Here is a 57,671-nt window from a genome sequence, read left to right on the forward strand (position 1 = left end):
GATTTTCTCTGGTGATTTATTCCGTATGTACAGTAAATATGCTGAATCACAGGGTTGGCGTGTCGAAATTCTTTCTGAAAATGAAGGTGAACATGGCGGTTACAAAGAAATTATTTGTTTAATTAATGGTGAAGGTGTTTACGGACGCTTAAAATTTGAAAGCGGTGCTCATCGAGTTCAGCGCGTTCCTGCAACTGAATCACAGGGGCGAGTTCATACTTCAGCTTGTACCGTTGCAATTCTTCCTGAAATTGATGTTGATACGACTGTAGATATTAACCCTTCAGACTTGCGTATTGATACTTATCGTGCATCTGGGGCGGGTGGTCAGCACGTCAATAAAACGGATTCTGCTGTACGAATCACGCATATTCCGACAGGTACTGTTGTTGAATGTCAGGAAGAGCGTTCACAACATAAGAACAAAGCAAAGGCAATGGCATTATTGGCATCTCGTCTTGAGAATGCTAAACGTGCAGCAGCTGATGCTGCTACATCTGAAATGCGCCGTGATTTGGTGGGTTCAGGTGATCGTTCAGAACGTATTCGTACCTATAATTATCCTCAGGGTCGTATGACTGATCATCGTATTAACTTAACTTTATATAAGTTGGATGCAGTGATGGAGGGAGATTTGACTGAGCTTTTAGATAGCTTACATCGTGAATATCAAGCGGATCAATTGGCAATGCTTGCACAGCAGAATGGTGGTTAATGAACATTCAACAAGCGCTTGCACTGCGTGGTGAGCCTGAAAGTTATGAGCGTCAAGAAAATGCTTGGTTGCTCGAACATATCACTAAAATCGATTCATTCGATTTGGTGATGAAGAAGGATAAAGAGCTCACTGCAGAACAAGAGCAGGCGTATCGAGAGGCGATTGCTCGGATTGAAGCAGGTGAGCCTTTAGCTTATGTCACAGGTTCGCAACCTTTTTGGACATTGGACTTAAAAGTGACGTCCGATACTTTGGTGCCTAGACCGGACACCGAAGTTTTGGTGGAGACAGTTTTAAAGTTAGAGTTGCCTGAGGATGCGCGCGTTGTAGATTTAGGAACTGGGACAGGCGCCATTGCATTGTCACTCGCTTCCGAACGTCCTAATTGGTCTTTAACAGCAACCGATATTTATGAGCCTACATTGGAAGTCGCTAAATTTAATGCTGAGCAACATGACTTAGATCAGGTTCAATTTGTACTAGGCAGTTGGTTAAAACCGTTTGGGCGTCAATTTTTTGATGTCATTGTATCTAATCCGCCTTATATTGATCCAGCAGATGAACATATGCACAATTTGGCGACCGAGCCTCAACGTGCATTAATCTCTGATAAAAAAGGTTTAGCTGATCTTGAGCAAATTATTTTACAAGCCAAGAAGCATCTGACTGTTGAAGGTTGGGTGGTACTTGAACATGGATATGATCAAGCAGACGCTGTTCAGCATCTATTTCGTCAAGCAGGTTATAAGAAAGTGAGAACCGTTAAAGATTATGGTGGTAACGATCGCGTGACTTTAGCACAATGGCCTCATTAGAAATAAAAAAGCGACTTTAGGTCGCTTTTTTATTGATTCATCTTTTGATGACATCACGCCATAACAATAATTTTGATTCAAATACTTTCATTATGGTATCCGTGATTTTTCCCAATATTGCCAATAAAATAATAGCAATGATCACAATATCTGGACGCGATGTTTCACGTCCATCACTTAATAAATATCCAATACCTTGCGTTGCTGCAATGAGTTCAGCGGCAATCATGAACATCCAAGCTAAACTCAAACTATTGCGCAAGCCTGTAAGGATAGATGGAGAAGCTGCGGGTAAAACGATTTGGTAGATTTGTTGCCAGCGATTCAGTCTATACACTTGAGCCAACTCAATCAATTTTCGGTCGACACCATGAATACCAGCCACAGTATTGGTATAGGTTGGAAAAAAAGCACCAATCGCAATAAGGGTGATTTTTGAGGATTCATCAATACCAAGCCATAACAAAAGGAGAGGAATCCACGCAAGACTAGGAATTGACTTAATTGCAGAAAAGGTCGGTTCAATAAACTCTTCTGCATGGTGATTGAGTCCTACCAAAACTGCAAAAAATAGTGCTAAGCCACTACCAATAGCAAACCCTAAAAACACTCGCCATGTACTTGCCCAAATATGTTGACCTAAATCATTCTTAGCAAGTTCTTGCAGGGAAACTAATAAGCTACTTGGTGCAGGTAGCAGATAAGGTTCAACTACACCACCTCGAACCAAAATTTCACACAGCAATACCAGTAATACAGGGAGGAAAATACCTTTCAACCATTTATTCCCTTTTGTCGACAGTTGTGAATGGACATCGATATTCCGATGTTCAATCACTTTTTCACTGATCGCCATTATTTTGTCACCACTTTTTGAGCGAATGAGGCATTAAATAACTGTTGAACAACTTGATTTACATTTGTTCCTTTACGAACTAAGTCTTCTTCAGTCAAGATTTTGCCGGATTTTTGTAGTGCATTAATGTGTTGGGCTGTAGGAATGTTTTGATTAAAGTCAGTACGCTGAAGCTGAAGTTTTGCAACCTCTAAAGGTAGTTTAGCTTCAGTGGCGAGTAACTGCGCCAGTTTATCTGGATTGGCTTTTGCCCATTTACGTGCTTGCTCATACGCTTTAATTACGGCTTCAATTGCTTCTGGGCTAGATTGAGTAAATGGCTCTTTGACGCTTAACACGCTATAACTATTAAAGCCTACATTATGATAAAGCAGTTTTGCACCCGACTGAACTTGAGCTGATGCCATCAAAGGGTCTAAGCCAGCCCAAGCATCCACTTGCTTACGCTCTAACGCTGTTTTGCCATCTGGATGTTGCAAATGAACAAGCTGTACATCTTTTTTATTCAATCCAACGGTATCTAAAGCTTGTAGCGTCAATAAAAATGGGTCAGTTCCTTTTGTTGCGGCAATTTTTTTACCTTTTAGATCTTTTAAGGATTTAATCGGGGAGTCTTTTGGCACGACTAAAGCTGTCCATTCAGGTTGGCTTTGGATATAAACTGTTTTAACAGAGCTACCATTGGCACGACTTAATACAGCGGCAAGACCAGCTGTTGAAGCAAAATCAACACTGCCGCTATTGAGATATTCTAAGGAGCGATTACTGCCTTGACTAAATACCCATTTGATTTTGGTATTGGGTAAAGCCTTTTCTAATAACTTTTGATTTTTAACCACTAAGCTCGTAGGAGCATAATAGGCATAATCCAGTTTGATTTCCTTAGGGAGGGCAGCATTAGCTCCACTATGAACAACACTAATTACTAAACCCAACAGTCCTAATTTCAATGGAGATATCGATTTTTTCATTGAAGTACCTGATTTAATTCGCTAAATTTTCGATATAAATAGCCTTTCAGGTGATTTGTGACAAAAAAGAAAATGAGATATTAAAAGAACAAATTTTGATAAAGTTAAAATTATGAGTTAACACATTGAAATCAAATCAATATTTTATAAATATTGTGGTTTTGTGAAAATATAGTGATTTATCAGAACTTTATATAAATTAATGCAATGAGATGAAGGTCACATAATTTAATATAGCAAGGCTAAGAGTGAAAATGAGACCAAACCATATCAGTTTGATCTCAATACTTACATTATACGAAATACTCAGTTGAAATATCGCTCACTTCAAGAAGGTCTAATGAGTCTGACTCCAAAGCCAAGCATAGCGCTACTACCTTTAAAGTGTCCGAAATTTTTGAAGCATCTTTTAACGCAATACCAGATTTCAGTTCATTAAGACGATCAGTTGAAATATCTAATGCAAGTGCAGTTTCACTTGCATCTTGAGTGTCTAGGAATTGATTGATTGCATTTTTTAAATCTATTTCGGATGCATTCAGAATGCTCATTTGAAGCTGCTCTGAAATTTGATCTGAATCTTGATTAAGTGCATGGGTGAAAGTTTGAGCAAAATTTTGCTCTAAGACATCGATCATTTTAAACATGATTGAACCTTTAGGAGATATGGCAAAATGCCGAAATGAATAAGATTAAAATAGTCTAAATATTAGCCGAATTCAAAAGAATATCGATGACTGCATGGTTTTTAAATCATGTCATTAAGGCAAAAAAAATTGTCATGGGTGATTTATTTTTATATTAAATAAATATTAAATTATATCTATTTTGAATTATTTAGACCAATTGGTCACTGAATAAATTGAATCCGTATTGGAGGAAGATTACCCTAAAGCCAACCTAAAACTAAAAATGGATAATGGGATTTATGAATATTCAAGGAAAAGTGATTGTTGTTACAGGTGGCGCTTCTGGGTTAGGTGCGGCGACAGCAGCTTATCTTCAACAGCAGGGTGCTCGAGTCGTAATTGTTGATATGAATGCATCTTTGGGCGAGCAAACTGGTCAAGAAATTGGTGCAGAATTTATTCAACTAGATGTAACTGATGAAAAAGCAGTTGAATCATTCTTTGCACACATACAAGAAAAATATGGACAATTAAATGGTTTAATCAACTGTGCTGGTATTGCACCATCAGCTAAAGTGCTTGGTCGTGATGGCCTGCATGCCTTAGATATGTTCCAAACAGTACTGAATATCAACGTCAGTGGAACCTTTAATATGTTGCGATATGCTGCGCAATTAATGTCACAGTATGCGCTTTCGGGGGAAGAGGAAGAACGCGGTGTCATTGTGAACACGGCTTCAGTTGCTGCTTTTGATGGTCAAATTGGTCAGGCTGCATATTCTGCATCTAAGGGCGCTGTTGTTGGTATGACTTTGCCATTGGCGCGTGAGTTAGCACGCGAAAAGATCCGTGTTATGACTATTGCACCTGGGATCATGGAAACTCCGATGCTTAAAGGTCTTCCGCAAAATGTGCAGGATGCATTGGGACAGATGGTTCCATTCCCACCACGTTTAGCTAAACCTGAAGAATTTGCGAAACTGGTTGGACATATCTTTGAAAATTCGTATTTAAATGGTGAAGTGATTCGATTGGATGGCGCAATTCGTATGGCGCCAAAATAATATATGAAAATCAGTTTAGTCTTCACTTAAATAGACGACTAAACTGATCTCAGATGTTTTATGGTGAAATCGCCGGACGAGCTACATTTCGATACTTCTCAAGTAATGCATCAAGGCGGGCTACAGTTTCAATATCCGCCATACCATCATATTTCTCAGGATAAAAATGCATTTGAAATGCAGATACAACATTTTGAGTGACTTGATCATATTGACCAGTGACAGGAACGTTATAACCGTATAATGCCAATTTGCTTTGTAACGAAGCAATATCATTCTTCCAAGGATGATAGGTACGATAATAATTTACAGTGTCGTTATCGTACCAAGCACCAATGTTATAGTCTTCATATAAACGTTTCCAAGGAAATAGTGGACCTGGATCAAATTTACGACCTGGAGAAATATCACTGTGCCCCAAAATTCGGTCGGGTCTGATCTCGTATTTTTTAGTAATTTTTAAAATAATATCTGCAAGGACTTCGATTTGTTGTTTTGATGAAAATGGATACCATCGACGTTGCATCAAAGGGAGTTGTTCATCGTCTGCAGGGAAACCGAGATTTTCAATTTCAATGCCGATACTTGAGGCATTCAAACTACTGTTGGTCTGCCAAGAACTCGTGCCAGCATGCCAAGCTCTTTTATCATCAGGCACAAGACGGTACACAGTAAATTTACCATTGGTTGGTAATTCGGGTACAAAATAGTGACTACTGGCAGGGAAATTAGGATCTTTAAACAAAGCCAATGTTTCGTCTTTAGATACTGCTGTGTAGTGCAGAATCAAGAACATTTGCCGATTGTCTTGATTGGGTGAAGCATTCTCTTCGTCCAGATCATAAAGCGTGCTTTCTATATATTCTGGTTGGGTATCCGAACCTTGATTGACGTATGTAATGTTGGTGATCTTTTCATCTTTACATGCCGTCAGGAATAAACTCGAAACTAATAATGTAGCGAGTGCAAAAATTTTTTTATTCATAAGTATGACTGTCATTTATTGGAGTTAGATGTTTTTAAAATTAATTGCTAGTGAAGCAATTATTGAGATTATGTTTATTAATAGTACAAAATAAAATAAGAAAAATTAAACAAACCTATTCGAATTGTAACAATAAGGTACAGATCTTCTAGGGTAAAAATTATCTTCAGAATTGTATAAATAGACTGCTTATTTATTCGGTATCATAGGCTTATACAAGCATGTAATCAGGGTGTTTAGGTGAGTGATAGCATTGAACTGAGTGATGTTGAGCTACAGTTGTACGCAAGACAAATATTACTAGAGGATTGGGATATTGATGCACAAGAAAGATTAAAGCTGTCCAATGTGCTTATTATTGGTTGTGGTGGAATAGGGTGTTTGACTGCAGAGTTATTGGCGAGAGCAGGCGTGGGTAAATTGACACTCATCGATGCTGATACTGTAGAAATTAGTAATTTACAGCGACAAATTGCCTTTGATCATCATGATGTGGGTTTTTACAAAGCTGAAGTGTTAGCCAAGAAAATTTCTCAAATTAATCCTTATATTAAGATTGAATACATCAATACTAAATTTGATTTTAATAATGCTGCCGCACTGATTACACAGCAAGATCTTGTGTTAGATGGTTGTGACAATTTTGAAACCCGTTATTTGGTCAATCAAATGTGTAAGGATGCGAATGTTCCACTCATTAGTGCATCTGCGATTGGTTTGCAGGGGCAGTTATTTATGGTGGATGGTGAATCAGCATGTTATGAATGTCTTTTTCCTAAAGAAGATCATGCAGATGAGAGTTTAAGGTGTGCAGATTCAGGAGTTTTAGCAACAACTCCTAACCTGATGGCAAGTATGCAAGCACATCATGCGCTATTATATCTGGGGTTAAATTTAACACCATTAAAACAGAAGATCCTTCTATGGAATGGAAGGAACATGCAACAGCGAATTTTGAATTTTGACAAGGATAAAGAATGTCAAATCTGTCACATCAGTCAATCCGCAAAGACAATTTAATTTGCTACACTCAACATATCGAAATTTAATATCGACATTATGAAAAATAATATTTGGTTAGATGGTTTACGCTCAGTGGCCCGTGTAGGTGAAACTGCGGTCATTGCTGCGCGAGCAGGGATTAAATACGCGACAGAAAAACCGAGTAATGCGAAATTAATGCGCGAAACTTTCGAGTCACTTGGTTCAACGTATATTAAGTTGGGACAGTTTATTGCCAGTACGCCTTCATTATTTCCACGTGAATATGTTGAGGAATTTCAAGGGTGTTTAGATCAGACACCTAAACTCCCATTTAGCTATATTGAAAGTGTTTTGAATGCTGAGTTTGACGGTCGCGATTTAGGTGAAATTTTCGCATCTATTGATGAAACGCCATTAGCTTCTGCTTCGATCGCACAAGTGCATGCTGCTAAATTGGTGAGCGGCGAAGATGTCGTGATCAAAGTCCAAAAACCTGGTGTTGAAACTATCCTTTATACGGATTTAAATGTCCTACATTGGGCGACCAAGATTCTAGAGAAGGCAGTTCCTAAAGTAAAATTTGCTTCACTTGCGGATATTGTTGAAGAAATCAAAACACGTATGGTTCGTGAAGTTGATTTTATTGAAGAAGCAAAAAATATTGATGATTTTGTTAATTATCTGCACATTACTCAAAATACTAAAGCGACTGCACCAAAGGTATATCATCAATATTCAACACGTCGTGTCCTGACAATGCAGCGTCTTTATGGCGTGCCGTTGACGGATTTCGATGTGGTTCGTCAAGTTTCTAAAGACCCATCACAGGTTTTGATTACTGCCATGAACACATGGTTTGGTAGTTTGATGATGTGTGAAAGTTTCCACGCAGATTTACATGCTGGCAACCTCATGCTTTTGGATGATGGTCGCATTGGATTCATTGATTTTGGTATTGTGGGACAATTAAAGCCTGAAGTATGGACGGCATGTATTGCTTTCATGGATGCATTGCAAAATACCAATTATCCATTGATGGCAGAAAATATGCTGAAAATGGGCATGACCAATACGCAAATTGATACAACAGTTTTGGCAAACGATTTAGAACGATTATTCAGTGGCGTGCTCACAGCTGACCCTCAGCAAATTCTGTCATCTAATCCAGCCGACCTAAATGACATCATGATGGATATGGTGGCTGTAGGTGAGCGTCATGGCATCCGTTTTCCACGGGATTTCGCATTGCTGTTTAAACAAATGCTTTATTTTGATCGTTTTATGAGAATTCTTGCGCCGTACACTGATATTTATGCAGATCAGCGCTTACAAATGGTACAAACAATCGATCCTAATCTTTTGTTGAAACATTAAATCTTAAACAAGTGTTAAAATATCACAGCAAATCCTCAATAGAAGAGGATTTGCTTTTATCGCCTCCCGTCAAGCGTGCTATCACTGTTTGATAGTTTACGAAAAGGTCATGATTGAAGATGGATTCCATATTAATTGAAGGATTGAAAGTTGAAACAGTCATCGGATGTTTTGACTGGGAACGGCAAATCATTCAACCATTATTGCTTGATCTTCATATTGCGACTGATTTAGAGCAGGCATCAAATTCAGATCTTCTCGCTGATACTTTAAATTATGCTGAAATTTGTGAAATCGCTACTCAGACGATTCAAAAAGCTCAACCTGAATTAATTGAATTTGCTGCAAAAATTGTCCTCAAAGCTTTGTTTGAACAATATCCAGCAATTGAGTCTATCCAAATTACTGTGCGTAAGCCTGCTATTATTCCACAAGCTAATTCAGTAGGAATTCGTCTTGAAAGACACCGTAATGATTTATGCGCTAGCATTGGCGAGTAATAGCCAACCGCACAATCATCTGGTGAATGCATTAAAACAAATTGCGTCATTGGGATGTATTACGCGTTCTCCTATCTATGTCATACCTTGTCGAGATGGTGTTGGACAAGATTATTGGAATGCTGCATGTTTATTAGAATCAAAGCGGCAAGTCAATGAAATTACCAATCTTTTAAAAGCGCTGGAAAAAGCTTCTGGTCGAGTCCGTCCGTCACATGATATTTCTTTGGATGTAGATCTCATTGCATGGGGAAATACGCTCCAAAATATGCAATTTAATCCAAAAAAAATGCCATTAGCCTTAGATGTTAAAATTCCAATGTTTGATATTTGGGAAAATCCATTATTTGAGCATGAAGCGCATCATTTTCCTCAAGTGTCACTAGATGGTTCATTTTCTAAAATAGGATGAGTTTCGCCGAATAGTCCATCGGTAGCATTGATCAAATATGTCTTTGATACGGAAATAGGCTGTGATGTAACAATAATCAGCTTCTTTTAAATGGACTAATTTTTATAATACGCCACTTCAAAATAAATAAGCTCCATATCAAGAAGATGTATAAAATTATTGTGTTAAGCGCAATTTTGGCGTTCCTCTCAGGTTGTGCAACGCTTTCCCCTCAAGAGTGTCGAACTGCTCAATGGTCGGAAATAGGTGAAAAAGATGGAAGCAGTGGTTATTCGAATCGCATTGTTAAACATCAAAAAGCCTGTTCAAAAGTGAATATTGAACCTGATCACAAGTTATATGAACAAGGTTACCAAATTGGGCTTCGTTCATATTGTCAACCCGAAGTTATTTTCGATGGAGCTTTGGATGGAAGAGGTGGGTATAGGGTTTGTCCATCAGAGTTACATGCCCAATTAGCACCCTTTTATAATGTGGCCGATCAGTACTATCGTTCTAAGAAAGACAAAGATGCTAAAGATAAAGAAATTGAAACTTATCGAGACTACTTACTGGATGACAAAATCACCAAAGAAAAGAGGGAAGAGTATCTTAAGAAAATAAAGTCCTTAAAGCAGGATAAATTGCGGTTAAATTTGAATTTTAATCATGCTGAGCGTGAATTAAATAAGTTTAGACGATTCCATCATCTATAAAAAATGCGGCCCATGAGCCGCGTTTTTTTTAAATATAATAACTTGTTTTGGTCATGAGTTTGGATATACCCGTCATTGCGATTTTGACCGCAGCTGGTAATTCTACACCACCTGCATTTAGTGCAGTATCTCGATGCTGAAGTTCATCCTGATTCATCTGTGTCAAAATTTGACGAGAGCGTTCATCATGCGGTGGGAGTTGGTCAAGATGGTGTTGCAAATGCAGACTCACTTGGCGTTCAGTTTCTGCAACGAAGCCTAAACTGTATTTGTCACCAGCAATACCTGCAATCGCACCCATACCAAAAGAAAGACCATACCATACAGGATTGAGTAGACTTGTATGACTATCTAACTCTTTTAAACGATCTTCACACCATGCTAAATGATCTTGTTCTTCAATCGCGGCATGCTCCATTTCACGACGAACATTAGGTAATTTAGCTGTCAATGCTTGACCGTGATAAAGCGCTTGAGCGCAGACTTCACCACTGTGATTAACACGCATGAGTCCAGCAACATGCCTTGCTTCACTCACTGCGAGATGAGTCTCTGCTTGACTTGCTGGATTTTCACGTTGTGAGGTGGTGGTGCCTGGAACCAAACTACGCAGTGCTTGATCAAATGAATGGATAAATTTATCTAGACCTGTGTAGTGACGCATAACCTTAATCCTCTAAATCAATTTGAGCATTTTTTAACATTGGTTTTAAGCGTGTTAATAACCAAATCGTGTACATAGCACTCAATATCGCTGTAATACTGAATAGAATCTTAATATCAATACTTAAGATACTTAAAATAATAATGGAGAATATAGCAGAAGACACCATGAATACTGCATTCATAATGTTATTAGCAGCCACTATACGAGCACGATGTGAACACGGTGAATAGGCTTGCATCATGGCATATAGCGGAACAATATAAAAACCGCCACTGATCCCTAATAATGTAACTGCAATCATCACATGATAATAGATCACACCAGAATTAAACATGTCTGATATGCCAATAAAATCGCCAGTCCTTTCAGGAACAAAGGCTAAACTTCCTGCTAAATAGAAGGCGAAAACGGTTAAGCCTACTGCACCAATAGGCACCATTTTAATATTGACCTCTGAGCCACCAATTTTTCGGCATAGCAATGAACCTACACCAATACCCACAGAAAAAAAGGTAAGGAGGAGGCTGACCACATTTTCATTGGCGTGTAGATTTTGCTGAGTCATTTGAGGAATTTGAGTTAAATAAGTCGCGCCGTAAAACCAATACCAAGAATTACCCAATAAAATGGTAAAGATGAGGGGTAAACTTTTTGCATAACGTATGGTTTGAAAACTGGTTCGAAAGAAATTCCAATCGACATTGATATGATTTTCACGGACTTTTTGTTTGATAATGAAGCGACTACAACTATAACCAAGTATCGCGATGGTCAAGACCGTCAGGCTGATCCAAACTAAGTTGCCTTCAGAGTTTGAAATCACTACACCACCCAAGATCATCCCCATCAATATTGCAATGGAAGTACCTGACTGAAATAAAGCATTACCCGACATCAATTCATTCGGTTTTAATATTTCAGGGAGAATGGCGTATTTAATCGGTCCGAAGAAGGTACTGTGAGTACCCATGAGGAACAATGCTAATAACAATAGCCATAAATTGCCGAGTAAAAATCCAGCAGTACCAATCAGCATAATCAAGATTTCAAGCAATTTGATATTACGAATCAAGAAAGAGCGTTCGTATTTGTCTGCAATTTGTCCTGCAGTCGCTGAAAAAATGAAGTAAGGTAGAATAAAGAGAAGTGCAGCTAGATTATTCAGTGTGCTTACGCTTGCGGTCTGTTGTTGAATCCAACCATAGGTAATGACAAGCAATAAGGATTGTTTAAAGACATTATCGTTTAAGGCTCCAAAAAATTGAGTCAAAAACATAGGTAAAAAACGGCGCGAACTCAGTAGATGCTCTTGTTTTTGCATGACAATTCAGCTTTTTTAAAAATTATTAAGAAATGTGATGATTTAGTAACAATATCGGAAAATCATGTATCATATTTTCATCCTAAAAATTTCGAAAATACTAGAAATTTGATTCAGTTAGCTTGAGTGAAAAATCCGTATTTTCTATTTAAAATATAAAGTATTCAGAGCGCAGTATGCCATCGAAAACACAATTTAAAAAATCATTACTTTCCCAATGTGTACAGCACACATGGATATCAAATGATATCAATAAATGGTTCTATGCAAGTGTTTTTTTAGGTGCTCTTTCTTCACCTGTGTTATTTGCAGCCGATACAGTGGTTTCAAGTCAGGAGCTTGAGCCTGCGACATCCGTACAAGCCATCGAAAATAATAAACAAAAAATAGAAAACGTTGCGCAGCAACAGGGATTGTCAAAAGAAAAAATTGAAAGTATTGATCAAAAAATAGATCAGTTGAGTGGGCAAGATGATTTTAATAGTTATGAAATGCTTCAGCAGCAAGAGCAATTGAGTCCACAAGAGCAATTCAAGCCGATAGAATTTGATGATTTGGAGTTGCTGCCTGAGGAGAGTGTGGACCCCCGACTTGCAAATGAAATTTTATCAGTCGCTGAAGAAGCCAAGCAGCAAGCGCAAAATTTCAGATCAGGTTTGACGACGACTCCAGCCATTCAAGTACAAGATCTACCTGCGAATTACATTTCAGAAGCTGAGTTAACAAAAGCACCAGTCAACATTGATCAGTTGATGCAAAATATTCAGTCTGATCGTCAGATTGAGGTGTCTGAAAATGTGGAAGGACGTTCATTATCCGTTCAAACCCAAGAACCTGAAAATAAAGAACCAGAAAAAGTAAATGTGTTTAAACGCATTTTCTACAAAATACGTCCTCCACGTCTTAATCAGCCCGCTGCTGTGCCACGTATTACCGCAGATGTTACAGGCGCACCTAAACCACTCGCGGACAATATCAAAGCAAAGTTATCATCATTCACAGTTGAGTCATTTTCAGATTTCAATGCTGCCGTCCCGCAACTCCGTAATATGACTGTCCAAGCTGCACAAGCCGTAGGTTATTACGATGCTGAATTTAAGTTTGAAAAAGTCAGTGATAACCGAGTGCGTGTCAATGTCACACCTCATAATCCAGTAGTGGTGCGAGAACAAAATATTGAATTTACTGGGCCTGGGCAGAATCTTGCTCAATTGCAAGTGATTCGAGTGCTTCCTGATTTGGAGGTGGGTGATATTTTCGATCATGGTAAATACGAAGCGACAAAAGCTCGAATCATTGAAGCGGCGAATAACAACGGTTTCTTTGATTATTATTGGCGAATGCACGATGTCATGTTGGCCCGCCCTCAAAATCAAGCAGATATAAATTTGAAGATGGAAACAGGTGAACGTTATAAGCTGGATGATGTGCAGTTTAGAATGAGTGATCCATCAAAAAAATTACCGATTCGTGAAGATATTTTAAGAACATTAGCTCCTTGGCAAGAAGGCGCAGACTTTACCGCTTGGCGTGTAAATGTATTAGCCAACAACTTAACCAATTCACGTTATTTTAACTATAGCCTCGTTGACGCTGTTAAACCTGATCCAATTATTAAGCCGCTTGAACTCGCACCTGATTTGCAGGCTTTGGTGGATGAGCAAAAAATCGATCGAAGTTTATTAACAGGTCAAGAAAAGGCTGAACAACAAACAAGTTCATCAGAAGAAGTCACGCAGAATGTAGCAGATGAAACTCAATTTGCGGGTGGAAATGAACGTCGTACTTTGCAAGAGCGTAATGATGCTGATAATCAAGCGCAAGCCAAGCAGGAAGAAACTGAGCGTTTACAAGCCTTAGCACGTGAAGAGAAAAAAATCCCTGTCATCGTGACATTGAATGCGGATAAATTAAATAGTGTTGAAGCGGGTATTGGTTATGGTACTGATACCGGTGTGCGCTTACGAAGTCAGTACCGCCGTTCTATTGTGAATGAACGTGGTCATTCATTTGATGCAAACTTGGAGTTGTCACAAGTCAGACAATCGATTGATGGTCGCTATAATATTCCATATAAACACCCATTAAATGATTATGTCAGTCTAGTTGGTGGTTACGAGCGTGAAGATCGTGATGAAATTGGGAATGGATTAAATCTCATTGTGGAATCCGCCGTTGCCGGAGCTGACAGAATTATTAAAGGTGCGCGTCGTGATTGGCAGCATATTTTTGGTGTGCGTTATCGTCTAGATCGTATGACGATTGAAGGTGATATTCCTGAGACACTTGACCCAGATACCAATTGGGATGAAATTCCAGAGTTCGTCGTTGCAACGGGTAATGATGAGCAGCAATCTTTATTACTTGGTTATGAAGCCACTAAAGTCACCAGTGATAATCGATTAAATCCGACAAAAGGATTTAAACAAAACTACAAAATCCAATTGGGGAGTGAAAGCCTGCTATCCGATGCTGATATGGCGATTGTAAATGCGAACTGGAAATTTTTATATTCATTAGGCAGTAACAATGATCATCAATTCATTGGTGGGGCAAACCTCGGTTATATCATCACAGAAGATTTTCAAAAAGTGCCCTATAACTTGAGATTCTTTGAAGGGGGTGACCAAAGTCTACGAGGCTTTGACTATAAGAGTTTGTCCCCTATGGAATTTGGATATAAAGTCGGAGGTCAAGCGCGTGCGATTGGGACTTTAGAGTACAATTACCAATTTAAAGAAGGCTGGCGCGCCGCGTTATTTAGTGATTTTGGTAATGCTTATGATGAAAAATTTACCAATGATACTGAATATAGCATAGGAGCAGGAATCCGCTGGAACTCTCCAATTGGTCCAATTCGTCTAGATGTGGCATCGGGGATATCTGATCCTGGTAAACCGATTCGTCTACATTTCTTTATCGGGCCGCAACTTTAATATTTAAGATAATAAAAGTACTCAATCATTTTTTGGAATAAGTATGGCTGAAGACATCCAGCAGCAACCTGAGCAACAACCTGATCAAAACGTGACGCCACAGCGAAGTTTATTGCGCCGTGTATTGCTGATCATTTTATTTATTCTGATCTTTTTTGTGGCTTCGCTTGCCGTAATGTTTTCAACAGACAAAGGCAGTAAATTCTTACTTGACCGTGCTTTGTCCACTCAACAGATTATTCAGTATGAATATGAAGGTGGAAATTTACTTCAAGGCATTATTCTAAAAAATGTATTGGTGACGCTGAAATCAGTTGATGTGAAAATTGATAGAGCTGATGTCACTTTGGGTTGGCGTGCCATATTAGATAAAGAAATTCATTTGAATCGTGCCGATGTCCGAAATTTGCGTGTCATTAACAAGTCACCGCCAAGTGATGAGCCATTTAAGTTTAGTGAAATTAAACTCCCTTTTGTTTTACGTGTTGATCAAGCCGATATCGATCAATTGGTCATTCAGACTTCAAGTTCTAAAGTACAATTTAATGACATTATCCTAAACGAAGCACTATGGTCAGGTACTGAGCTTAAGTTTGAAGATTCGCAGTTTGATATGGGTTATTTGTCTGTAAAAAAAGCAACAGGTCAGATGGATTTTAAAGGTAAATATCCGTTAGATGCGCAAGCGGTTGTAAGACTCCCATCTTTAAAGTCGATCAACGTTGAGGATATTTATGTCCATGCAAAAGGCTCTTTAGATACCATTCAAGCGGGCATTGCCACACGTACCCCTGATTTATTAACAGGTTGGGCAGTGGTACATCCAGTTCGAAAAAATGTACCAATGCAAGGTGCTTTAAACTTTAAAGATTATCACTGGCCTTTAATGCTAGAGCAGGAGCTCTTATCTAAACAAGGAGTTGCTAAGTTTTCTGGAGATATCCAACGTTTGAATTTGGATATTAATACCGATATTTCTGGTAAAAATATTCCTCAAGGACAATATACTGCGCTGGCGCATACAGATCTCGTCAATCAATTGAATATTTCAAACCTCAATGGCCAATTGATGAATGGGGCGCTGAATCTTGCGGGTGTCTTAGGATGGAAGGATAAAGTCACTTGGGATGTGCAAGGTCGCTTAGATAAAATCAATCCAAAAGATAAAGTGATTCCACAAGTGGTGCAAGATTTTCTGCCAGAACGTTTGGATGCCAAAATCGCCTCAGCTGGGTCGTTAGAGAAGGGATTAGCTCTCACAGCACTTATTGATTTTGACCAATATGAAACATGGAATTTAAATCTTAATCAAGCTGAACAAAAAAATAATAAACCGAATCCGATGTTGCTAGATGTCGCTTGGAAAAATATTGATCGTGCTGTTCCGTACATTGGTTGGTTAAGTAGTGAATCTGGGGATGTAAAACTTGCTTTAGTTGAAGGTCAACAAAATATTCATGTGGCAACCGTAGTTGGTGCAAATGAAAAAGGAACTTTACCTGCTGGCAAATACAATGCCCAATTAGACCTTAAAGGGAATGATCTTCATGTTCCTTCATTTATCTATCAAGCAGATGGAAAAGGATCTTTACAAGCAAATGCCAAGGTTGAATTACCATCTGATCAAAGACAGTTGAAGTGGAATGCGGTGCTTAATGCAAAAGACTTTAATCCGCAAACCATCAGTTCTGCTGCTCCTGTAAATTTATTAAATGGACAAATTCAAGCGAGTGGCTTTGCTCGACCTAACCAGCAAATTATTCAGTTAAATCAGATCAATCTTTCAGGTCAACTTGCCAATCAAAATCCACCGGAAACAATTAAGCTGACTGGCTCAAGTACAGCAGCCATTCTTCTACATGATGAAAAGTCGGGTGGTGGCTTTAAAGGCTTCGCAGTAAATTATGATGGTGCATTACATGCAAGCCAACTGCCACAAGGGGATGGTCAGCTTAAAATACGTGTAGCAGGCACACCTCAGCGCATCAATATTTCCGAATTTAAACATCAGGGTGCTGCGGGTCAGATCAATGCCAATGGTTTAGTCAATTTAGCCAATGGAATCGGATGGGACATTAATGCTTCTTTAATACGCTTTAAGCCTCATTATTTTGTTTCAAGTGTTAAAGGGGAAATTTCAGGTAATGTCAAAACGGATGGTGTTTGGTCAGATCGTTTGAAAAAAATTAATATTGATCGACTCAATCTCGCTGGCATGATCAATAAAAAACCGCTGAGAGCAAAAGGTAATCTTGCTGTTATTCTTAATTCGAATCAGACAGGTTTCCTACCACAACAGTTTGAAGCCAATAATTTGTATTTTGTGTATGCGCAGAATCAGATTCAAGCCGAAGGGAATGCTCAGAATCTTCGCGTTAAGATTGACGCGCCTGCATTATTTGAGCTTTATCCTGGTTTACGTGGTCGTGCGCAAGGTTTTGTTAACGTGCAGTCTCAACCGAGATTGTCTGCAACTGCGAATGTGAGGGTGAATAACTTTGGTTTCAATGATCTTGTCAGTATCAAATCACTCAACATCCAAGGGGAATTACCAACTTCAGACACAGTGCCTACTGCATTAACTGCAAGAATGGACAGTTTAAGAAGTGGCAATCGTGAGATTCAAAACGCTGAAGTCTCAATTGCTGGTACACGAAAAGCACATTTATTGAAAGTGCAAGCCTCGAACAAGCTGTCTAAATTTTATGTGCAACTGGCAGGTGGATTTAATCCTGCGAATGATTGGTTAGGTCAAATTCAAAAAGGTGACTTTGACTCTGCACGGGTGCATTTAAAACAGGCCCAATCTGCCCCTGTGATTTATAATACTGCGAAAACAGAATTATTTGTGGGTGCTCATTGCTGGACCAGTAATCAAAGCCAACTTTGCTTTGATCAGCCCTTACGTGTGAGTAAGACCAAAGGTAGCGCTTCATTTATGAGTCGGAATTTAGATCTTGGTGACTTTGCCGCATTTATGCCTGAAGGTTTCGCAATTACAGGTAAATTGGATGGTTATGCTAAAGCGTCTTGGGGGCAAGGCATTCAACCAAAAATCGATGCCAAACTTGTTACGCGTAATGGTGTTGTCGGTCTAGCAGCTGCCGATCCTGATGATATCAGCACTACAATGAACTACGATGAAGTAAGTCTTATTGCGCGAAGTATTCGTGAAGGATTATTACTTCGTGCTGATTTGAAAGCTCCGAATATTGGGACTGGATATGCAAATGTTGTGGTGAATCCATTTGTTGATTCGAAACCAATGCGTGGTGAAGTTGCTCTGAGTCAAGTACAACTGAAAATTTTAAAACCATTCATTTCGGATGTGCGTAAAATCGATGGTAATTTATCCCTTGCGGGTAAAATCAGTGGGACATTGACTCAACCGTTATTTAACGGCGAAATGCGACTTAAAAATGGTTCAATCAGCATGATTTCGTTACCTGTTAATCTCACGAATATTCAGCTGTATTCATCTATTCGTCAAAACCAAGCGACGATCGATGGCGCTTTCAATAGTGGTCGAGGTGTGGGTAAGTTAACGGGTGATATCGATTGGAAAAATGATCCTAGAATTCGTTTAAAACTCAAAGGTGATAATTTATTTATTCGCCAAGCACCATTAATCACAGCTGTTGTGAACACTGAAATGGATTTAGATGCACGTCCTGTCAGTAAGCAGTTAACTTTGAATGGTAAAGTTGAAGTGCCGCGTGCGCTGATTTCAATGCCAGAATCGAGCGCGTCCGTAGTGCCTTTATCAGCCGATGTTCGAGTGGTACGTGAAGGTGATAATCAACTCGCGGTACTTAAGGCTGCAAAGCCATGGGATATCCGCGCTGACTTAGAATTAAATTTAGGAAACCAAGTGATTTTCCAAGGCTTTAATAGTCGTATTCCATTGCTTGGGCGAATTTATTTAACGCAACGCGGATTAGAAACTGCCATGCGTGCCAATGGTGCGATTGGTGTAAGTAAACGCGTTACCATTGAAGCTTATGGGCAGTCTTTAGAACTAAGTCGTGCAATTGCGCGTTTCAATGGTGCATTGTCTAACCCAACCCTTGAGGTTGAAGCAAGTAAACTCATTTCAGGCAGTACAGTTGGTGTGCGTGTTACTGGAACTGCAAGCAGTCCAAATATCCAAGTCTTTAATGATGCGGGATTATCTGAACAAGAAGCAATGAATGCCTTGATTACAGGTCGAATCAATGAAGGTTCAAGTAGCTTGAGTCAAGCAGAAGGCTTTAAGTCAGATGTGAACAATACCATTGCTGCAGCGGGGATTAGCTTAGGGCTTGGTGGTACACGTGCTTTGACCAATCAAATTGGACAGACATTTGGGTTAAGTGGTCTTGCTCTTGATGCGCAAGGAACAGGTGATGATACTCAAGTGAGTGTGACAGGTTATCTGACCCCTGATTTATATATTCGATATGGTGTAGGTGTCTTTACGCCAGTCAATAAATTGACACTACGATATCAGATGAACCAAAGACTCTATCTGGAAGCAAGTCAGTCTTTAGAAAAAGCCATTGATATTTTCTACAACTGGCGATTCTAAAAGGTAAAAGGGCTTCAATCGAAGCCTTTTTTAATTCACTGTATAAACCGAAATTAAATTTAAGCCCTATTGTTAAAATGCTAGACTTAAAATTTATCGGACAAGAAAGAATTAAAAAATGAAAACAATTGCAATATTCATCGCGATGATAGCGGCAACACTCATGGCGGGCTGTCAAACCACTCAAACTGAGCAACTTACTCCAAAAATTGGAATGGCTAATCCTGCAAGCAAATTTTGTGTTCAACAAGGTGGAAAATTAGAAATACGCGATGAGGCAAATGGTCAAGTGGGTTATTGCCAGTTGCCAGATGGTGTTGTGGTAGAGGAATGGGAACTATTTAGACATCATCAAAATATTTGCAAGCCTGAAGAAGCGAAAAAATTAGTCGGCATTCATAATCTTGATGATCAACAGATTTTGAATAAAACCAAAGCCAAAATTATTCGCCGTGTCGGACCAAATGATCTGGTTACTATGGATTATCGAAATGATCGTATTACAGTAACCGTGGATGATCAGAATAAAATTATTCGCTCAAGCTGTGGCTAATGAACGAGAAATGTCATTACACGATTTCCTATTCGGTTTAACTCGATTATCATAGCCGCAACAGGAGAGATGTATGAACAAATTCGTGATTCTGGGTGCTGTACTTGGTTCAGCCGTTTTGCTCAGTGCTTGTGAAGAAAAAAAGCCACTAACCCCTGAAGAAGTCTGGCATGGTTACTGTACCAGTATTGGTAATGCTGCACGCTCTATTTTGCTAGATCGTCAAAATGGTATCGAGAAGACTGCAGCGGTCGAACATGCTTCTAAACTGACCGATCCGACGACGAAGAAATTTGTAGATGCTCAAATTGAGAAGGTTTATGCTTATCCTGCGAATCAATTAGAAGTGGATCGTGATGCATTAATGGCTAAATTCAAAAAAGAAGCAACGGATGAGTGTTTAGCCACTCCTTACGATAAAGATAATCTGCCTGACTACAAACAGTTTTAAGGTGCTTCGATAAGATTGACCATAAATAAGAGGGAAGCGTAAGTTTCCCTTTTTTGTCGAAATTAATTACAAATTTTGATTAGCATTAAAATAGAAAAGCTTATATAAAAATAAGATAAATAAAACAAAAGGAGCGAAACAATGGAAGTGGTCGCATACCTGAATAATGCCGATCTTCTGCTTGAAGATGCCAATGGTGTTGCTGTAATTAATGGCAGCCATTACGTCCTAAGTTTAGGGGATCGAGTCTATCTTAAAAATATGATCAATGAACATGCCAAAATTTATCAGGTACACATTAGTTTTGCCTGTGCCGAACACCGCATGCTACATGATGATGAAATATTGGTCAGATTCGAAGGAACACGAGAAAGTCTGCAACAATATTTAGATCGCACGACTGTCCACTAAGGTTGAATAGTCAAAAAAGGATTTAAAAGGCAACATCTTGTTGCCTTTTATTTATTTCAGATCCGTAAAAGCTTCATGTTAATGTCAGAATTGTTCGATAAAACAACATATTGAACAATGAGTAATCAGAAGAGAGATCATTTAGTAAGAAAATAATGGTCATCACAAAGAAACACTCTTCTTGCATTAACTTTTAACCGGAATTTTAGTAAAATTTAGCAGTCCATATTATTTGCAGGCTTTATAAGCAGGATATTGCAAGTAATTTTTTAAAGAAGAGGAATAACACCGTGCTAGAAGCTTACCGCCAACACGTTGAAGAACGTGCCGCACTCGGAGTCCCACCGAAGCCACTTGATGACGCTCAAACAGCTGCATTAGTTGAATTATTAAAAAATCCACCAGCTGGCGAAGAAGCATTCTTAGTTGATTTGCTTGAAAACCGTGTTCCAGCAGGTGTTGACCAAGCTGCTTACGTAAAAGCTGCTTTCTTGGCTGCTTTGGCGAAAGGTGAAGCGACTTCTCCATTAGTTTCTAAAGAGCGTGCGGTTTACTTACTAGGTACTATGCTTGGTGGTTACAACGTTGCTCCTTTAGTTGAATTATTAGAAGACGCAGCGCTTGGTGCTTTAGCTGCTGAAGCGCTTAAGAAAACACTTCTTGTTTTCGATGCGTTCCATGATGTTGCTGATAAAGCAAAAGCAGGTAACGAAAACGCGAAAGCTGTTCTTCAATCTTGGGCTGACGCTGAATGGTTCACTAGCCGTAAAGATGTTCCAGAAGAAATCAAACTTACAGTTTTCAAAGTTACTGGCGAAACTAACACTGACGACTTGTCACCTGCACAAGACGCTTGGAGCCGTCCAGACATTCCGTTACACGCGAATGCGATGCTTAAAAACGAACGTGATGGTATTAAGCCCGAAGTTCCAGGTGAAGTTGGTCCATTAAGCCAAATCAAAGACTTAATCGCGAAAGGCAATACTGTTGCTTACGTGGGTGACGTTGTTGGTACAGGTTCTTCTCGTAAATCTGCAACAAACTCCGTGCTTTGGTTCTTTGGTGACGAAATCGCTCACATTCCAAACAAGAAAGAAGGCGGTTACTGCTTAGGTTCTAAGATTGCTCCGATTTTCTTCAACACTATGGAAGACGCTGGTGCGTTACCTGTTGAGATCGACGTTGCAAACATGAACATGGGCGACGAAATCACGTTGAAGATTGACAAAGCGACTGCAAAAGTTACAGCGTTCAAAGATGGCGCTCAAATTGCTGAAGCTGAGTTAAAAACTCCAGTACTTCTAGACGAAGTACGTGCGGGTGGTCGTATTAACTTGATCATTGGTCGTGGCTTGACTACTAAAGCACGTGAAGAATTGGGTCTTCCTGCTTCTGACTTGTTCCGTACTCCAGTTCAACCAGCTGCAACTGGCAAAGGCTTCACGCTTGCTCAGAAGATGGTTGGTCGTGCTTGTGGTCTTCCAGAAGGTCAAGGTGTACTTCCAGGTACTTACTGCGAACCTAAGATGACAACTGTTGGTTCTCAAGATACAACAGGTCCAATGACGCGTGACGAATTGAAAGACTTAGCTTGCTTAGGTTTCTCTGCTGACCTCGTAATGCAATCTTTCTGTCATACTGCTGCGTATCCAAAACCAGTTGACGTTCAAATGCAACACACGCTTCCTGATTTCATCATGAACCGTGGTGGTGTTTCTTTACGTCCAGGTGACGGTATTATCCACTCTTGGTTAAACCGTATGCTTCTTCCAGATACAGTTGGTACTGGTGGTGACTCACATACACGTTTCCCAATCGGTATTTCTTTCCCAGCGGGTTCTGGTCTTGTAGCGTTCGCTGCAGCAACTGGTGTTATGCCACTTGATATGCCTGAATCAGTTCTTGTGAAGTTCAAAGGTAAAATGCAACCTGGTATCACTTTACGTGACCTAGTACATGCGATTCCTTACTACGCAATTAAAGAAGGTGACTTAACTGTAGAGAAGAAAGGTAAGAAAAACATCTTCTCTGGTCGTATCTTAGAGATCGACTTATCAGAAATGGAAACTGACTTAACTGTTGAACAAGCGTTCGAGCTTTCTGATGCTTCTGCTGAACGTTCTGCTGCTGGTTGTGCGATCACACTTTCTGAAGAGAAAGTTGCTGAATACCTTCGTTCAAACATCACGATGTTGAAGTGGATGATCTCTGAAGGTTATGGCGATGCTCGTACTATGGCGCGCCGTGTTGAGAACATGGAAAAATGGTTAGCGAATCCATCACTTCTTAAAGCTGATGCTGACGCTGAATACACGAAAGTGTATGAAATCGACCTTGCTGACATCAAAGAACCTATCCTTTGCTGCCCGAACGATCCAGATGATGCAAAACTTCTTTCTGACGTTCAAGGCGACAAAATTGATGAAGTATTCATCGGTTCTTGTATGACGAACATCGGTCACTTCCGTGCAGCTGGTAAACTTTTAGACAAAGTACCTGGTGGTTCTTTATCTACTCGTCTTTGGTTAGCTCCTCCAACTCGTATGGACGAACGCCAATTGATGGAAGAAGGTTTCTACAATACTTATGGTAAAGCTGGCGCGCGTACAGAAATGCCAGGTTGTTCATTATGTATGGGTAACCAAGCACGTGTAGCTCCAAATACAACTGTTGTATCTACTTCTACTCGTAACTTCCCGAACCGTTTAGGTCAAGGTGCAAACGTTTACTTGGCTTCTGCTGAGCTTGCATCTGTTGCTGCGGTACTTGGTAAGTTGCCAACTCCTGAAGAATACCAACAGTATGCTGCTCAAATCGACAGCATGTCTGCGGATATCTACAAGTACTTGAACTTCGATCAAATGAACGATTATACAGACGCTGCTAAAGACGTTGATACCAAGAAAATTGCTGCTGCTCAATTGTCTTAATTAATTGATAATTAAGCAAAGGTAGTTTATAAAAGCTCCACTTAGGTGGGGCTTTTTTTATGAGAATAGATAATAAAATCTTAGATAATTTGGGTGTGCAAACTGTAACTAATTTTATTGAGAATGGTATATTCTGTGGATGGCAAGACTATTTTGCAAAAAATGATAATGCTTTTGATGGCATGATAATAATGCGAAAGGGTAGAAGTAAAGTTGTTGAAACAGGAGGTGTGATTTTTGTTCAAATAAAATGTGGTCGGACAGGAGGTTATAAAATTCTTAGAAATAAAGATCCAGACCATATAGGAGTTAAAGTTGGTAGAGACTATATTGAATCTCATCGTGAAAGATGGAATAAAGTTGATTCACCATCAATCTTAATTTTTATTGATGCTGATAATTATAATTTTGATAATCCTGATAATAAATCGTTGGACGGTTACTGGGTTAATTTGAAACATAATAATGCTTATTGTCAGATTAATAAGAATTTAATAAGAGTACCTAAGAAAAATAAATTAAATTTACACACTAAAAGTGAATTTCATAAATTATGTGGTGACAAGGTTAATGAATACAAGTTAGATAAGTTATTTATCAAAAATGATGATTGTTTACCAGTAGCACTAGGTAGAAATACTTATTTAAAAAAGGATGCTTGGAGTTATTATAAAAATTGGGCTTTAAATACTAATGAGCATTTTCATTCTAAATTGGGACGTATTTTAGTTAATCGAGTAGGGTGGAAACATATTACACGTAAAGGACGTGCGAATAATAGGATAGTAGCATCTTGGTTGTTATTACCGGTTGCGAGAAAGATGATTAGAAGCGTAAAAGATTATCAGCGATTAGGAGAGAGTTGAGATTTCCTACCATAAAGGTGATGGTTTAATTTTGGTTCGAGATTATTTAAGTTTAAAAGCATTGGTATCTTTCACCTACCGAGATAGTAGTTTAGTACAAGTAATATTAAGAAGAGATAAGATTATAGATATGAAAGGGATAATAATAAGTGAAAAAATTTGGTTTTATTCAGTTTTTGAAAAAAGAAGAGGAGAGATGCAGTAAATCCCAACGGGTAACACTAAAACGAATATAGTTTTTGAAAAGACTACACGCAATTTTGTCTTTATAGGACAATTCTTGAACAAGCATTGAGAAAGACTGCATAGAAAGTATAGCTTTAGAGTGAGTAAGCAATCAAGTTATAAAAGTATTTAGAATATAATTGATAAATTGAAATTCGGTTTAATAGTATGCTCCCACAATCCCGCTTCCTCTGTATCGGTGGTTTTCTCAACGGAACACAAGTCAAAGACCAAGGCGACAGCTTTGTTTGTATCACCAATGGAAAGAATGAAACTTATACGAAGAAGGTCATTTTCCATCAAGAAGCATGGGATCATGACTACTATGTGTTTGAAAACATCACTGATCAACAAGCCAAAGAGTGGGTGTTTCAAAAATATGGAGAAACCGTCATCTACCGAAAAAGAAAGCCCATGAAAAAGCCCCGTAATCATTAAATTAACGGGGCTAGTCGTACCACTCTCGTGATACTCATATAAGGCTCATCTCATACTGCCTGCATTAAAACATATTCACACAGATTCGTCATGCTGAATCGAATATAAATTCAAATTGACTACTGCGAAAATCTTACAAGCACGTAACCATAAATAAAACAGACAGCAACAATCTAAAAATGTGAAATAAATAGAATAAGCAAAAAATGAACACAGCATGAATATAATGAAAACGCTACTTACCTTAAGTTTAATCAGTCTATCGCTCATTGCATGTTCAAGCGTGGAGATTAAAAATTCTGATTCAGAAGAAGACGCACGTTATCAGAAATATAAAGATGAAACAGTAAACATGTCTGAATACGATAAGCAGCGCTATTACAATCAGCACCACCTAGGTGTAGTCGAGCCAGATCGAGTTCGCGAATCAATTCGAGAACAAAGAAGAAAACAATCGCAATAAACCAACAGTGCAGTACAAATAAATGTACTGCCTATAAATCATTGAAAAATTACATTTCAGTAGCTGAATAAAGCAAAAATCTTTGTGAAAATTGATTAAAATTAAAATATTAGGGAAATACAATGAATTTTGAAGTTGATGCCTTTGGCACCATCGTGATTGCCGTATTTTTTCTATTTATTGGGCGATACCTTGTCAACCGAGTCCAATTCTTTAAAAACTACAATTTACCTGAACCTGTGATTGGCGGTTTGGTCGCAGCAATTACAGCATTCATCTTATTTAAATTCTTTAATATCAGTGCCACATTTGATGCGCAAATTCAAAGCATTTTAATGCTGATGTTCTTTACCTCTGTGGGCTTAGGTGCAGATTTTGTTAAATTAAAAGATGGCGGGAAAGCCCTATTTATATTTTTGTTCTGTGTGATCGGATTTGTGATCGTTCAAAATATTGTTGGGGTGAGTTTAGCGACGGTTTTAGGCTTAGATCCTCTCATTGGTTTAATTGTAGGTTCAATCACCTTAACGGGTGGTCATGGCACGGCAGGTGCATGGGGGCAAGTGCTTGAAACCCAGCATGGCATTCAAGGTGCTATTGTATTAGGTATGGCAAGTGCGACCTTTGGTTTGATTATTGGTGGTATCGTGGGTGGTCCAGTTGCTAAATTTTTAATTAAACGTCATCAACTGGCTGACAAAATTGACAATGATCAAAACGAATCACAATTGGATGATCAGTTAAAATCTGCACCATTTGAATATCCAAAAAAGACACGATTAATTACTGCAAGTAATGCGGTTTCGACCCTTGGTATGTTTGCACTTTGTATATTCACAGCAAACTTAATGACAGATTTTAGTCAGGGTAAATGGTTTGAGCTTCCAACCTTTGTTTGGGCGCTAGGTTCAGGTGTGATTTTGAGAAATCTGCTTGAACATGTATTCAAAGTAAATATCTTTGATCGTGCGATTGATGTGTTTGGAAATGCATCGTTATCGCTCTATTTATCTATGGCATTGTTATCATTACAACTGTGGTTATTAGCAGATTTAGCAGGTCCGTTAGTCACGATTCTGATTGTGCAAATGCTGGTATTGATTTTATACACTGCTTTTGTGACATTTAAGGTGATGGGGAGTAACTACGATGCTGCAGTTTTATCAGCAGGTCACTGTGGTTTTGGTATGGGTGCGACGCCAACGGCTATTGCCAATATTCAAGCAGTAACCAATACCTATGGTCCTTCACACAAAGCATTCTTACTCATTCCACTGACAGGTGCATTTTTCATCGATATTGTAAATGCGATAGTGATCCAGCTCTCCATTGGGATATTGGGATAGAGCAAGTTTAAAAAAACCGCCTTAAAGGCGGTTTTTTACTTATGGAGACTTATATATGCAGTTGAGATTCGATCATCGGCCAAATATTTTGATGCGACTGTTTGAACATCATCATGTGTCCAATCGCTTTATGGCCAAGCTCTTTGGGTTTGAGTTCGATCGCTTCAGTAGGTGCATTAGGATACAAACGAAGTAAATCCTGAACATTTGCTTCGGTTGCAATCTCATCATCACTTGCCCAAATGGCCGTGACAGGAATTCGTATCTCTTTGTGATAATCTTGATCTAGGGTAACCGTTTTGCCAATTGCATTAATAACATAGCCTGGTTGACTACAAAATTGAGCCCAGTCACGTGCAACATCTTTCGGTAGATTTTCCCCCATACCAATGGCTTGGGTAGGGCCGTAACCGAGCATCATACGTGCGAGAGGAAAAATACCTTTAAACATCACAGGGGCAAGTAGTTTCGTACGACCTTTGAGCCCTTTTACATGCCCAGTCGAACCTGCAATTGCAACGACTTTTGCAACTTTATCATGGTTGGGGGTAATCCCAATGAGTTGTCCGCCGGCGCTGTGACCGACAAGAATAACTTGCTTGGCATGGGTAAGTTGTAAGAGTTGATCAATCGCAGCGGGAATATCTAACTGTCCCCATTGCACAATACTTGCTTTGGATTGCTTCAATGGGCCATAAAGAGAAGCACCAATACCACTAAAATCAAACACCATTACGGCATAGCCTTGTTGGTTAAGCCATTCGCAAAATCGATGATAAAACTTTTGAGTAATTCCAGTGGCAGGGCACACCAAGACGGGAAGACGCTTTGAATGCTCGGCAGGAAAAAAGGTAGCAGCAAGTTCGTATTGATCCTGACGAATAATTTTAATTTTTTGCATAATTTAAACTGTGCAAGTATCCGTAATCAAAATACTTTACTGCAGTTCTAAAAGATCAAACCAACAAATAATGACTGTTGCGTTTGTGAAATGACTGTTCAGTCGTGAAAACAACCTGTTTCAAGAAGTGCCAATAATAATGGAAAGTATTCCTGCTGCAATTAAAGGTCCAACAGGGACACCACGTAAAATAGCCACACCTGCTACAGTACCAATCAGAAGTCCAGCAACAATATTTGGCTGATTCGCCATAAGCGTTACGCCACGACCACCTAACCATGCAACCAATAATCCGATTCCAATGGCTAAAATTGAGTTTAAGCTCAAGAATGACTTGAGGATATCTTTACCTGGAATGGTGCCACTGGCAATTGGCGTGAGTACGCCAATGGTGAGGATAATAATGCCGATGTTTAAACCATGCTGTTGAAGCAATGGAAAATACTCGTTTAAAGGGGTGATACGAAATACAATAAGTACTGCGACTGCAATTGTGACAGCTGTATTTTGACTGAATATTCCACATGCCAATAAAATGATTAGAACGATTAAATTGAGGTCTAATTGAGACATAAAGAAGATCCAGTGCTTATCAGGACAGTACTTGAAAGTTATAATAGTTTAACTGATTTAAAGTCTGCATTCAGATGGCATCCTTTAAATTTCAACGAATATTGTAAGTAATGGAAGTGATTCATGGTTCTGGAAAAAATGTTACAGTCTCAAGGCTTTGGATCACGAAAATATTGTCAACAATTAATTAAAGCTGGTGCAGTGGTCATTGATGGTACTGTGATCACGGACCCGAAATATAAACTGAAGCTTCAAGGTCTTAGCTTCCACGTGTATAACGATGAATATACTTATCGTGAAAAAGTTTATATAGCACTCAATAAACCTGTAGGCTATGAATGCTCGCATCAAGCGACGCATCACTTCAGCGTGTTTGAATTAATCGATGACATATTGTTGCAAAGGGGAGTGCAAACTGTCGGACGTTTAGATCAAGACACGACTGGTATATTGCTACTTACAGATGATGGACAATTTCTGCAAGCGCTGACTCATCCTAAAAAACATGTTCCTAAAGTTTATCAAATGCATACAGTAGATCTAGTCACTGAGCAGCAAATCATTCAATTGGGTCAAGGTGTAGAGCTTCGCAATGAAACAGGATTGTTTCAAGCAACAGACATTCAACTCATAAGCGAACAACACCTACAATTTACAGTGCATCAAGGCGTTTATCATCAAGTAAAGCGTATGGTTGCTGCTGTGGGAAATCGTGTTGAATCATTGCATCGACTGCAAATTGGACAATTAAAATTAGATCAGCTTGCTGAAGGTGAATATTGCTATCTCACTGAACAGCAAATACTCGCTGCCAAAAATCAAAGTCCTGATGCTCAACTCCTTGAGATTTAAATCATCAATGCTAAAGACTCTATTCTCAAGACGATATGTTATGTAATGCCTTAAGATAGAAAGCAATGATAGGTTTGGAATTCATTGTCTTTGACGAAGCCCATCTTTTCGTAAAGTTGGTGAGATTGAAAGTTACTTCGTTGTGTCTCTAATGAAATTCGACTGGCTTTTTCGGATTGTGCAAACAAAATTGCAGTGTCAATGAGTTGTTTAGCTGAACCTTGTCTTCTATAAATTGGAGTGACATATACATCATCTAAAATGTAGTAGCTTGAACAAGCATGGGACGAAAAACCTAGATAAAGAATCACGAACCCAGTGATTACATCATTTTTGATGTGAATAAAAATAACACTTTGTTGGTTTTCGAATCGCTGTTTTAGAAAATCATAGGATTGTTGAATATTGGATGATGCACCATAAAACTGTCGGTATTCATCAAAAAGTACAGCGAGTTGATTGAGATCTTCTGTTGTGGCTTTCCGTACTATCACTGTTAAGCTCTCCTCAGATCATTATTTTTAATGTTGTTATGATGAAGAGCTAAACATATTTGCGCAGAGTGCTGTAAATTAAATTGTTTAAAAATACGACAAAGTTAACTTATGTCAAAAATTAATCTTTATCGCTTTCACCCAAAAGTGCATTCAATTCTGCAAAAAAATCGTCGTCATCTAAACTCGAAGTTGTAGTGTTGGAATCTTGATGTTCTTGCTTAAGCTTTTTAAGTTTCAACAATTGATCCATGTTGATCGTTTGATTTTCGATTGCAAAAGGAATGGACTTTGTCAGTACAACTTGTTTGAAAAATAAACGCACTGCTTGCGCTGGTGTAATCCCCAATTGCTTAAAAACTGCAAAGGCTTGTTTTTTTTCTTGTGAGTCAAGTCGGACTTGATAAACTTCTGTTTTTCTCATGAATTAAAACCAAACGACTCTAAATTTAAGTGCTTATTTTAATCTAAGTAAATGTAATTTCAATGTCTGAACGTGAAAATTATATAAATTTGTCATTACAATGAACCTACAATGTCAGTGTTTGCGTGCTTTTAAAGTGCATTTCAATATTTAATATCGGATCAATAAATTGAAGCTCATCAGCAAGTAATTGCAACGGAGCACTGAAATCATCCTCAGCTTTATGCGCGATTACCGGATAAAAAGGATCATGTTTGATTGGAATGTTGAGCGCATTGAGGTGAACGCGGAGTTGATGTTGCTTACCGGTCAGTGGTTTCAAAATATATCGTCCCCACTGTGAATTGTGTTCTATCAGGTCAATTTCAGTGACAGAATTGGTGACGCCTTCACATACTTTCATTATATAAAATGGATTTCCCTTTTCCATGCGCAATTCGACTGTTTGTGGAAAGACTAAATCTTTTGAGTAAGGTGCGATGGCTTGATATGTTTTGGATACCTTTCGATCTGCAAAAAGTTGTTGATAGACTCCGCGACTTTCGACTTTTTTTGAAAATAAAACAACACCTGCTGTTTCGCGGTCTAAACGATGAATCGGTGTGAGATGAGGATTATCAGTGAACTGCTTTAATCTCACCAATAAGGTTTCTTGAACATATTGACCTGTCGGACTCATGGTTAAAAAATGAGGTTTATCCACCACGAGCAGATCATCGTTTTCGTATAAAATTTTTTCCTTAAACGGAACATGAATTTCGTTTGCTAAAAAACGATAATAAAAAATATGAGAATTAGGTTGATACGCCGAGTTGATTGAAAGTTTGTTGCCATCTGCATTATAAATAAGACCATCTTGAAAACGTTGTTGCCACTCCAGTGCGTCTATATGAGAAAAGGCTTGAATGAGAAAATCATAAATCGTAATTGGGGAGATTTGTAGATTTGGAAGAAATACTTTGCTGGCTGTTACACCATTGATCATCGGTGGCGTAAAACTTGGGGCACTTTCTGAATTTGATTTTGGCATAACAAGACAACAGAATAAAAAAATGATCAGATGAATGAGTTTTTGAACAAGTCTAGATAGGCACTGTTCAGGAGCATGCTATTATACCTCTTCAACAGATGTCTAATGTGATCCAGATGCAATATTCTTTTCAACTCAACTTAAATGATGAAGCAGATACTCAAAAATTAGCTGCATGTTTAGGGCAGTGTATTGAAAAGGGTGTCATATACCTCATTGGAGATTTGGGTGCGGGTAAAACCACCCTGACGCGTTATTGGCTACAAAATTTAGGTCATCGTGGTGCGGTTAAAAGCCCGACTTATACACTGGTTGAACCCTATAAAATCAATCAGCAGGATGTCTTTCATTTTGATTTGTACCGTTTGAATGATCCTTATGAACTTGAGTTGATGGGTATTCGTGATTATCTGGATATTGCTGATGCGCTATTCTTGTTTGAATGGCCCTCTAAAGGTGGTGACGAAATTCCAAATGCAGATGTTATCTTGAATATTGAGAAATCTGATGATGAATCAGTACGTCATGTCACGATTTCTTCAAATGATGAAGCTTTACTCGCAAAATTAAAGACACAGTTTTAAATAATTCTATGGCGCATGATCTTAGCTTGAATCGAATTCAAACCTTATCTCCTGCATTAGCAAACCAAATTGCTGCGGGAGAGGTAATTGAACGTCCTGCATCAGTGGTGAAGGAACTTCTAGAAAACTCCATTGATGCAGGTGCGACTGAATTAATCATTCGAGTCGAACAAGGCGGTAGTACGCTGATTGAGATTATCGATAATGGCAAAGGAATTCATCCTGAGGATCTTCCGCTTGCGGTCATGCGTCATGCGACCAGTAAAATTCAAACTGCTGAAGATTTACATGCAATTGTGAGCTTAGGTTTTCGCGGAGAAGCCTTGGCTTCCATTGCTGCTGTTTCGCGCTTGACCTTGACCAGTAGTCGTGATGATTCAGGAATTGGTTATCAGGTCGAAGTAAACGGCACGGCCTTTGATCATCAAGAGATTCAAGCTGTTGCTACTCAGCAAGGCACACACATACGTGTACAAGATTTATTTTTTAATGTGCCAGCAAGACGAAAGTTTTTAAAAAAGCCAAATACGGAATTTGGTCACATTGAAGAAATCGTACGGCGCTTAGCCTTAACGCATTTCGATATTCGGATTGTGCTGGAACATAATGGTACTATCCGTTTAAATTTGCCTGTCGCAGACAGTGGTCAACTCAGATTTCAACGTGTACAGCAGCTTTTAGGCCGACAATTTACGGAAAATGCGTATTGGATCGATGCTGATAGTGTCAATATGCGCTTATCAGGATGGTTAGGTCATCCTTCTGATGCTCGAGCACAAAGTGATTTGCAGTATGTGTACGTCAATGGTCGTATCGTAAAAGATAAAACAATCTCTCATGCTTTGCGAATGGCCTATGATGGCATCTTACATGGGCATCAACATGCAGCTTATTTGTTGTTCTTAGAAGTTGATCCTGAATTTATTGATGTGAATGTGCATCCGACTAAGCATGAAATTCGTTTTTTGAATCAACGTGAAGTACACGAATTTGTACGTCATTTTGCCAAAGAAACTTTGTCGCAATTTCAAACTGCGACTGCGGATTTAGCCCAGGCTTTAAAGCTTGATCAAGATGTCATCGCACCATCAGTACAGTTACCACGTTATCAAGAGCAATTTAATCTGCATCAAAATGCTCCAGCATCGCCTCCTATGTCCCAGACGTTGCAGGAATCGAGTCATGAGGGCTATTTAACAGATTTTAGTGTTAAACAGCCTCAGTCAGTTCAATATAGTGCGCCGAGCCAGCCTTATTCAAATTCTAATATCAGTAATGCACTCAAATCTTATTTGGCACCTTTGAAAGAAACGTCATCTAATTTTGAAGTTCCTCATGATGCTGAGATAGAATCAACATCGTCTAGAGTTGATGAGTTCCCCTTGGGGATTGCAATTGCACAACTTCATGGAATTTATATTCTGGCGCAAAATTCTGAAGGTTTGATCATTGTGGATATGCATGCTGCGCATGAGCGAATCTTGTTGCAGCAAATGAAATCTGCTTGGGATAAACCTGAATTTTGGACATCACAGCAGTTGCTTATTCCAAAAGTGATTTCAATTACACGCATGCAAGCCACGCGTATCGAAGACCTTAAGCTTCAGTTGGCGCGGCTTGGTTTAGAAATTGATCAATATGGCGATGAGCAAGTGATAGTGCGAGGTGTGCCTGCTATTTTGCACAAAGCTGATTTTAATGCATTAATCCCAGAACTTTTGAATGATCTTGATCCCAATGATGAGGCCAGTGCTTTACAACAAAAAAGAGACCATATCTTGGCAGGGATGGCATGTCATGGCGCAGTGCGTGCGCATCGAATGTTAAGTATTTCTGAAATGAATGCACTGTTGAGGCAGATGGAACAAACTGAGTTTGCAAGTCAATGTAATCATGGACGACCGACTTGGAGAGTTTTTCCACTTAGTCAATTAGATAAATTATTTGCTCGAGGAGAGTAATTGTACATGTCAAATCAAATGCCAGTCATCAACTTAATGGGGCCGACTGCGAGTGGGAAAACTGCTTTGGCATGCGAGCTATATGAGCGCGGTAATTTTGAAATTGTTTCAGTGGATTCTGCGTTAATCTATAAGGACATGGATATCGGTTCGGCAAAGCCATCAAAAGAAGAGCAGGAACGATATCCACATCACTTGATTGATATTATTACACCGCTCGAGGTTTATTCGGCAGCTCAATTCGTTGAAGATGCATCGCTGCTGATTGATGAAATACATTCACGCGGTAAGACCCCAATTTTGGTGGGTGGGACGATGTTGTACTACAAAGCACTGTTGGAAGGCTTGGCAACGAATCTCCCTAATGCTGATGAAAAGGTACGTCAACAAATTGAAAATGAAGCCATGGCATTCGGTTGGGACAGCGTCTACGAAGAGTTAAAACGTGTCGATCCTATGGCAGGTGAGAAGTTTAAAGTGAGTGATCGTCAGCGCATTATACGCGCGCTAGAGGTCTATCGTCTGACAGGTCGACCTATCACTGAGCTTCAAGCTGAACAGCCTAAAAAACAGCCATATCGTTACAATTTTAATAATTATGCGCTATTACCTGATCGTGTAGAATTACACAAAAGAATTGAACTGCGCCTAAAAATAATGTGGGATATCGGTTTTTTAAATGAGGTGGAGTATCTGATTGAAAAATACGATTTAAACGATAATTTGCCATCGGCGAGATCTGTTGGATATCGCCAAGCTTTAGATTTTCTTAAAAATAGTGATAGAAGTCTCAAATCTAAGCAAGATATGGAAGACAAGTGTTTGTTTGCAACACGACAACTTGCTAAACGTCAATACACTTGGTTACGTTCTTTGCAAGAAGCGCACAGTTTTCAAACTTTTTTGACGATAAAGCAAGCTCAAGAAGACTTGCGAAACTTATATGGATAAAGCAAAATTTACTCACTATCTTTTTTATAAATTTTAATTGAAAAATAAAGATAGTTTTTTTGCGCTGATTTTATTTTTTGGAGTATAACATGTCTAAAGGTCAAACTTTACAAGATCCGTTCTTAAACTCTCTCCGTAAGGAACGTATTCCAGTTTCAATCTTTTTAGTCAACGGTATTAAATTACAAGGCCATATCGAATCATTTGACCAATACGTTGTATTATTAAAAAACACGGTAAGCCAAATGGTTTACAAACACGCTATTTCAACAGTTGTACCTGCACGTAATCCACGTCCTGCTGGTGCTCCTGCAGGCGCTCCTGCTGGTGCTCAAGGCGGCTTCGGTGGTCAACAAGGTGGCTTCGGTGGTCAAGGTGGCTTCGGTGGTCAAGGTGGCTTTGGTGCCACTTCTACACCAAACTTTGATGGCGAAACAAAATTTGATGATGCTCAAGAAGACGATAACAATCGTTAATTTTTGAGTAATCAAAAAGGCACCTGATGAAGGTGCCTTTTTTTATATGAACAGCCTAAAAATTAAAATTAAAGCCCCCATAGTGGAGGCTCTCAATTAAGAAAAAATTAGTTTTGGTTGGGTTGTTTAATTTCAACGTATGTACTTGCGCGAAGCTCTCTTAACCAGCCATCTAACTCTGCATCAAATTGACGGTCACCAAGAATTTGGCGCGCTATGCGTTTTTGCTGTTCCTGAGTCATGTCTTGCTGACGTGCATCAGTAACTTGCAAAATATGCCAACCAAACTGTGTTTCAAAAGGTTCACTGACTTCGCCAATTTTCGCAGTCTGCATTTTTTGATCAAACTCTGGCACCATCATACCTGGTGAAACCCAACCTAAGCTACCACCATCACGTGCAGAACCTGGATCATTAGAATAAGTTGCAGCAAGGACTGCAAAATCATCACCTGCCTTTACACGGCTATAGATACTGTCAATAGTGTGTTTGGCATTTTCAGGACTCACCACTTCAGAAGTCTTAATCAGAATATGGCGAGTTTGGTATTGTGGCACAATTGTCTTTTTCTGATTTGACTTGCGCTCTAAGAGTTTCAACAAGTGGATGCCATCTCGAGCCTGAATTAAATCAGTAGTATTGCCTGGTGAAACTAAAGCGATACTCGATGCAAGTTCTTCTGGAATATCTGCGATTGAGCGCGAGCCCATATCTGCACCTTCGACTTTAATTGTAGATGTAGAAAATTGTTTCTGTATCGCATCTACATCATTCGAAGCTTGAAGTGCATCTTGAACTTGTTGCGCGACTTGAGTGAGTTCTTGTTGAGAGGCTTCACCAGAAATTCTGAAGTGAATCACGTGAGCTTGAGTACCCACAGCAGCTTGACCTTCCGGTGATTTGAGGAAGTTTTCAACATCTTGGTCGCTGATTTTGATGCGTGACATCACTTGTTGTTGACGTAAGCGCTGAATAGCAAGATCATCAGCGACTTTAGCACGTAGGTTTTCATAAGTGCCTGGAGCCATACGGTCAAGCTTTTGCTGGAAGTCTTCTAGGCTATTGCTGTTCGACTGGCGAGCAACATTAAGTACAGCATCATTTAAAGTTTTTTCATCAACTTGAATGCCATAGCGTTTTACTTGTTCAAGTTGCGCATTTTGGATGATAAGTTTATTCAGAGCTTGATTTTCAAGTACCTGAAGTGGTGGTACATCCTTTTTTTGAGCTTTAAGCTGATGTTGTAGCTCAGCGACACCTTGTGCAATGTCACTTTTTAAAATGGCGCTTTTGCCAACAATAGCAACGATTTGATCTGATGGGTTTGCATAACTTGACACTGATGCAGAAATAACAAGTGCTAACGCTGAAGCTTTAAAGAGTTGTTTTAAATTTTGCATCTTCATTAATTCGTCCAATTTTGTTTAACTTTATCGAAACCCAAGATTCGATTTTCCAGTAAAGAGCTTAACTTACTGTTTAAGCCACCAAGTCCTTTAAGTGTAAACTCTGCCATTACAGCACGTTTTTGTTTGGTGTCTGGTGCATTAACATCATCTAAGTCATTGTAATAAGAGCGACCATAGACCGAAACACCCCAGCAGCACGACTCATAATTAATACCTAAAAGGTACTCGCGTGCAACACTGTTGTCTAGATCATATTGCATATGACCCATCAAATTCCAATTACCTTTCACAGGTTGTATAAAGGATGCTGTAACTTGGTCATAGTGGTCTTGACGATCTTCAAGTCGCTTACGATTAAAATAACCAAAGTTGTATAGGTTACCTTGATCACCTGTGTAATACACTTGTAGATCACGTTGAGCATTATCTCCGTTAGACATCCACATTGAGTTTGCATTCACAGTAAAGTTCTGAGAAAGCTGGCTGGCAATGCTGATCACAGGACCAGTTTGACGCTCAGTATTAAATGGGTCATTTTGACTATTATTCAAAGTCACCTTACGGTCTTCAAAATAGTAACTTTGTCCGATGCTGGCACGTAAACGTTCTAATCCGATTGTATCAAAGAGGCTGTAACTTACCCCGAGTGATAAGAAGTTATTATCTTCTAGGCGGTCGTGGCCATAAAAGCGACGTGGATTAAAGAGTTGATCGTAATTCAGGGACGCTGCGGTTGAGTCAAAGTTCGGTGAACTGTTTTGATTTCTGTGTGGTGCATAAGCATAGAATGCACGTGGTGTGATGGTTTGTAAGAATTTTCCATCTTTTTCAAAGATAAGACCAGCATCTAAAGTAAACTCTGGAACTATAACTGCATTATCTTTGGTGTTTTTTCTTTGTTCTTCAGTGATACGATCAATCGTATTTTGATCAAAGAAAGTATTTATAGAGCGAACTGATGCTTGTGGTATAAAGAATGACCACTGATTGCGGAAGTTATATCGAGCAGAAAACTCATTATAAAGACGTGTACCACTTGGTTGATAAATGGTGTCCATATTTGAGTTGTCTGAAGCATTTAAGTCATTAATATCTTTTTGGAAATATGCTGTATCGTTATTAAATTCATATTCCAGTCCTTGCGGATTACCAGTGATATAATTGACGAGCAATTGCGGTAGTCGTGCATAGGGGCGATCAACATCATCAACATCAGGGTCTAGCGTCTGGAAGTCTTCAACTTTGAGTTGCGCGCGTAACCCTGGAATTCCATTCGCGTAATTAAGATCCCAAGCGCGGCGTTGGTTTAACTCTGTTCTTGTATTCGGATTGCTGTCTAGATCTGCAAAGAAGTCTTTATCAGAAACATAGTTATATTCTAGGTTGGTCGTCCATTGGTCATTGATTTTCCAATTGTGCACGAGGTGTAAATCTTTACGATCTTCATCATCATATTTACGATCTTGTGCTAAATAACCACCCCAAATACGGCCACCACCATATTGTTCAGTCAGATACCTGAACTCACCTTCAGCCATCAATCCACGACCGCCAATGAAACGTGGGGTTATAGTTGCATCATAATTGGGTGCTAAATTGAGATAAATTGGCGCTTCAAGTTCTAAACCACCATCATTTGTATAACCAAAACCTGGGTTTAATAAGCCAGTGGTACGACGATCATCAATAGGGAAATTGAAATATGGCACAGCCAGCACTGGTGTGTTTTTAATATATAATTTAGTGCCTTTGGTCACGCCACGCCCAGTGTCTTGATTTAACTCAATCGAATTGGCTTGAATCTTCCACGTTGGGCTTTGCTCAGGTGGACACGTGCTATAAGTTGCATTCTGAAGGAGTAAAATATTGGGTGAGGTGCGCTCAATATTTTCTGCACGGCCATGCCCATGTGTCGCTTCTGAAATATAAAAGCTGTTATTGAGGCGTCCCGTTTGGGTTTTTAAATTGTAGTCAATTTGATCACTTTGAGCCAATAAACCCGCTTGTGCTAACTGTACATTGCCAGAAGCTTTGGCATGGGTCTGAGTATTGTCAATTTTAATCTTATCTGCACGAACCATACGACCTTGCTGATCGATGATGACATTGCCTTCTAATTCTGAATCACCATTTGGATTGTAATATGCACGATCAGCGGTGATGATCGATGTTGCTTGCTCAGGATCAACTGCTTTAGTATCAGGGCTGATTGGTGTCAACCAAGTTTGAGCACAAAATTTTGAGCTTGGGGAGAACGTGCTACGTTGTTGCGCTTCGGCTGAATTTTTATTGACATAATATTGATCAAAGAAGCGCTGACCAGGGTAGCTTTCTTTAATTGCAGTTTGAAGTGCTTGATTGTCCACCTCAGTTGTACTGTCTTTAGAGTCGGCATAACTTGAGACTGTGCTACCACACAATAAGGTTAAAATAGCAGTCGCCAAAGGGCTGAAAGTAAACTGATGCTTCATTTATATCATTAACCAAGTATGCAAATTGCAATTAATTATTGTCGCATCATAGAGAAAAAACGGATTAGTGGCTACACTTAGCACTTTAAATATTCAGCCTGTACTAGAATTTATAGCAAATGAATACACAACGTGAACAATTGATACATACGTGGGTGCAATCTGTACTTCAATCAGAGCAGTTCGAAATAAAATATTTAGCAGGCGATGCCAGTTTCCGTCGCTATGCGCGAATCACCTTGAATAATAAATCATTTATGTTGATGGATGCACCTCCAGAAAAAGAAGATTGTGTACCTTTTGTGACGATTGACGAATTCTTTGATCGTCATGGAGTTCGTGTTCCACATATTGTTGCAAAGGATTTAGATCAAGGGTTATTGCTTCTAGAAGATTTTGGGGATGAGCTTTTAGCAAACCATTTAAATGATGACACGGTAGATCAGCATTATTTACAGAGTTTTAAACAACTCATTCAATTACAGTCTATTCATGGTGTGGATCAGTTTCCAGAATATAGTTACGAAAAATTAATCAGTGAAATGGAGTTATTCACAGATTGGTTGCTTCCATCATTAAATATTCGATTAAATGCTGATGAACAAGGTTTGATTAAGCGTACTTTTGCGATATTGGCAAATGCGGCTTTAGCTCAACCACAAGTGATTGTTCATCGAGACTTTCACAGTCGTAATCTCATGCTGTTAAGTGATGAGCAAGAGCAAGGTGTAATTGATTTTCAAGATGCGGTAATCGGTGCGGATACCTACGACTTGATTTCAATTACACGTGATGCATACGTGCAATGGCCTCCAGCACGTGTAAAACAATGGTTTAAAACCTTCTATGAATTATTACCAGATGATTCAAAAATTGATCGTGATTTAGAGCGCTTTATTAAAGATGCTGACTTCATGGCGATTCAACGCCATTTAAAGATTTTAGGTATTTTTGTGCGATTGTTTGAACGTGATGGAAAGTCGGGCTATTTAAAAGACTTGCCTCGTGTCATGTGGTATTTACTCGAAGAGTCGAAGCCTTACGCTGAACTCACTCCATTTATTCAATGGGTTGAAGATAAAGTGCTACATGCATTTGAAGCCAAGTATGGTCACTATGAGGTAGTAGCTGCATGAAAGCCATGATTTTAGCAGCGGGTCTGGGTAACCGTATGCGCCCCTTGACGCTTTATAAACCAAAGCCACTGTTGGAAGTGGGTGGAAAGCCTTTAATTGTATGGCATATTGAAAAATTAAAGTCGATTGGTGTTAGTGAAATTATTATTAATTCGGCATGGCTGGCAGACAAATTGATCGGTGCTTTAGGCGATGGTTCTCAGTTTGGTGTGAACATTCGCTGGACGCGTGAAGATGAGGGTTTGGAAACAGCTGGTGGAATCATCAATGCTTTGCCCTTGTTGGGTGAAGAACCATTTATCCTCGTCAATGGGGATGTGTGGACTCAGTTTGATTTTGCTCAGTTGCTTGAGCTTGATTTACAAGAAGATCTAGCACACTTAGTACTTGTACCAAATCCGCTACAACATCCTCAAGGTGATTTCACACTATTAGATGGTCGTGCTTATACTTTTGAGCAAGAAAAAGAGGGCGAAAATTTGACTTATAGTGGTATTGCGGTGATTCATCCTCATTTATTTGAAGGTCTAGAATGGGGCAAGCGTCCTTTAGCACCTTTGCTTAAAGATGCTATGCACAACCACAGAATTTCTGCTGCAAAAATGGCAGAAACGTGGGTGGATGTGGGTACTCCAGAAAGGTTGATGCAGTTGGATCAGCACATTCGAGAAGGACAATTTAACTAACTGAGTATTCACTAAGCGTTAAATAGTGTTCCACGATGCATAAAACGGTATACTTTGATTAATTTTATTGAGATGTTTACTGTTTATGCATCCTTTTTTTCATGAGTTACAACAAGGTAGTAAAAAACTAGGTTTATCACTCAGTGATGAAGCGTTGAATTTATTATTAAAATATCAAGATGCGCTTGTATTGTGGAATAAGGCGTACAACTTGACCGCAATTCGTGATCCTAAAGAAATGTTAGTTAAACATTTGTTGGATAGCCTCAGTATCTTGAAAGACTTGCCTGAAGGGCGATTGCTTGATATTGGTACCGGTGGTGGTATGCCGGGGATGATCATCGCGCTATGTCAACCTGAGCGAAGCTGTGTGCTTCTGGATTCGAATGGAAAAAAAATTCGTTTTCTCAAACAGTTTATTGCTGATCTAAAACTAAAAAATGTTGTGGCAGTTCAAACTCGAGTAGAGAATGAAGAGAGTATTAATGAACTGGGTAAATTCGATGTAATTACCAGTCGTGCTTTCGCCTCACTGACAGATTTTATTACTGCTTCTCGTCCTTTTATGCATGAAAACAGTATTATTGCTTCTATGAAAGGTTTAATTCCTGCTGAGGAAATTGAAAACCATAAAGATGAGTTGAGTTGCGAAATTATTGAGCTTCACGTTCCTCGTTTAGATGAACAACGTCATTTATTGCTACTTAAACAAATTTAAAAATTCTAGGGATTGGGGTTACCATGGCTCAAATTATTGCTATTGCGAACCAAAAAGGTGGCGTAGGTAAAACCACGACTGCTGTAAATTTGGCTGCATCATTAGCAGTGCTTAAAAAGCGAGTATTGTTGATTGATATGGACTCTCAAGGCAATGCCACTATGGGTTCAGGTATTCAAAAGAATGATCTCTTATACTCAGTAACTGATGTTTTACTGGGTGAAGTGCCAATTGAAACTGCCATCACTAAAGCTGAAGTTGGATATCGCGTAATTGGCTCCAATCGTGATTTAGCAGGTGTTGAATTAGCCATTGCTGAGCAAGACGGTCGTGAATTTATTCTGCGTGATGCGATCCAACAAATTGAAGATAAGTTTGATTACATCATTGTGGATTGTGCACCAAGCTTAAGTTTGATCACGGTAAATGCATTGGCTGCTGTTAAAAGCGTGATCATTCCAATGCAGTGTGAATATTATGCATTGGAAGGCTTGGCAGATTTAACACAAACGATTGATCGTATTCAACAAGCGTTAAACCCTGATTTAGAAATCATTGGTGTATTGCGTACCATGTACGATGCTCGAAATGCGCTGACACGTGATGTGTCGGATGAGTTGGAGCAGTATTTTGGTAAAAAATTATACGAAACGGTTATTCCTCGAAATGTGCGTTTAGCGGAAGCGCCAGCACATGGGTTACCGATTATTTATTTTGAAAAAAGTTCTAAGGGTGCAGTGGCTTATTTGAATCTTGCTGCTGAAATGTTAAAAAAAACCAAAGTGAAAAAAGGAAGTAAAGCATGACCGTGAAGAAAAGAGGCTTAGCAAAGGGTCGTGGCTTAGATGCGTTATTGGGCTCTATTCAAAAAGAAAAATTACAATTAGAAGCACAGTCATTAGATCATGGTCAGCTCAAACAAGTAGATGTCAAACTTCTTAAACGTGGTAATTATCAGCCGCGACGTTTTATACATGAAGAAGACCTTCAGGAATTAGCATCTTCTATTAAAAAGCATGGCATCATGCAGCCGATTGTCATTCGTCCAATTGAGGATGATGTGCATCAATATGAAATTATTGCAGGGGAGCGCCGTTGGCGAGCAGCTCAAATCGCTGGACTAAATGAAGTTCCTGCAATTGTTCGTGATTTGTCAGATCAAGTTGCAATTGCGTTGGCATTAATTGAAAACATTCAACGCCAAGATTTAAATCCAATTGATCAAGCTATGGCATTGCAACGTTTTCATGAAGAGTTTGGATTAAGTCACCAAGAAATTGCTGAAACGGTGGGCAAGGCACGTACTACAGTAAGTAATTTATTGCGCTTATTAAGCTTAGCGGATCCGATTAAAGACCATATCCAACAAGGTCAATTAGATATGGGGCATGCGCGTGCAATATTGACTTTGCGTGCAAAAGACCAAATTGAAATTGCAAAAATTGTCATTGAAAAAAACCTTTCTGTTCGTCAAACAGAACAGTTAGTGCGTGATTTTAATGCACCAAAACAGGATAAGCCAAAACCATCAATTTCAGCTGATTTAGAGCAACTGACTCAGCGTCTTTCTGAACGTTTCAGTGCAGATGTTAAAATTGATCACAATAAGCAAGGTAAAGGTAAGCTTGTGATTCATTACCATTCACTTGATGAGTTAGATGGTATTCTAAATATCTGTTTAGATGAAAAATAATTAATTTAAAAGCAGTAAATGTGATTTATTTAGATGAGTTTGAGATTTAAGTCATTTAGGTCTCAATACTCCAATTGAGCTAAGGTTTACTTTGATCATTCCATACAATCAGGTCATTGATTTTAGAGTGGGGCAGACTTTAGCATTCGATGTTCGAATTATGTATGATTAAATTGCATACGTGCTGAATCTGTTTAGGTGTTTAAGGATACCGTACCAATTAGAGGTTGTGAGTGAAGCAAGATTTTAAAGTTTATATGCGTTTGTTGAGTTACTTAAAACAGTACTGGACGATTGCATTGATTGTTGTATTTGGTTTTGTGCTGAATGCCGCGACTGAAGTTTCTGTTGCGAAATTATTAGAGCATATTATCAATGCCATTCAAGAACAGGATCGAAGTTTCACGAACTTATTCCCATTTTTGGTTGTTGTTTTGATGTTTGTACGAGGAGTGGGGCTATTTCTAGGTGGATACTACACTTCGGTAATTTCTCGAAATCTAATTTTTAATATTCGCCAAGAAGTTTTTGCTAAATTAATGCGATTGCCGTCGCAATATTATTTAGATAACACTAGTGGTCATATTACTGCCAAAATTATGTACAACGTTGAACAGCTGACAGCTGCCTCAACGGAGTCATTAAGAACCTTATTACAACAAGGTTTGATCACCATTGCGCTGTTAGGATATTTGTTCTATTCCAACTGGCGCTTGACTTTATGTATTTTGATTTTTGCGCCATTAATCGGTTTGTTGATTAGAAAAGCTGCTAAACGTATGCGTAAGCTGTCTACTCAAGTGCAAGATACGATGGGTGATGTAAACCATGTAGTGCAAGAAACCGTGAATGGTAATCTGGTTGTTAAAGGGTTTGGTGGACAGGCATACGAGCAAACTCGTTTTAAAGAAACCTCACTCGAAAACTTGCGTCGTGGTTTAAAAATGGTTGCAGTACAACAATTAAATAGTCCTGTTGTACAACTTATTATGGCGATCGCTTTAAGTATTGTGATTTGGATTGCTTTAAGACCTGAGATATTACAGGATACTTCAGCGGGTCAGTTTGTTGCGTATATTACTGCAGCCGGTATGTTGAGTAAGCCGATTAAAGCTTTAACCGATATCAATGAAAAATTACAGCGAGGAATGGCTGCAGCACATTCAGTATTTGAGTTATTGGATATGCCTGAAGAAAAAAATGAAGGGCAGTTAAAACCACAACTCAAAGGCAATATTGAATTTAATCAGGCAAATTTAACATATAGCGATGGTTTCCATGCCATCCATGATTTCAATTTAAATGTTAAAGCTGGGCAGACTGTAGCGTTGGTGGGGCGTTCGGGGGCTGGTAAGTCTTCTTTAGTTAACTTATTGGTTCGTTTTCAAGAATTAAGTTCAGGGTCAATCAAATTCGATGGCCATGATATTCAAGATATCGAAGTTACAGCGTTACGCTCACAAGTGGCTATGGTCAATCAGCAAGTCGTGCTGTTTAACCGAACTGTTCGTGAGAATATTGCTTATGGTCAGTTACAAGATGCTTCGGAAGAGCAGATTATTGCTGCTGCGAAAGCTGCTTATGCCCATGACTTTATTATGGCACTGCCTCAAGGCTATGACACACCATTAGGTGCTCAAGGTTTAAATTTATCTGGCGGACAAAGACAGCGTATTGCAATTGCTCGCGCAATCTTAAAAAATGCTCCAATTTTAATTCTTGATGAAGCGACAAGCGCATTAGACAATGAGTCTGAATACTTTATTCAGCGTGCTTTTGATGCAGCTATGCAGGATCGGACAACGATTGTCATTGCACATCGATTATCAACGATTGAGAATGCAGATCTTATTGTGGTAATGGATAAAGGTCGAATATTAGAGCAGGGAACACATCAGGAATTACTCGATTTGCGTGGTGCATATTTCCAACTGCATCAACGTAATTTTGAGGAATAAGTCATGTCTATTGCGCAGGTCATTCAAAACGCTTGGAATAAGCAATCCAAGTGGTTGATTGTATTGCGACCCCTGTCATTGCTTTATCGATTAGGATTTTTCCTGAACAAAGCCTTGTATCAACGTGGTATAAAACCTATTTATACTGCACCAGTTCCTGTCATGGTCATTGGCAATATAACGGTAGGTGGTAGTGGTAAAACACCGTTATTAATTCAATTGGTTAAATATCTTCAACAAAAAAATATTCGAGTTGGAGTAATTAGTCGAGGCTATGGTGGTAAAGGTCCTTTTCCTGCAAGCGTGAATCTCGATTCTGAGCCAAATGAAGTGGGTGATGAGCCCTGTTTAATTGTGCAATCGACTGGCGTGCCGATGGTCGTAGGTGGGCAACGACAGAAAAGTATAGAGTTACTTCTCTCTCAGCATCAACTTGATTTGATCATTAGTGATGATGGTTTGCAACATTGGGCACTTGATCGTCAATTAGAATGGATTGTGCTGGATAACAATCGTGGTTTGGGTAATCAGAAACTGTTGCCAGAAGGCTTTTTGCGTGAGCCAGTAGCACGGTTATGCAGTGGTACAGTAATTGAGCATGCTGAACAACCAAGTTCAGATCTGTATATGCAATTACAAGTCGCAGCGCCGTACTTGTTAAATCCAGTCGAAGATCAAGTTGAATATTTTGCCACTGATTTGAATTATTATGCGGTCGTAGGTATTGGGTTCCCGCAACGCTTTTATAAAACCCTTGAAAGTATGGGCTTAAAGCATTTTCAGTGTCATGAATTTCCTGATCATTATGATTATCAGATTGATGATTTACAATTTGAAGATTCAAATCCAATCATCACCACTGAAAAAGATGCTGTGAAACTCCTCCCTTTGTTAAAACAACATCCAGAATTTAGTCGTGAAATTTGGGTGGTTCCTGTTGAAGCAGCTTTATCATCAGCTTGTTATGATTTGCTGGATAAGCAGCTTGCAAAACTCGGTATCGTAAACACATAAGGAATATCCATGAAACATATTGTAATACCTGCTCGCTTTGCAAGTTCGCGGTTACCTGGAAAACCACTACTTAAAATACACGGGCGTGAAATGATTTTACGTGTGGTAGATCAGGCGCGAAAAGTGACTGGGTTTGATGATTTATGTGTTGCTACTGATGATCAAAGAATTGTTGATCTTTGTAAGGCAGAACAAATTGATGTTGTGTTGACCAGTGCAGAACACCCTTCTGGAACCGACCGATTGAGTGAAGTTGCACGAATCAAAGGTTGGGCGAGTGAAGATATTATTGTAAATGTGCAAGGTGATGAACCATTATTACCTGCTTCGTTAGTCCAACAGGTTGCTTCTTTGTTAGAGCAAAAGCCTGAATGTTCAATGTCCACTTTGTGTGAAGTGATCCAAGAATTAGAAGAGTTTAAACGCGATAGTATTGTCAAAGTCGTCATGAGTAAGTTCAATGAAGCGCTTTATTTCAGTCGTGCAACCATTCCATATGATCGTGATGGATCAAAGCAACAACCACATATACTACATCCTAAAGCCTACCGACATCTTGGTTTATATGCCTATAGAGTGAAGTTACTGCAAGAGTACGTGACATGGGATCAGGGTGAGCTTGAGGTTTTAGAAAGCCTTGAGCAACTGCGTGTTTTAGAAAATGGTCATCGAATCGCAATTGATGTGGCAGAGGTGTGCTTACCACCAGGTGTGGATACGCAACAAGATTTAGACCGTCTTAATGCAATGCCTATTTCTCATTTCCAATAGTATAGATTAGTCAATGACTCAGACTCAGCATGTTTATCCTTGGCAACTTAATGTATGGAGCACACTGACTCAGCGGTTTCCTCAAGTAGGTCATGGATTACTTTTTTATGGCAAAAAAGGCTGTGGTAAAGAAGCTTTTACCCAGCAATTTGTTACTTGGCTGCTATGTTTAGATAAGCAGCCAAATCAACCTTGTGGTCAGTGTTCGAGTTGTTTGTGGCTAAAATCAGATACTCATCCAAATTATGTTTACGTCACGACGGATGAGGACAATAAGAAACAAAACGCTAAAATTAAAATTGAGAAAATTCGTGAATTACAGCCATTCGTGCAACAAACCGTCGATGGTTGGCGGGTTATTGTGATTGAACCGGCGGAAGCGCTCAATATCGCATCGTCAAATGCTTTATTGAAAACACTTGAAGAACCAGGTGAGCGTGTTGTGATTATTCTTTTGGCGGATCATTATTTAAAATTACCTGCCACTATACGAAGTCGCCTACAACATTACGCCTTAGATCGGCTGACTGATGATCAAGCCAATGCATATTTGAATGAACATTTGAATGCAGAGCAGCAGACTTTGAGCTCACTGTTGCTTAACCTTTCGAATGATATGCCTTTAGCTGCTATTGAGTTGGCCTCAAGTGAATGGTTAACTCTGCGAAGTGCGTTTATAAATGATTGGTATCATTTAGTCAGTCAAAAAAATATGCCAATGCAGTACGCCTCTAAATGGAATAAGCAACTCAACTTTTCCGAGTTGATTGTTATGTTTGAGTACTTATTAGCTGATCTTGTTGCCTATAAAATGGAACAAAATGTAAAAAATAGCGATTTAGACTTTAGTTTGTTGGCTGAGCAATATCAATTAGAGCAATTATTTGATATTTATAATGATGTGCATCAAGCAAAACAAATGGTTGAGCAGAATGTTCAATCAAATTTAATTGTTGATCAGCTTTTTATAAAATTAATGAATGTTCAATAATCATGTTTGAATACAGGGGATAGAGATGCAGCCACGTCCGGGCGGTTTATTACAAGTCAATATTAATGATCGCGAAACTCTGCAATCCAGTTATATGCCTTTTGTTGAGGGTGGTGGATTATTTATTCCAACCAAACATCCAGTCAAAATGGGTGAAGAAATTTTTATCTTGGCAACACTTCCTAATCAAACCCAAAAAATACCAATTACGGGTAAGGTGATTTGGATTTCCTATAAGCAATCGGGCATTAAACCACAAGGTTTTGGATTGCAGTTAACTGGAGATAAAGGAGCCTATTACAAGATGGAAGCAGAAAAAATACTCGCTGGAAGTATGTCAACAGCACGTGCAAGCTTTACAATGTAGGCTCTGACTTAAAAAATTAAAAGGTGTCCTTGTGTTTGTAGATACACACTGTCATTTAAACATGCTCAATCTTGAACCTTACGAGGGAAATATCGATTTAGCAATTCAGCAAGCGATTGATGCTGGTGTCACAAAAATGATGGGGATATCGGTTGATTTGGATGATCATATTATTCTGTCAGAAATTGCAGCTCGACACGAAGGAGTGGGTTACAGTGTTGGGGTGCATCCATGTGAAGATCCAGCAGTCATGCAGCGTGCTACTGTTGAAACTTTGGTTGAATTGGCGAGTATAGATAAGGTCTGGGCAATTGGTGAAACGGGTCTAGATTATTATCACAGTACTGAATTTGTTAAAGAACAAAAAGAATGTTTTGCACGACATATTCAAGCTTCACAGATGGTGAAAAAGCCAGTGGTCGTACACACACGCTCATCTAAAAAGGATACGATAGATATTATAAGAGCTGAAAAGTCGACACACGGAATTTTGCATTGTTTTACTGAGGATTGGGATACGGCAAAAGCGGTTCTAGATTGCGGTTATTACATTTCATTTTCAGGAATAGTATCGTTTAAAAATGCTCAGGATTTACGTGATGTGGCCAAGCAAGTTCCATTAGATCGACTATTAATTGAGACTGATAGCCCTTATTTAGCACCAATGCCATATAGAGGAAAGTCTAATGAACCAAAGTATGTCCCATATGTAGCCAAAGCATTAAGTGATGTATATGATAAGTCAGTCGAGGAGATTGCCTTTATTACAACGCAAAATTTCGAGAATCTTCTACGAATGCAGTAAAAATTTAATACGGAAAATAGAAAGAAGAGAGTTTATAGAGTGAAGATGGATCGTCAGGCTCAGTTTAGAGCGAGAGAAGCATTAATATTTCAGGTCGCAGAACAACTTCTTTTGGAAAACGGCGAAGCGGGCATGACATTGGATGCATTGGCCGCTGAGTTAGATTTAGCAAAAGGAACACTCTATAAGCACTTCCAAAGTAAAGATGAATTGTACATGTTGCTTATTATTCGTAATGAGCGCATGTTATTAGAAATGGTTCGAGATACTGAAAAAGGCTTTCCTGAACATTTAGCTTTTTTTATGTTGCACCATTTGCATCATCCAGAACGTACTGTACTCTTTCATCAAATTGAAGAACGATTATCTACAACTGGTCAGGGTATTAATCATTTATTTAATGAAATGTATCAGATCCGCAAAAGTAGACTCAGAATTATCATTCGTATGACAGAAAATCATCTAGCATCCATTCAAAGTAAGATGAGTTCTCGGGATTATCTAGCATCCATTTGGTCGATTACTCATGGTGGTGCTGCGATATTAAATTCGAGTTTCTATCAACGCTATTTAGGCTGTCGAGATACGTTAAGGGTTGCTTTAATTGATCAAGCATTGATGATGCCTAAACAGATAAATTTGACAGAATCAGTGGCCTAATATGCAATCTCTAGATCACCGTCAAGGCGGATTTACTTTAATCGAATTGATGGTGGTCATTGTGATCATCAGCATCATGGCGGCATTGGTGGTGATGAATATTGGTGGGATTGATCAACGTAAAGCAATGCAAGCTAGAGAGGCTTTAATATTAGATTTAAAACGTATTCATCGAGAGGCTGTTGATCAATCGTTAGTGGTTGCATTGGTGCCACAATGGAATGGTGATCAGTTTCGCTATACATTTCAAAAATATAATGATTTAACTCGTCCAGAGCAGACGCTTGTATCGAATAATAATCGTCAACCTTCCACTTGGGTTGAAATGCCAGAGTTTTCTGCGAGAGAGCTACCTGCAAAGGTTTCATTTCAGATCGAAAGTAGCGACTATAGTTTTGAAAATGCAACTAATGCAGACTTGATGAATAATAATGCACCGAAATTAATTTGGTTGGGCAATGGCGAGGTTAAACCTGTCACAATTCAAATGTATTATGAACAAAAAGCAATTGGTGATCTTATTCAAATAGATTACTTGGGTAAAATCGATGCGGGCGCTTAAAGGATTTACCTTGATTGAGGTTGTGGTGGCTTTGGCTATTTTCGCTGTAGCAGCAATGTCATTGACGAAGGTAGCTATGCAGTACACACAGGCGACTGCGAATGCAATTTTACGAACAAAAGCACAATTCGTCGCACAAAATGAAGTCGCTGCAATGCAAATTAGTGGTGAATGGTTAGAGGGAACTCAATCGAAGCAAATTACCTCTCAAGGGTTAAGTTGGCAAATTGATAAAAAATCAGAAGCGACTATTAGCCCAGATGTTCAGAAAATAGAAGTGCAAGTGAGTCTATATAACAATGATTTAGGTAAAGTTGAATCAGGTGTCACCACCATGGTGTTTTATAACTATCCTATCAGAGAGCAATCCAACTCATGATCAAGAGTAAACAACAAGGTTTTACCTTGGTAGAGCTTTTGGTTGCCATAGCCATCTTTGCAGTATTGTCTGCTTTAGGATGGAAAATTTTTGATTATTTAAATAAAGTCAAAGATCGCAATGCGGTGCATGAACAGCAACTTCTCAGTTTGCAAGATAGTTATTTACAAATGCAAAGAGATGCTTTGCAAATTGTACCGCTGACTGCAAATATCGCAGGACAAATCCAACCTGCATTTTTACTGGATGATCAGTCTGTACAATTTAGTAAGGCAGGGGTCACAGACCCGCTGAAACAGGGTTTGTCTCCATTTGAGAGAATAGAATATCGTTATAATGCGCAAGATCGAAAAGTTTATCGTTTAAAGTATCCCAATCTGAATGTTCTTCAAACAACTCAACCTTTATCCAGTACGATCCTAGAAAATGTGGATGATTTTCAAATCACGCTTTTAAACCCGAATGAATTGAATTCGTGGCCGGAAGCATCAACAATAAGTTCTAATAGTAATGATGCTCAAGATGGTGTTGCTCGGCTATTGCCTAAAGGTATGCGAATTAGATTTAAGCAACAAGATACTGAATATGAGTGGATTTTTAGTTTGCTTAATACTGACTATTTAAAACCGGCATCTAGTTAATCATTAGGAAAATGCATGAAGCAGCAAAAAGGAATCGCCCTGATTACGATTTTAATGTTAGTCGCTTTGGCAACTATCATTGCTGCGACGATTGCCCATCGTCAATACAATACCAGTGAAAATACGGCTTATGTGATTCGTCAAAACCAAGCACTGTATTATGCAAAAAGTGCTGAAGCTTTTTTCTCAGAATTATTGGTTCAAGATGCTAAGTCCAATTCAAAATCAGATAATCTTCAAGAAACTTGGGCTCAACCGATGCCACCATTTCCAATTGATGGTGGTTATGTCGCAGGGCGAATTGTTGATGAAACGGGTAAGTTTAATTTAAACAGTTTGGTCAAAGATGATGGCGTGCCGAATGATAATGCGGTGAATTACTTTAAGGGATTATTAACAAAGCTTGGTTTGCCAGAAGAATTGAATGAAGCGGTAATTGATTGGCAAGATCAAGATGATTTGACGATTGGTGCGATGGGGGCAGAGAGTAATTATTATTTAAGTTTAACGCGTCCTTATTTGCCAGCGAATGGTCCTTTTCATAGCGTTGAAGAGTTGAAGCAAGTGCGAGGATTTGAAGGTGATAAGTTTTTATTGATAAAACCTTATGTTACAGCGATTCCTTTAAAAGAAATTAAAATTAATATTAATACAGCACCAGCGATGATTATTGCTGCTATAGACCCAAGTTTGGATGTGCAAAATGTGCAGCGTGATTTGGATCAGAAAAAAGCCAATGGTGAGTTTTTTGAGTCCGTAGATCAGCTATGGGAACTCAACACTCTAAGTCAGTTAAGTGAAGAAGCAAAAAGCACAGCAAAAAATAATTTTGATGTTAAATCTGCATTCTATCGAGCAGATATTGAAATCATGCTATCTGATCGAAAGCGATATTTTTCGAGTTATCTGATGCGTGATGAAGATAAGGTTTATGTCTTCTCAAGAAGTTTGGCACCTCTTCAAACCAATTGATTAAATTGCTAAACTATTAATTTAAACAAATTGAATGATGGCTTTATATTTTTTTTGTTTTTAATACGTTTTGCCAATTGCTTAAAACGTTAAAATTAATGATGAGTTGTGTGAATATGCACTATAATTATTTTAACCCATGATTTTTTATTGCTCTGACATATGTTAATTCGAAAATTATTTAAGTTTGAAAACGCGCATATTGTGCGAAATTGCACATCAGACCGCTGTAAGCGTTCAATTCATGGTCATAGCTATAAAGTCGAATTATTATTGAGAGCCTCAAAGCTAGACCATGGTCAAATGGTCTATGATTTTGGTTTGCTGAAAGGTGTGATCAAAGAACTTTATGATAGTTTTGATCATGCGATTTGTTTTTGGCAAGAAGATTCAGCTGAATATATTCAAGCATGTAAAACTTTTAGTGCGCGTTGGGTTTCATTACCCGTTTCACCTTCTGCTGAACAATTTTCTCGAATTTTCTTTTATTTGGCAGAACAAGTACTGAAATCAACTGTCACGCAAAATGGTGAAGGTGATGTTGAAGTCTATTCAGTGATCGTGCATGAAACTGACACAGGCTATGCGCAAAGTTTTGCTGAAGATATCGTAAATGAACAGATGGGCTTATTGGCGCTTGATCAAATCGTATTCTCAGAACAAATTCAAAATGAATGGTCTGATCCTAAAATGTACGAACAATTGAAACAAGGCTTAACTTTTAAGAACCCAAGTGTAGATTTACAAGTAAAACTTTAAAGCTGTGATTGATTTAGGGATGAACACAATGCAACTCACCGAACAAGAATTAAGTCAACTGAATCAAGTTCGGTTAGAGGATGGTTGGAAGTATGCTTTAGCAGAGTTTTTGCTCAGCGATAAAATGGATCAGCTGAAAGCTTTTCTCAAATCTGAATTACAGGCGAATAAGGTGATATACCCACCTAATTCTCTTATTTTTAATGCCTTCAACACCACACCCTTAGATCGTGTAAAGGTCGTGATTCTCGGTCAAGATCCTTATCACGGTCCAAATCAAGCACATGGATTGAGTTTTTCAGTGCAAAAGGGTGTTGCATTACCGCCGTCTTTGCGTAATATCTATCACGAACTCAGCACTGACCTTGGAATAGCACCTGCCAAGCATGGTGATTTAACCCAATGGGCTGAAGAGGGTGTCTTGTTGCTGAACAGTGTATTGACTGTTGAAGCGGGCCAGCCGACTTCACACCAAAAGAAAGGTTGGGAAGATTTCACCGATGCTGCGATAGATGTTCTAAATGAGCAACGTGAAAAGATCGTTTTCATTCTTTGGGGTGCGTACGCGCATAAGAAAGGTCAACGAATTGACCAAAATAAGCATTTGGTCTTAAAAGCAGCACATCCATCACCATTGGCAGCAAACCGAGGTGGTTTTTTTGGGTGTAAAGTTTTTTCAAAAACAAATAATTATCTTAAACAAAATGGCATTGAGCCAATTAAATGGCAGCTGGAAGCATGACAATATCTCCTGAGACGAATCAATATCATCCTGACTTAATTGTTGAAGAAGCACAGAATGGATGGAGAGTGGTTCGATTAAATCGTCCAAAATCCTTACATGCACTTGATGAATCTATTGTGACGGCTTTATTGGCTGTTTTTGAAAAGTTTCATCATGATGATGCGGTTAAAGCGATCTGGTTTGATTCAACAACCCCTAAAGCTTTTTGTGCCGGTGGGGATGTACGCAAACTCCGTCAGTTGGTCATCAATAATGAGGTTGATGCGGCAAATAAATTTTTTGAACAAGAATACGCGCTAGATCTTTTGTTGCATGACTACGCTAAGCCGATTGTCGTTTGGGGAGAAGGTTATGTGATGGGTGGTGGGCTTGGTTTATTTATGGCTGCACCATTCAGACTCGTTACACCTTATTCGCGTCTTGCAATGCCAGAAGTAAATATTGGTTTATATCCAGATGTTGGTGCTAGTCGTTTCTTGGCAGATCGTGGCCCAATTGGTCTATTTACAGGTTTAACTGGATCGATCATGACTGCGGCAGGAGCTTATGGTATTGGCTGGGCGACTCATATTTGTGATGCTCAGCGCGATGTTGTTTTACAAAAGTTGATCAATATCGATTGGGATCATTATCCTGCTGGTGATTTTAGGGCATTAGATGACACTTTAAATAGTTTGCATCGACCAGTTTCTCCAGGGCCACTGCAAATCTCGTTAGACGTGATTCACAGTGTCTGTCGTGGTGCAAACTTTGAAAATGACTACGAAGCAATTATCGGTTTAAGTGATGCACGAAGTGATTGGCTAAGACAAGCGAGTGAAAATCTGGCAAAAGGATCACCAAGTACAGCTGCGATTACCTGGTTGTTATGGCAATGGGGGCGTCAAGTTCATCCTTGGCAAGAAGTATTTGAACTTGAAACTCAAATTTCTGATTGGAAAATTAGACATCCTGATTTTGTTGAAGGCGTACGTGCACGTTTAGTGGATAAAGATTTATCTCCTGAATGGACACCTGCAGAATCTATGTCCTTAAAAGGAATTTTAGGTGCGCACCCACCAGTTACAAATATCGAGAGCTGGAATAACTTGTTAAAACAGTACGGTATTATTTAATTTTGACTGAAATTCAATTTGATGCCGAAGATCTAAAATGGATGCAGCGTGCCTATGAGCAGGCTGCATTTGCAGCTCAATTGGGAGAAATCCCTGTTGGAGCTGTCATTGTGAGTCAAGGAAAAGTAATTGGTGAAGGATATAATCAACCCATCCAGAGTCATGACCCGACTGCTCATGCTGAAGTGGTCGCACTTCGCCAAGCATGTAATCAAATTCAGAACTATCGTCTACCAGAAGATGCAACCCTTTATGTAACCCTTGAGCCATGCACGATGTGTGTGGGGGCTTTAATTCATGCTCGAGTTCACCGTGTTGTATTTGGTACTTTAGAGCCGAAAGCGGGTTCTCTAGTCAGTGCGCGACAGCTATTGAATAATCAAGGTTACTACAACCATATATTTGAATTTGAAGGGGGCTGCATGCAATCAGCGTGTGCTCATCAACTTTCAGAATTTTTTAAATTCAGACGAGAACAAAAAAAACAACAGCGTGTACGACAAAAAATAGAAAATAATCAGGAATGATTGCTATTGTTGATTGTGGAAAAATTGACATAATGTATTGTCAGTATGAAGCGGACTCAATGAAAAGGAATAAAAATGAATTCAATCCAAGTTAAACAAGAATTTAACCAGCCTATAGATCGTGTATTTGAAGTTTTGTCAAAACATGCGACTTATAATGATGTATTTGCACCGATTCAGGTTGTACGCATTAAAGATGCAGCTGATCCGAGTCGTCCTGATGGGATTGGATCAGTACGAAAAATGGGATTAGGCCCAATAAAGCCAATTCAAGAAGAAATTACTGTACTAGAGCCAAATAAGCGTATTGAATACAAAATTATCAAGAATCCATTAATCAATCATCATCTTGGAATTATTGAATTTAAAGAGCTTTCAACAGCTAAAACTTTAGTCACATACACGATCGAATTACAGGCAAGAGCACCGTTTGTGAGCAAATTAATTCTTGCACAACTCAAACTTGCTATTACACTTGGTTTTAAGAAATTAGCAAAACGCCTTTAAGGCGAAGTTGGTAAAGTAATGACAATTCAAATTATCACGATCGATGGACCAAGCGGTTCAGGCAAAGGAACTTTGGCAGCAAAATTGGCACAGCATTACCAGTTTCATTTACTAGATTCTGGAGCTTTGTATCGTTTGTTGGGATTGTCATTACATCAGCTGAATTTAATTGATTCAATTCACAATCCAGATGTGTTGGTTAAATGCGTAGAAATAGCGACTCATCTCGATATTCAATTTGTTAGTGATCATTTAAAAACAAAAATTTTACTTAACGGGCATGATGTAACGGATGAAATTCGCACTGAAAAAGTCGGTGAGTTTGCATCCAAGGTTGCAGTTGTACCTGAATTAAGACAGGCATTATTCGAAAGACAACGTGCATTTGCTCAAGCACCAGGTCTTGTTGCCGATGGCCGTGATATGGCGACTTCAATCTTCCCAGAAGCCCAAGCAAAAATATATTTGACGGCTTCTGCTGAGTCGCGTGCTGAGCGACGTGTAAAGCAGTTGCAGGCCATGGGGCAAAATGTTAAAATAAGCGACATTTTATCTAATATCCAAGCACGTGATAAGCGTGATATGGAAAGAACCGTTGCGCCGCTTAAGCCGGCTGAAGGGGCTTACATTATCGATAGTTCAGATCTGGACATTGACGCTGTATTTAACCTGATGACCGCATATATTGATGCGCAATAAGATAAATTAATGAATATTAGTGGAAGCATAGCTTGATCAGTTCTATATGGACTATGTCGATACTTAACTAAACCGGCCTTGTCTGATCCAAGACCGCTGACTTTTCTAGGTATATCATGACCGAATCTTTTGCAGCCCTCTTTGAAGCAAGCGAATTAAACCTCAACGTTGAAAAGGGTGCAGTCATCCAAGGTATCGTTGTTAGCATCGATTCTGACTGGGTAACTGTAGATACTGGCCTTAAATCTGAAGGCGTAGTAGCTCGCTCTGAATTCTTAAACGAACAACGTGAACTTGAAGTTAACGTTGGTGACACAGTTGACGTAGTTGTTGAAGCGCTTGACAACGGTATGGGTCAAACAGTTTTATCACGTGAAAAAGCTAAACGTGCTGAAACTTGGACTAAACTTGAAAAAATCTTTGAAGACGGCGAGATCGTTACTGGTGTTATCTCTGGTAAGGTTAAAGGCGGTTTCACTGTTGACATCGGTCCAGTACGTGCATTCTTACCAGGTTCTTTGGTAGACACTCGTCCTATCCGTGACACGACTCACCTTGAAGGTAAAGAGTTAGAATTCAAAGTTATCAAACTTGACGCTAAACGTAATAACGTTGTTGTATCACGTCGTGCAGTTATGGAAGCTGAATCTTCAGCTGACCGTG

General features: G+C 39.0%; 58 protein-coding genes and 1 pseudogene (2 of these 59 cut by a window edge). 46 read left to right on the forward strand and 13 right to left on the reverse strand.

What is annotated here, in order from left to right; all coding sequences use genetic code 11:
* Together prfA and prmC are read left to right on the forward strand one after the other, a co-directional pair.
* Positions 1 to 715 carry the 3' portion of a peptide chain release factor 1 gene (gene prfA, locus AC1M89_RS01675; RefSeq protein ID WP_035267080.1) on the forward strand. Its footprint begins 374 nt before the window's first position, so the window shows 715 of its 1,089 coding nt (coding positions 375-1,089); the start codon falls outside the window, past its left edge; its stop codon occupies positions 713 to 715.
* Positions 715 to 1,533, forward strand: a complete 819-nt coding sequence (gene prmC, locus AC1M89_RS01680) for a peptide chain release factor N(5)-glutamine methyltransferase (protein WP_092766184.1) — start codon at positions 715 to 717, stop codon at positions 1,531 to 1,533. The genes prfA and prmC overlap by 1 nt, the downstream gene beginning before the upstream one ends.
* Before the next feature lie 37 nt (positions 1,534 to 1,570).
* On the opposite strand, the pseudogene AC1M89_RS01685 reads toward prmC, so the two are convergent.
* The 3 genes and pseudogenes from AC1M89_RS01685 to AC1M89_RS01695 all read right to left on the reverse strand — a co-directional run.
* Positions 1,571 to 2,272: pseudogene (locus AC1M89_RS01685) on the reverse strand (ABC transporter permease); the annotation flags it as partial.
* Positions 2,273 to 2,388: 116 nt separating this feature from the next.
* Positions 2,389 to 3,360: an aliphatic sulfonate ABC transporter substrate-binding protein gene (locus AC1M89_RS01690; protein ID WP_481608390.1), complete on the reverse strand. Its 972-nt coding sequence runs from the start codon at positions 3,358 to 3,360 to the stop codon at positions 2,389 to 2,391.
* Positions 3,361 to 3,653: 293 nt separating this feature from the next.
* Positions 3,654 to 4,007, reverse strand: coding sequence for a hypothetical protein (locus AC1M89_RS01695; protein WP_481586993.1), 354 nt, complete (start codon positions 4,005 to 4,007; stop codon positions 3,654 to 3,656).
* Positions 4,008 to 4,288: 281 nt separating this feature from the next.
* Between AC1M89_RS01695 and AC1M89_RS01700 the strand changes: the two genes are divergently transcribed.
* Positions 4,289 to 5,053 carry a 3-hydroxyacyl-CoA dehydrogenase gene (locus AC1M89_RS01700; protein WP_481596903.1) on the forward strand — a complete coding sequence of 255 codons (765 nt, stop codon included), beginning with the start codon at positions 4,289 to 4,291 and terminating at the stop codon, positions 5,051 to 5,053.
* Between the two features lie 58 nt (positions 5,054 to 5,111).
* Here AC1M89_RS01700 and AC1M89_RS01705 read toward each other — a convergent pair whose 3' ends face one another.
* Positions 5,112 to 6,038, reverse strand: coding sequence for an N-acetylmuramoyl-L-alanine amidase (locus AC1M89_RS01705; protein WP_481608391.1), 927 nt, complete (start codon positions 6,036 to 6,038; stop codon positions 5,112 to 5,114).
* A gap of 240 nt (positions 6,039 to 6,278) precedes the next feature.
* Between AC1M89_RS01705 and AC1M89_RS01710 the strand changes: the two genes are divergently transcribed.
* The 5 genes from AC1M89_RS01710 (at position 6,279) to AC1M89_RS01730 (ending at position 10,003) form a co-directional block, all read left to right on the forward strand.
* Positions 6,279 to 7,058 (forward strand): HesA/MoeB/ThiF family protein, encoded by a 780-nt coding sequence (locus AC1M89_RS01710; protein ID WP_481586996.1) that lies wholly within the window; start codon positions 6,279 to 6,281, stop codon positions 7,056 to 7,058.
* Between the two features lie 39 nt (positions 7,059 to 7,097).
* Positions 7,098 to 8,396 (forward strand): ABC1 kinase family protein, encoded by a 1,299-nt coding sequence (locus tag AC1M89_RS01715; protein WP_481586997.1) that lies wholly within the window; start codon positions 7,098 to 7,100, stop codon positions 8,394 to 8,396.
* A gap of 119 nt (positions 8,397 to 8,515) precedes the next feature.
* Positions 8,516 to 8,896, forward strand: a complete 381-nt coding sequence (gene folB, locus AC1M89_RS01720; RefSeq protein ID WP_481589834.1) for a dihydroneopterin aldolase — start codon at positions 8,516 to 8,518, stop codon at positions 8,894 to 8,896.
* A complete protein-coding gene (locus AC1M89_RS01725; RefSeq protein WP_481589835.1) occupies positions 8,853 to 9,308 on the forward strand; it encodes a 2-amino-4-hydroxy-6-hydroxymethyldihydropteridine diphosphokinase in 456 nt (151 codons plus the stop codon). The genes folB and AC1M89_RS01725 overlap by 44 nt, the downstream gene beginning before the upstream one ends.
* A gap of 146 nt (positions 9,309 to 9,454) precedes the next feature.
* Entirely contained in the window at positions 9,455 to 10,003 is a 549-nt protein-coding gene (locus AC1M89_RS01730; protein ID WP_481608392.1) for a DUF2799 domain-containing protein, read from the forward strand.
* A gap of 28 nt (positions 10,004 to 10,031) precedes the next feature.
* Here the strand turns inward: AC1M89_RS01730 and coq7 are convergent, their stop codons facing one another.
* Complete coding sequence (gene coq7 / locus AC1M89_RS01735) at positions 10,032 to 10,667, reverse strand: 2-polyprenyl-3-methyl-6-methoxy-1,4-benzoquinone monooxygenase (RefSeq protein WP_481588376.1); 636 nt, start codon at positions 10,665 to 10,667, stop codon at positions 10,032 to 10,034.
* Between the two features lie 4 nt (positions 10,668 to 10,671).
* On the reverse strand, positions 10,672 to 11,991 hold the full coding sequence (locus tag AC1M89_RS01740; protein ID WP_481613767.1) for an MFS transporter: 1,320 nt from the start codon (positions 11,989 to 11,991) through the stop codon (positions 10,672 to 10,674).
* A 176-nt stretch (positions 11,992 to 12,167) separates the two neighbouring features.
* On the opposite strand from AC1M89_RS01740, the gene AC1M89_RS01745 reads away from it, so the two are divergent.
* The 10 genes from AC1M89_RS01745 to gltS all read left to right on the forward strand — a co-directional run bounded on the left by AC1M89_RS01745 (position 12,168) and on the right by gltS (position 27,177).
* Positions 12,168 to 14,927: an autotransporter assembly complex protein TamA gene (locus AC1M89_RS01745; protein WP_481608394.1), complete on the forward strand. Its 2,760-nt coding sequence runs from the start codon at positions 12,168 to 12,170 to the stop codon at positions 14,925 to 14,927.
* Positions 14,928 to 14,970: 43 nt separating this feature from the next.
* Positions 14,971 to 19,494: a translocation/assembly module TamB domain-containing protein gene (locus AC1M89_RS01750; RefSeq protein ID WP_481613768.1), complete on the forward strand. Its 4,524-nt coding sequence runs from the start codon at positions 14,971 to 14,973 to the stop codon at positions 19,492 to 19,494.
* A 118-nt stretch (positions 19,495 to 19,612) separates the two neighbouring features.
* Entirely contained in the window at positions 19,613 to 20,047 is a 435-nt protein-coding gene (locus tag AC1M89_RS01755; RefSeq protein ID WP_481608395.1) for an I78 family peptidase inhibitor, read from the forward strand.
* A gap of 73 nt (positions 20,048 to 20,120) precedes the next feature.
* Positions 20,121 to 20,498, forward strand: a complete 378-nt coding sequence (locus AC1M89_RS01760; protein WP_035267099.1) for a hypothetical protein — start codon at positions 20,121 to 20,123, stop codon at positions 20,496 to 20,498.
* Between the two features lie 141 nt (positions 20,499 to 20,639).
* Complete coding sequence (locus AC1M89_RS01765) at positions 20,640 to 20,909, forward strand: hypothetical protein (RefSeq protein ID WP_035267100.1); 270 nt, start codon at positions 20,640 to 20,642, stop codon at positions 20,907 to 20,909.
* Between the two features lie 290 nt (positions 20,910 to 21,199).
* Positions 21,200 to 23,839, forward strand: a complete 2,640-nt coding sequence (locus tag AC1M89_RS01770) for a bifunctional aconitate hydratase 2/2-methylisocitrate dehydratase (protein ID WP_481587005.1) — start codon at positions 21,200 to 21,202, stop codon at positions 23,837 to 23,839.
* Between the two features lie 59 nt (positions 23,840 to 23,898).
* Positions 23,899 to 24,705, forward strand: a complete 807-nt coding sequence (locus tag AC1M89_RS01775; protein ID WP_481613769.1) for a DUF4365 domain-containing protein — start codon at positions 23,899 to 23,901, stop codon at positions 24,703 to 24,705.
* Between the two features lie 393 nt (positions 24,706 to 25,098).
* Positions 25,099 to 25,368: a hypothetical protein gene (locus tag AC1M89_RS01780; protein ID WP_481608397.1), complete on the forward strand. Its 270-nt coding sequence runs from the start codon at positions 25,099 to 25,101 to the stop codon at positions 25,366 to 25,368.
* 217 nt (positions 25,369 to 25,585) lie between these two features.
* Complete coding sequence (locus AC1M89_RS01785) at positions 25,586 to 25,831, forward strand: hypothetical protein (RefSeq protein WP_481608398.1); 246 nt, start codon at positions 25,586 to 25,588, stop codon at positions 25,829 to 25,831.
* A gap of 122 nt (positions 25,832 to 25,953) precedes the next feature.
* Complete coding sequence (gltS, locus tag AC1M89_RS01790; protein WP_035264641.1) at positions 25,954 to 27,177, forward strand: sodium/glutamate symporter; 1,224 nt, start codon at positions 25,954 to 25,956, stop codon at positions 27,175 to 27,177.
* Positions 27,178 to 27,226: 49 nt separating this feature from the next.
* Here the strand turns inward: gltS and AC1M89_RS01795 are convergent, their stop codons facing one another.
* The gene (locus AC1M89_RS01795; RefSeq protein WP_481592992.1) at positions 27,227 to 28,078 is read right to left on the reverse strand and encodes an alpha/beta hydrolase family protein; all 852 of its coding nucleotides are present in this window, start codon (positions 28,076 to 28,078) and stop codon (positions 27,227 to 27,229) included.
* A gap of 120 nt (positions 28,079 to 28,198) precedes the next feature.
* Positions 28,199 to 28,651 carry a DUF441 domain-containing protein gene (locus AC1M89_RS01800; protein WP_092766204.1) on the reverse strand — a complete coding sequence of 151 codons (453 nt, stop codon included), beginning with the start codon at positions 28,649 to 28,651 and terminating at the stop codon, positions 28,199 to 28,201.
* A 123-nt stretch (positions 28,652 to 28,774) separates the two neighbouring features.
* Between AC1M89_RS01800 and AC1M89_RS01805 the strand changes: the two genes are divergently transcribed.
* The gene (locus AC1M89_RS01805; protein WP_481608399.1) at positions 28,775 to 29,503 is read left to right on the forward strand and encodes a pseudouridine synthase; all 729 of its coding nucleotides are present in this window, start codon (positions 28,775 to 28,777) and stop codon (positions 29,501 to 29,503) included.
* Positions 29,504 to 29,553: 50 nt separating this feature from the next.
* On the opposite strand, the gene AC1M89_RS01810 is transcribed toward AC1M89_RS01805, so the two are convergent.
* The 3 genes from AC1M89_RS01810 to AC1M89_RS01820 all read right to left on the reverse strand — a co-directional run bounded on the left by AC1M89_RS01810 (position 29,554) and on the right by AC1M89_RS01820 (position 31,451).
* On the reverse strand, positions 29,554 to 29,997 hold the full coding sequence (locus AC1M89_RS01810) for a GNAT family N-acetyltransferase (protein ID WP_035264628.1): 444 nt from the start codon (positions 29,995 to 29,997) through the stop codon (positions 29,554 to 29,556).
* 121 nt (positions 29,998 to 30,118) lie between these two features.
* The gene (locus AC1M89_RS01815; protein ID WP_481606985.1) at positions 30,119 to 30,421 is read right to left on the reverse strand and encodes a type II toxin-antitoxin system RelB/DinJ family antitoxin; all 303 of its coding nucleotides are present in this window, start codon (positions 30,419 to 30,421) and stop codon (positions 30,119 to 30,121) included.
* Positions 30,422 to 30,527: 106 nt separating this feature from the next.
* A complete protein-coding gene (locus AC1M89_RS01820; protein ID WP_481606984.1) occupies positions 30,528 to 31,451 on the reverse strand; it encodes an RluA family pseudouridine synthase in 924 nt (307 codons plus the stop codon).
* Between the two features lie 116 nt (positions 31,452 to 31,567).
* On the opposite strand from AC1M89_RS01820, the gene tsaE reads away from it, so the two are divergent.
* From tsaE to hfq, 4 genes are all read left to right on the forward strand, one after another.
* The gene (tsaE, locus tag AC1M89_RS01825) at positions 31,568 to 32,035 is read left to right on the forward strand and encodes a tRNA (adenosine(37)-N6)-threonylcarbamoyltransferase complex ATPase subunit type 1 TsaE (protein WP_179998232.1); all 468 of its coding nucleotides are present in this window, start codon (positions 31,568 to 31,570) and stop codon (positions 32,033 to 32,035) included.
* Between the two features lie 8 nt (positions 32,036 to 32,043).
* Positions 32,044 to 33,996, forward strand: coding sequence for a DNA mismatch repair endonuclease MutL (gene mutL, locus AC1M89_RS01830; protein ID WP_481613770.1), 1,953 nt, complete (start codon positions 32,044 to 32,046; stop codon positions 33,994 to 33,996).
* A 6-nt stretch (positions 33,997 to 34,002) separates the two neighbouring features.
* Entirely contained in the window at positions 34,003 to 34,947 is a 945-nt protein-coding gene (gene miaA, locus AC1M89_RS01835; RefSeq protein ID WP_481608404.1) for a tRNA (adenosine(37)-N6)-dimethylallyltransferase MiaA, read from the forward strand.
* An 89-nt stretch (positions 34,948 to 35,036) separates the two neighbouring features.
* Positions 35,037 to 35,423: an RNA chaperone Hfq gene (gene hfq, locus AC1M89_RS01840; RefSeq protein WP_481613771.1), complete on the forward strand. Its 387-nt coding sequence runs from the start codon at positions 35,037 to 35,039 to the stop codon at positions 35,421 to 35,423.
* Positions 35,424 to 35,530: 107 nt separating this feature from the next.
* On the opposite strand, the gene AC1M89_RS01845 is transcribed toward hfq, so the two are convergent.
* Positions 35,531 to 36,829 (reverse strand): peptidylprolyl isomerase, encoded by a 1,299-nt coding sequence (locus AC1M89_RS01845; RefSeq protein ID WP_481608405.1) that lies wholly within the window; start codon positions 36,827 to 36,829, stop codon positions 35,531 to 35,533.
* Positions 36,829 to 39,303 (reverse strand): LPS-assembly protein LptD, encoded by a 2,475-nt coding sequence (locus AC1M89_RS01850; RefSeq protein ID WP_481608406.1) that lies wholly within the window; start codon positions 39,301 to 39,303, stop codon positions 36,829 to 36,831. Before AC1M89_RS01850 ends, AC1M89_RS01845 begins: the two co-directional genes overlap by 1 nt.
* A 119-nt stretch (positions 39,304 to 39,422) precedes the next feature.
* Here AC1M89_RS01850 and AC1M89_RS01855 point away from each other — a divergent pair, with 119 nt between their 5' ends.
* From AC1M89_RS01855 to rpsA, 23 genes are all read left to right on the forward strand, one after another.
* Positions 39,423 to 40,439, forward strand: a complete 1,017-nt coding sequence (locus AC1M89_RS01855; RefSeq protein WP_481611415.1) for an aminoglycoside phosphotransferase family protein — start codon at positions 39,423 to 39,425, stop codon at positions 40,437 to 40,439.
* Positions 40,436 to 41,125 carry an N-acetylmuramate alpha-1-phosphate uridylyltransferase MurU gene (gene murU / locus AC1M89_RS01860; RefSeq protein ID WP_481613772.1) on the forward strand — a complete coding sequence of 230 codons (690 nt, stop codon included), beginning with the start codon at positions 40,436 to 40,438 and terminating at the stop codon, positions 41,123 to 41,125. Before AC1M89_RS01855 ends, murU begins: the two co-directional genes overlap by 4 nt.
* Positions 41,126 to 41,210: 85 nt before the next feature.
* Positions 41,211 to 41,843 carry a 16S rRNA (guanine(527)-N(7))-methyltransferase RsmG gene (rsmG, locus tag AC1M89_RS01865; RefSeq protein ID WP_481613773.1) on the forward strand — a complete coding sequence of 211 codons (633 nt, stop codon included), beginning with the start codon at positions 41,211 to 41,213 and terminating at the stop codon, positions 41,841 to 41,843.
* A gap of 23 nt (positions 41,844 to 41,866) precedes the next feature.
* Positions 41,867 to 42,649, forward strand: a complete 783-nt coding sequence (locus AC1M89_RS01870) for a ParA family protein (protein ID WP_092766214.1) — start codon at positions 41,867 to 41,869, stop codon at positions 42,647 to 42,649.
* Positions 42,646 to 43,536 (forward strand): ParB/RepB/Spo0J family partition protein, encoded by an 891-nt coding sequence (locus AC1M89_RS01875; protein WP_035264597.1) that lies wholly within the window; start codon positions 42,646 to 42,648, stop codon positions 43,534 to 43,536. Before AC1M89_RS01870 ends, AC1M89_RS01875 begins: the two co-directional genes overlap by 4 nt.
* Before the next feature lie 233 nt (positions 43,537 to 43,769).
* On the forward strand, positions 43,770 to 45,494 hold the full coding sequence (gene msbA / locus AC1M89_RS01880) for a lipid A export permease/ATP-binding protein MsbA (RefSeq protein ID WP_035264595.1): 1,725 nt from the start codon (positions 43,770 to 43,772) through the stop codon (positions 45,492 to 45,494).
* Between the two features lie 3 nt (positions 45,495 to 45,497).
* A complete protein-coding gene (gene lpxK, locus AC1M89_RS01885) occupies positions 45,498 to 46,508 on the forward strand; it encodes a tetraacyldisaccharide 4'-kinase (RefSeq protein ID WP_481608409.1) in 1,011 nt (336 codons plus the stop codon).
* Positions 46,509 to 46,517: 9 nt separating this feature from the next.
* On the forward strand, positions 46,518 to 47,279 hold the full coding sequence (kdsB, locus tag AC1M89_RS01890) for a 3-deoxy-manno-octulosonate cytidylyltransferase (RefSeq protein WP_481608410.1): 762 nt from the start codon (positions 46,518 to 46,520) through the stop codon (positions 47,277 to 47,279).
* A gap of 13 nt (positions 47,280 to 47,292) precedes the next feature.
* The gene (locus AC1M89_RS01895) at positions 47,293 to 48,270 is read left to right on the forward strand and encodes a DNA polymerase III subunit delta' (protein WP_481608411.1); all 978 of its coding nucleotides are present in this window, start codon (positions 47,293 to 47,295) and stop codon (positions 48,268 to 48,270) included.
* 25 nt (positions 48,271 to 48,295) lie between these two features.
* Positions 48,296 to 48,637 carry a PilZ domain-containing protein gene (locus tag AC1M89_RS01900; RefSeq protein ID WP_481587020.1) on the forward strand — a complete coding sequence of 114 codons (342 nt, stop codon included), beginning with the start codon at positions 48,296 to 48,298 and terminating at the stop codon, positions 48,635 to 48,637.
* A 31-nt stretch (positions 48,638 to 48,668) separates the two neighbouring features.
* Entirely contained in the window at positions 48,669 to 49,442 is a 774-nt protein-coding gene (locus AC1M89_RS01905; protein ID WP_035264578.1) for a TatD family hydrolase, read from the forward strand.
* Positions 49,443 to 49,487: 45 nt separating this feature from the next.
* Positions 49,488 to 50,102 carry a TetR/AcrR family transcriptional regulator gene (locus AC1M89_RS01910; RefSeq protein ID WP_035264575.1) on the forward strand — a complete coding sequence of 205 codons (615 nt, stop codon included), beginning with the start codon at positions 49,488 to 49,490 and terminating at the stop codon, positions 50,100 to 50,102.
* A 1-nt stretch (position 50,103) separates the two neighbouring features.
* Positions 50,104 to 50,664: a pilus assembly FimT family protein gene (locus AC1M89_RS01915; RefSeq protein WP_481595444.1), complete on the forward strand. Its 561-nt coding sequence runs from the start codon at positions 50,104 to 50,106 to the stop codon at positions 50,662 to 50,664.
* Positions 50,651 to 51,043, forward strand: a complete 393-nt coding sequence (gspI, locus tag AC1M89_RS01920) for a type II secretion system minor pseudopilin GspI (RefSeq protein WP_481588351.1) — start codon at positions 50,651 to 50,653, stop codon at positions 51,041 to 51,043. Before AC1M89_RS01915 ends, gspI begins: the two co-directional genes overlap by 14 nt.
* Complete coding sequence (gene gspJ, locus AC1M89_RS01925; RefSeq protein WP_481608412.1) at positions 51,040 to 51,684, forward strand: type II secretion system minor pseudopilin GspJ; 645 nt, start codon at positions 51,040 to 51,042, stop codon at positions 51,682 to 51,684. Before gspI ends, gspJ begins: the two co-directional genes overlap by 4 nt.
* 15 nt (positions 51,685 to 51,699) lie before the next feature.
* Positions 51,700 to 52,656 (forward strand): type II secretion system minor pseudopilin GspK, encoded by a 957-nt coding sequence (gspK, locus tag AC1M89_RS01930; RefSeq protein ID WP_481591151.1) that lies wholly within the window; start codon positions 51,700 to 51,702, stop codon positions 52,654 to 52,656.
* A gap of 162 nt (positions 52,657 to 52,818) precedes the next feature.
* Positions 52,819 to 53,415 carry a 6-pyruvoyl trahydropterin synthase family protein gene (locus AC1M89_RS01935; protein ID WP_481588348.1) on the forward strand — a complete coding sequence of 199 codons (597 nt, stop codon included), beginning with the start codon at positions 52,819 to 52,821 and terminating at the stop codon, positions 53,413 to 53,415.
* Between the two features lie 28 nt (positions 53,416 to 53,443).
* Positions 53,444 to 54,157, forward strand: coding sequence for a uracil-DNA glycosylase (ung, locus tag AC1M89_RS01940; RefSeq protein WP_481589861.1), 714 nt, complete (start codon positions 53,444 to 53,446; stop codon positions 54,155 to 54,157).
* The gene (locus AC1M89_RS01945) at positions 54,154 to 55,275 is read left to right on the forward strand and encodes an enoyl-CoA hydratase/isomerase family protein (RefSeq protein WP_179998211.1); all 1,122 of its coding nucleotides are present in this window, start codon (positions 54,154 to 54,156) and stop codon (positions 55,273 to 55,275) included. The genes ung and AC1M89_RS01945 overlap by 4 nt, the downstream gene beginning before the upstream one ends.
* A 2-nt stretch (positions 55,276 to 55,277) precedes the next feature.
* The gene (tadA, locus tag AC1M89_RS01950; RefSeq protein WP_481596932.1) at positions 55,278 to 55,802 is read left to right on the forward strand and encodes a tRNA adenosine(34) deaminase TadA; all 525 of its coding nucleotides are present in this window, start codon (positions 55,278 to 55,280) and stop codon (positions 55,800 to 55,802) included.
* A 75-nt stretch (positions 55,803 to 55,877) separates the two neighbouring features.
* Entirely contained in the window at positions 55,878 to 56,309 is a 432-nt protein-coding gene (locus tag AC1M89_RS01955; RefSeq protein ID WP_481613774.1) for an SRPBCC family protein, read from the forward strand.
* An 18-nt stretch (positions 56,310 to 56,327) separates the two neighbouring features.
* Positions 56,328 to 57,008 carry a (d)CMP kinase gene (gene cmk, locus AC1M89_RS01960; RefSeq protein WP_035264559.1) on the forward strand — a complete coding sequence of 227 codons (681 nt, stop codon included), beginning with the start codon at positions 56,328 to 56,330 and terminating at the stop codon, positions 57,006 to 57,008.
* Between the two features lie 116 nt (positions 57,009 to 57,124).
* Positions 57,125 to 57,671 carry the beginning of a 30S ribosomal protein S1 gene (gene rpsA / locus AC1M89_RS01965; protein ID WP_035264556.1) on the forward strand. 1,130 nt of this gene lie beyond the right edge of the window, so only the first 547 of its 1,677 coding nucleotides appear in the window; its start codon is at positions 57,125 to 57,127; its stop codon lies beyond the right edge, outside the window.

The organism is Acinetobacter sp. ANC_7635 (genome assembly GCF_056779945.1).

Excerpts from the sequence above, each read along its gene's own strand:
- prmC (WP_092766184.1), top strand. The coding sequence starts at position 715 with ATGAACATTCAACAAGCGCTTGCACTGCGTGGTGAGCCTGAAAGTTAT.
- AC1M89_RS01690 (WP_481608390.1), bottom strand. The coding sequence starts at position 3,360 with ATGAAAAAATCGATATCTCCATTGAAATTAGGACTGTTGGGTTTAGTA.
- AC1M89_RS01695 (WP_481586993.1), bottom strand. The coding sequence starts at position 4,007 with ATGTTTAAAATGATCGATGTCTTAGAGCAAAATTTTGCTCAAACTTTC.
- AC1M89_RS01700 (WP_481596903.1), top strand. The coding sequence starts at position 4,289 with ATGAATATTCAAGGAAAAGTGATTGTTGTTACAGGTGGCGCTTCTGGG.
- AC1M89_RS01705 (WP_481608391.1), bottom strand. The coding sequence starts at position 6,038 with ATGAATAAAAAAATTTTTGCACTCGCTACATTATTAGTTTCGAGTTTA.
- AC1M89_RS01715 (WP_481586997.1), top strand. The coding sequence starts at position 7,098 with ATGAAAAATAATATTTGGTTAGATGGTTTACGCTCAGTGGCCCGTGTA.
- folB (WP_481589834.1), top strand. The coding sequence starts at position 8,516 with ATGGATTCCATATTAATTGAAGGATTGAAAGTTGAAACAGTCATCGGA.
- AC1M89_RS01730 (WP_481608392.1), top strand. The coding sequence starts at position 9,455 with ATGTATAAAATTATTGTGTTAAGCGCAATTTTGGCGTTCCTCTCAGGT.
- coq7 (WP_481588376.1), bottom strand. The coding sequence starts at position 10,667 with ATGCGTCACTACACAGGTCTAGATAAATTTATCCATTCATTTGATCAA.
- AC1M89_RS01740 (WP_481613767.1), bottom strand. The coding sequence starts at position 11,991 with ATGCAAAAACAAGAGCATCTACTGAGTTCGCGCCGTTTTTTACCTATG.
- AC1M89_RS01745 (WP_481608394.1), top strand. The coding sequence starts at position 12,168 with ATGCCATCGAAAACACAATTTAAAAAATCATTACTTTCCCAATGTGTA.
- AC1M89_RS01750 (WP_481613768.1), top strand. The coding sequence starts at position 14,971 with ATGGCTGAAGACATCCAGCAGCAACCTGAGCAACAACCTGATCAAAAC.
- AC1M89_RS01755 (WP_481608395.1), top strand. The coding sequence starts at position 19,613 with ATGAAAACAATTGCAATATTCATCGCGATGATAGCGGCAACACTCATG.
- AC1M89_RS01760 (WP_035267099.1), top strand. The coding sequence starts at position 20,121 with ATGAACAAATTCGTGATTCTGGGTGCTGTACTTGGTTCAGCCGTTTTG.
- AC1M89_RS01765 (WP_035267100.1), top strand. The coding sequence starts at position 20,640 with ATGGAAGTGGTCGCATACCTGAATAATGCCGATCTTCTGCTTGAAGAT.
- AC1M89_RS01775 (WP_481613769.1), top strand. The coding sequence starts at position 23,899 with ATGAGAATAGATAATAAAATCTTAGATAATTTGGGTGTGCAAACTGTA.
- AC1M89_RS01780 (WP_481608397.1), top strand. The coding sequence starts at position 25,099 with ATGCTCCCACAATCCCGCTTCCTCTGTATCGGTGGTTTTCTCAACGGA.
- AC1M89_RS01785 (WP_481608398.1), top strand. The coding sequence starts at position 25,586 with ATGAATATAATGAAAACGCTACTTACCTTAAGTTTAATCAGTCTATCG.
- gltS (WP_035264641.1), top strand. The coding sequence starts at position 25,954 with ATGAATTTTGAAGTTGATGCCTTTGGCACCATCGTGATTGCCGTATTT.
- AC1M89_RS01795 (WP_481592992.1), bottom strand. The coding sequence starts at position 28,078 with ATGCAAAAAATTAAAATTATTCGTCAGGATCAATACGAACTTGCTGCT.
- AC1M89_RS01800 (WP_092766204.1), bottom strand. The coding sequence starts at position 28,651 with ATGTCTCAATTAGACCTCAATTTAATCGTTCTAATCATTTTATTGGCA.
- AC1M89_RS01805 (WP_481608399.1), top strand. The coding sequence starts at position 28,775 with ATGGTTCTGGAAAAAATGTTACAGTCTCAAGGCTTTGGATCACGAAAA.
- AC1M89_RS01815 (WP_481606985.1), bottom strand. The coding sequence starts at position 30,421 with ATGAGAAAAACAGAAGTTTATCAAGTCCGACTTGACTCACAAGAAAAA.
- AC1M89_RS01820 (WP_481606984.1), bottom strand. The coding sequence starts at position 31,451 with ATGCCAAAATCAAATTCAGAAAGTGCCCCAAGTTTTACGCCACCGATG.
- tsaE (WP_179998232.1), top strand. The coding sequence starts at position 31,568 with ATGCAATATTCTTTTCAACTCAACTTAAATGATGAAGCAGATACTCAA.
- mutL (WP_481613770.1), top strand. The coding sequence starts at position 32,044 with ATGGCGCATGATCTTAGCTTGAATCGAATTCAAACCTTATCTCCTGCA.
- miaA (WP_481608404.1), top strand. The coding sequence starts at position 34,003 with ATGTCAAATCAAATGCCAGTCATCAACTTAATGGGGCCGACTGCGAGT.
- hfq (WP_481613771.1), top strand. The coding sequence starts at position 35,037 with ATGTCTAAAGGTCAAACTTTACAAGATCCGTTCTTAAACTCTCTCCGT.
- AC1M89_RS01845 (WP_481608405.1), bottom strand. The coding sequence starts at position 36,829 with ATGAAGATGCAAAATTTAAAACAACTCTTTAAAGCTTCAGCGTTAGCA.
- AC1M89_RS01850 (WP_481608406.1), bottom strand. The coding sequence starts at position 39,303 with ATGAAGCATCAGTTTACTTTCAGCCCTTTGGCGACTGCTATTTTAACC.
- AC1M89_RS01855 (WP_481611415.1), top strand. The coding sequence starts at position 39,423 with ATGAATACACAACGTGAACAATTGATACATACGTGGGTGCAATCTGTA.
- murU (WP_481613772.1), top strand. The coding sequence starts at position 40,436 with ATGAAAGCCATGATTTTAGCAGCGGGTCTGGGTAACCGTATGCGCCCC.
- rsmG (WP_481613773.1), top strand. The coding sequence starts at position 41,211 with ATGCATCCTTTTTTTCATGAGTTACAACAAGGTAGTAAAAAACTAGGT.
- AC1M89_RS01870 (WP_092766214.1), top strand. The coding sequence starts at position 41,867 with ATGGCTCAAATTATTGCTATTGCGAACCAAAAAGGTGGCGTAGGTAAA.
- AC1M89_RS01875 (WP_035264597.1), top strand. The coding sequence starts at position 42,646 with ATGACCGTGAAGAAAAGAGGCTTAGCAAAGGGTCGTGGCTTAGATGCG.
- lpxK (WP_481608409.1), top strand. The coding sequence starts at position 45,498 with ATGTCTATTGCGCAGGTCATTCAAAACGCTTGGAATAAGCAATCCAAG.
- kdsB (WP_481608410.1), top strand. The coding sequence starts at position 46,518 with ATGAAACATATTGTAATACCTGCTCGCTTTGCAAGTTCGCGGTTACCT.
- AC1M89_RS01895 (WP_481608411.1), top strand. The coding sequence starts at position 47,293 with ATGACTCAGACTCAGCATGTTTATCCTTGGCAACTTAATGTATGGAGC.
- AC1M89_RS01900 (WP_481587020.1), top strand. The coding sequence starts at position 48,296 with ATGCAGCCACGTCCGGGCGGTTTATTACAAGTCAATATTAATGATCGC.
- AC1M89_RS01910 (WP_035264575.1), top strand. The coding sequence starts at position 49,488 with ATGGATCGTCAGGCTCAGTTTAGAGCGAGAGAAGCATTAATATTTCAG.
- AC1M89_RS01915 (WP_481595444.1), top strand. The coding sequence starts at position 50,104 with ATGCAATCTCTAGATCACCGTCAAGGCGGATTTACTTTAATCGAATTG.
- gspI (WP_481588351.1), top strand. The coding sequence starts at position 50,651 with ATGCGGGCGCTTAAAGGATTTACCTTGATTGAGGTTGTGGTGGCTTTG.
- gspJ (WP_481608412.1), top strand. The coding sequence starts at position 51,040 with ATGATCAAGAGTAAACAACAAGGTTTTACCTTGGTAGAGCTTTTGGTT.
- gspK (WP_481591151.1), top strand. The coding sequence starts at position 51,700 with ATGAAGCAGCAAAAAGGAATCGCCCTGATTACGATTTTAATGTTAGTC.
- AC1M89_RS01935 (WP_481588348.1), top strand. The coding sequence starts at position 52,819 with ATGTTAATTCGAAAATTATTTAAGTTTGAAAACGCGCATATTGTGCGA.
- ung (WP_481589861.1), top strand. The coding sequence starts at position 53,444 with ATGCAACTCACCGAACAAGAATTAAGTCAACTGAATCAAGTTCGGTTA.
- AC1M89_RS01945 (WP_179998211.1), top strand. The coding sequence starts at position 54,154 with ATGACAATATCTCCTGAGACGAATCAATATCATCCTGACTTAATTGTT.
- AC1M89_RS01955 (WP_481613774.1), top strand. The coding sequence starts at position 55,878 with ATGAATTCAATCCAAGTTAAACAAGAATTTAACCAGCCTATAGATCGT.
- cmk (WP_035264559.1), top strand. The coding sequence starts at position 56,328 with ATGACAATTCAAATTATCACGATCGATGGACCAAGCGGTTCAGGCAAA.